Below are 57671 nucleotides of genomic sequence, written 5' to 3' on the forward strand. Positions count from 1 at the left end.
TACTCTCTTATATTTACAAAAAAACCTCCCATCCCTAGCGTATTATCGCTAGGGACGAGAGGTTATAATTCCCGTGGTACCACCCTAGTTAGCGGCTGAATATACTTTATTCTGCCACTCACTTTGCACCCTTTAGCGGGGGTGAGGCGACGGCGGTTCATTCATGACATCCATTATCTCTTATGGATATCCTGTAAACTTGCACCGTTACTCCGAGGTGAGTTCACTCTGTTCCGTTAACCGACTCGCACCTTAGTGCCGGCTCTCTGCAATAACGGTATAGAATTAATACTCCTCATCATCGAACAACTATATACTGAGTCATCAGTAATATTCCCCAACATTATATACAAAACTGTTATCAATAGTCAATGATTATCCCTTTATACAGGCTTTCGTTTGATTAAAAACGCCATAAAGTGTTGAATAACGACTTTTGCAGCTGCAAAGAACGGTACAGCAAGGATCAGTCCAATCATCCCTGCCAGCTCACCACCTACCAGCAATGCAAAGATAATAAGCAGCGGATGCAAATGTAGCGTCCTGCCTACTACCTGTGGAGAAATAATATTGCTCTCCACAATTTGGCATAAAGTGTTTACCACAGCAACCAGTAGAACTAATCGAAAAGAGACGGTCGAAGCCATCACAATGGCAGGTGCAGCCCCTAGAAAAGGACCCATATACGGAACAATATTAAATACTGCCACCACACTGGCGAACAGTAAGGCATAAGGCATTCCGACGATAGCATAGCCGATATAGGCGAGCACACCTATAATGATGCAGACCAGAAATTGTCCGCGAATGTAATTGCCGAGCGCGGCATCAATATCTTTTAACAAAGTAACAATAGACTTGCGGCGTGCGCGGGGCAGACAAGAGACCACCGTCCGTTCAAATACGTCAAAATCCTTCAGAATATAGAACACCAGAAACGGCACGATAAAAGCATTGAACAGCAAGTTAATCGTTGTCCCTATGTTATCGAGAAAATGAGAAATCCCTTCGGCCAGACGATTCTCCAGTTGAAAAAACCAGTTGTTCATCCCCATTTCAACCCCAGGTGGTATTAGCCTTGTATTCATATGGCTCATCAGGCCTTGGGCTTGCAGTGTGATCTCAGGCAGATGTTCATTTAACTCTTCAAGCTGCTCAATAAACATCGGGATAAGGTTGATGGCGATCACGGTAATCGCCGTTAGAAACACTGCATATATAAGTAGAACAGCTACGCTACGCGGCATCTTCCGTCCGGCCAGCATACTAACCACGGGATTCAGCACATAGGAAATAATCATAGCTGCCAGAAATGGAGCGAGGATTGCCTTTAAGAATACAAAAATCCCCTGCAGCATCGGACGAAGCAACCAAACAAAATACAAAATGATCAGGGATAGCAGCACTCCGATCATCCAGCGGAACCATTTACTTTGGGACCATTGTTCCATGAGAGTACCCTCCTGCGGTAGAGCCTGGACTAGCTTCGTAAATAAGTATATGTATGGCCGCAGCAAAATAACCATCAAACACACAAAAAAGCGTCAATAACCTTGCAACTGATTTCAGCTGAAAGGAAATTGACGCTTAAGTACATAGAGCAGTCTTGCTTACAAAGCAAGATTCATAGTTAAGACGACGCATGAATTTGCGGGAAATCCTGAGTCATATCATCCCCGGAGAACAGGTCGTCCAGTGAGCTTAGTGTGCCGTCTTCTTCAACTTGATAAACCGACATTTTCTCGCCATTTACCGTCAATTCGATGAAACAGCCCCAGCAATAAAACTGGTGGGAACCGATCTTTCCGATATCTTTGGAGTTGCAGTTTGGACACTTCATATAATACATTCCACCTATCCGTTAACAATATTAATGGCTTTTTGTAGCCGTTCTTCGCTCATCGCAGGAACCATTAATGCATTCTCACCAATGGACATCTCGTCAGAACAAGGCAGCCATTTGCGGCCTTCGATCAAATCAGTGACAAGCCCGTCACTAATTTCCAGCGCTCCTATTGTGTTTCCCAACTTTTGGTCAAAATAAACATCAGATATTCGTCCGAGTATAGTTCCAGTTGTAGTTAGCACTTTTAAATCCTTAAGTTTGTTCTTTCCAAGTAGAAAAGTACAAGGTATATGATCGGCATCTATCTTATCAATCGACTCTTTACTACGAATCATGACAGCATCCTCGCCGTAGGCCACAATATCTTCCCATGCCACAAATTTCACATGGCCACCAAAAAAAGATTTGCTTTCCAGTTCAATACCCGTAATATTCCAGTTTGAATCGAGCAAAATATCGACAATTTTGCCGATTGCGTTACCCTCTTCAACTTCATATACAGCCAAGCCGATCAGATCTTGAAGTTTCATGGCTGCTCGGTCTCCTCACTTTGAGTGTAATTACGAGTTCTCAAAAAGTGAAAGCCCGAATGATCAGGATACCTATCATAGCCTAGAAGTAACTAGTCTCTGATACGCAGCCGATTCAGAATGGTTTCAACTTTTCGAGCAACGTACTCAATTTCTTCAGTAGTATTACCCAAACCCATGCTAAATCGAATCGCGGACCCTAAAATATTTTCTGGAAGCTCCATTGCTCTCAGAACATGGGATATTTCCAGTGATCCTGACGTGCAGGCTGAACCGCTTGCCGCCGCAATCCCGTCCATATCCAGGTTCATCAGCATAACATCTGTTCTAGCTCCCGGGAAGCTCAAATTCAGTATACTTGGCAAAAAATGCTCGGTATTGCCGTTAATCGAATAACTTTCCCGTCCAATCAGCGTATCCAGCTCTTCAAGTAGTCTATTGCGCAGGAGCTGCACTTTTTGTTGACGTTCTGATAGACCTGTAACTGCTATTTCAACAGCCTTGGCAAATCCAGCAGTACCTGCTAGATTTTCTGTTCCGGCTCGTCTGCCGCGCTCCTGAAGGCCACCGTGGAGTCTTGGATGCAGCGGTGCTCCACTCCGCACATAAAGGCCACCGATCCCCCCAGGTCCATTGATTTTGTGAGCTGTAAAGCTCATGTAATCTACCGGAAGCTCCCGCAGTGTGATCGGTAAGGCACCAAGAGCTTGTACAGCATCAACATGGAACAGAATTCCCCGCTCTCTGGCAAGCTGGCCAATTTCCTGAATCGGCTGAACGGTTCCTACCTCATTATTGGCATACATTACACTGATTAGCACCGTGTCTTCCTGCACCGCTGCTTCTACGTCTGCAACGGATACTCGGCCTGTAGAATCCACAGGAAGATAAGTAACCTTAAAGCCTTCCTTCTCCAGCTCTTCGCAGGTATGTAGCACTGCATGATGCTCTATCGCAGAGGTGATAATATGATTGCCTTTCTGGGCAACAGCAGCGACAGCTCCATAGAGGGCTAGATTGTCGCTTTCGGTTCCGCCGCCAGTGAACACCCACTCTTCCGGCGAGCAGCCTAAAAAGGCGGCGATAGTATCGCGCGCCCCATTTAATATTTTCTTGGCTGAACGTCCGAACTGATGTACACTGGACGCATTTCCATATTGTTCTGTCATTATATTCAGCATGACCTTGGCCACCTCGGGATGAACCGGAGTTGATGCGGCGTGGTCCAAATAGATGGTTTTCATCATTCATTTCTCCACTTCTAGGGTATAGGACAATAGTTCGTTTTTAAGAACTATTAAATTATACCGCGCGAGAAGTTAGTTTTCCACAAACTAAAGAACACAATATTGTAATCAATTCCCTACATAGGCTAGGATAATGACAGCCAATTCTCTTCAGAGGTAACTTCTATGCCGTTTTTTCTAAGTAAAGCCGCAGTCACGCCGTTGCCAGCGATCTTCTTCCCTTTGAACTCTCCGTTATAAATCATGGTGCTGCCGCAAGAAGGACTGTTTTCCTTGAGGACTACCATCGTGGCTGAAACCTCTTGAGCTTTTTCAAGCGTAATATAGGCCCCTTTTAAATATAGTTCTGTTACATCTGTTCCCGACCGGTCCACTACTTTTGCCGTTCCTGCAAGCACATCCTCACCATCCCCGCCGACAATTTCAGCTGGCTCTCTAGGCGTAGAGAATCCCCCTAATAATTCCGGACACACAGCAATAGCCTGATTCTCATTCAAAAGCTTCTGAATTTTCTCATCCAAACAATCCGTACCATTATATCTTACCTTCATGCCAGCTAAACAAGAGCTTACCAAAATCACCTATATGCACCGCTTTCTTCATTCATTGTGCTTCGTTTATAATAAGATACAACCCTCAACAGCCGTTCAAGCTAAGAAATATTTCGAGCATAACATGCTGATTACAAGCTGTAAACAAATCTAGCCTCAAAAACGACCGAATGGGAAGTGTATAAAATGTGCGGACGATATACAATAACAGTCACCATGGAAGAGCTAATGGTCAGATATTTTGCCAATGATTCTACCATTATCCACTATGCTCCAACATATAACGCAGCACCCATGCAGCAAATTCCGGCAGTCATTAACACAGGGTCCAGCAATAAACTTGGGGAACTGCGCTGGGGTCTGGTTCCTTCTTGGGCCAAAGATGATAAAATCGGCAGTAAAATGATCAATGCCCGGGCAGAGTCACTCCTTGAGAAGCCTTCTTTCAAGCGATTAGTAAGCTCCCGCCGCTGCATCATCCCTTCTGATGGTTTCTATGAATGGAAGGCACAGGGCAGCAGTAAACAGCCCATGCGAATCGTGATGCGCGATGGGGGTATTTTTTCAATGGCCGGATTGTATGATATTTGGATGGACCCTGAAGGTAATAAATTAAGTACCTGCACGATTATAACGACTACCCCAAATGAACTTATGGCTGAAATCCACAACCGTATGCCAGTTATTTTGAAGCCTGAGGATGAGCCTGAATGGCTAAGCCGGAGTAATCAGGACGCAACTTCGTTAATAAAGCTTCTTAAACCCTATGATCAGCATCAAATGAGAGCCTATCCGGTTTCCACTGCAGTGGGAAATGTCCGGAATAATACGAAGGAATTAATCAATGAGATATAGAAAACAATATTATTCAAATGGTGGGAATGATTGTCACCCTTTTATTGACACTAATTCTGACCTCGTTGTTAATCCATGAAAAAACATCTTAACCCTGCAGATTAACCGCAGAGTTAAGACCAGCGCCGCTCAATTTGAATTCTACGTCCCATCAATTGATGATACATCTGTAGAAATCTGTCTGCATACAGCTCGGAGGACAGGTTAGTCCGGATATGCCATTCTCCATTCATCCTGATTCTGGCCCGCAGTGCCGGATCATCCATTAAGGATAGAGCAGCATTCACAGCTTCATCCAGCTGCCCTCTCGTGTATATTTTTCCAGTGTGATTGTTAATGACGAGTCTTCGAACGCCGTCAGAATCTGTAGTAAGTACAGGACAACGGCACAACATCGCCTCAGCAACCGCATATCCAAATCCTTCCAAAATCGAGGTCGAAAGGAGCAAACCTCCCGAATCACCAATAATGCTCATATAATCTGCCATTTGCTCATGAGGAATATTGGAATACGAAATTAATCGTGAAGAAATCCCTGTCTCAGCTACAAATTGATCAAAGCTTTCTTTTTGCTCTGGATCAAACAACGTATCATCCTGAAAAATCCATAAATAAAGCTCGGGATGGATCGTCAGCAGCCTTTGCCCGATTTGCAGAAATTCCCGCCAATTCTTATTCGTTTGAATGCGTCCTACCCAACCGAGGATAGGGAAACTTTTCGCGGGATAATTGGTATATCCAAACTGATCGCAATCGATCGGATCATCAAAACAATATTGTGGAATGGTTGGAAATCCGCCTTTGAAAAGCGCCTGCAAATGGGTTGTTTCCGGATACAGCAGTGCATCGGTGAGCCTGTAAATGCGCTCTGTAAAATTATTAACGACCTGCTCAGCTTCATCTAAGGTACCTAAACCCTGCACTTCAAAAACAAGCGGCCCTTTATACCCAAACCCTCGAATCCGCTCTGCTAAGTTAATATCCGTACACACTACAATTAAGTCAAAAGCTTCACGAGCAAGCATTGCCCTGATCTCGTCATCACTATTGGTAATATGCGTTTGAATGTTACGGATATTCTGCTGTCCTTTTCCATGGTGTGTATACAGTAAATGGCACTCTACACCGCGAGCATATAACGCTTGGCAGCGAACTCGGTTCAGAGTTTGCATACCACCACTCGGGTTATAAAAAGTGAACAAAATCTTCATCATGATCACTCATTCGCAAATTATTTTAGGTAAAAGAGGTCTTCAACAAATCATACAAATCTGCGCTGCGAAACAGCTCATTATAATAGTGGCTTTTGGTCGAGGGGACATGTCTGTGTCGAAATCCAATCAAGCTATGATCATCCGTGTAGTAGTTGGAGATCGTATCCCCACCCGTAGTAATCAAAGCTTCCAGCATGTACTCAATATCGAGCGCTCCTATAAAAACCTTTGGACCTAAAACTATCGTAAATGGGGTGGATAGCTGCTCAATAGCACTGCAAATCGCGTGTGACTCCACAGCCCCAGGCAGCCAAGCGAACGCTGTCGCAGGATGAGGTATGGTTTCCAATAGAGCTGATGGCTGACGTGTAGTTGATAAATCCAGCACCCGGCATTCATAATTGCTATACGTTTGTTCGTACAGATTCTCTATCCTCGTTATTTCATCCGCACAAGCATTCACTACAGGATATAAAACGGTAATCATCGCCGGAATCCCTCTCCGAAACCGCGCCTGATGGCGGGTCAAATGATAGGCATATCTCCATCTACGATGATTTTCAACCGAATGTAACTGGGCAGATACACTAAAGGTAGAATCTACACGATAATTCACCAGTTCCACCGGTATAAAGCGAATCTCACAATGTTCAGCCAGTCTCAGCCAGTAATCATAATCTTCCACCGGTTCCATTCCATAAGCTCCAACAAGCTTCGCAATCTGTGTTTTGTACATAAAAGATACGCCAATGAGCGAATAATCCAGCAATCTCTCTTTGGGCTGCGACTGATAATTACGCTGCGTAGCCAATTGATGTTCGTTGTGAAGAAACTTTCCCTCGTTATCGATGCTTTGAAAAGAACTGAACACGATGCCTAACTCCTGTGGACCTCTAACTAGCGCCCCCCGAAGGATTTCGAGGAAACGGGGTTCATAAACATTGTCGCTGGAAACCCAACTCAAATATTGAATACTGGGCTCACTAAACAAAAGATCAAAGCCAGTATTCAGTGCATGTGCTATACCCCTGTTCTGTGCGTAAGAGATAACCGTTACCCTCGGATCTTCGACAATAATGGAGCTCACGAGCGGTTCCATATCTGGTGCTCCATCGATCACAACAACCAGCCGAAAATTGGTAAAAGATTGGTGTAGAACAGACTGCAGAGCTTGCCGCAGAAACTCGGGCTTTTGGGTATACACAGGCATAACTACTCCTACATCCGCCATGATTTTTACCTCTCTCTACATTGGAGTATAAAATCAGTATATTTTGATTCCTCTCATATGATTGTGTGAATGCCCCTAAAATACTTTATTGCGCCTAAAAAAGCAGCAATCGCCCTATTTCTTTCAGCGACTGCTGCTTAATGGTCTAAACGTTACTATTATATAGGGATAGATAATGCCGTAATCTGCGTCAATTCAGATTGAAGCACTCGCTGATCAGTAACTAGATTTCCGAACTCGTCCAGCCCATACACGGAGGTAACTACTTCTGCCAAAGGAAAAGGACTACTAATTTGTACCTCGTAAGCCAAATTGCCCCCAATGAAAAACTCTCTAATATCAGAACTCTTTGCAGGAACGTAATACCCTGTGACATAAAGCGGAGTAAGAGCTGGCATCGAATATGGAACACCAAAAACTTCGACGATCATCATTGCACTCGCATTACTTGTGTTACGAACACTGACTACTACATTACTTGCTGCAGTACCAGTTGCTCTTGTATTTGTAATAAGACCTGTTGTATAAGGCATTTCCTCACTCCTCCTTTTGGTTTCTATCAACTTATTCACCAGGAAGCCGATAGTTGTGAGGCAAGAGGAAGGGGAAACTCGTGGAATAACAGCCAATTAGACAGGTAGAAGATTATATTGATATCATTTCCGTTCCGCTTTGAGGATATGTCGACGGGTGATTTCTGCCTTCTTATAAACAAAAATAAGTACAAATGTTCGCATATAAAGAATAATAGTGTTAAAATAAAGTTATACTAATCCTAAACTAAAGCCTAAGGAGTCTTGCCTAATGAGTCAAAGAGTTGCTTACAATGAAGTTGCACCTGAGGGTATGAAAATCATGATGGATATGGAGATGTACACCAAAAAATCTACGATTAATCGGACTACAAGAGAACTTATCAAAATCAGAGTTTCTCAAATTAACGGATGTGCTTTCTGTATAGATATGCATACATCCGAAGCTCGTAAAATGGGTGAAACTGAACAACGAATTTATTGTTTAAATGTTTGGGAGGAATGTACTTTTTATACACCTGAAGAGAAGGTTGCTCTAGAACTAGCTGAGCATATTACGCTAATCCCTTCCAAAAGAGTTCCGGATGAGCTATATAAGCAAGTACGTGAACATTACGATGAGAAACAATATGTTGATCTTGTGCTGATTATTAATCAAATCAACAGTTGGAACAGAATTTCTATTGCAATGGGAAATACCCCCGCAGCACAATAATTAACATTAATTAACCTTAATGAACACTTTAGGGTGTTCTTTTTTTATTCTCCGCTCCGCACGTTCCACGGCTCCGTTGATATATGAATCATCTCATTAAAATGCCCTGCCAGTATAATCAATAGCAAGGCATTTTTTCTTGCGATCGTGTTGGGTTAGTTCAATAACAATTTCTGATTTTAGTACTCTCTTTTATTTCCCTTCTTTACGTACTCCCACTCAACCTCAACATTTTTCCTAACTCTTTGCAAAAGTTGAAACAAGACTTCCGTTTCTTTTTCAGATAATCCTGCTAACGCAACCAAGTCGGTATGGTCCCCTTCTCTCTTCAGAAAAGAGTAGGCTTGTTTGCCTTTTTCAGTTGTGAATAACCTTTTTATTTTTTTGTTCGTTTCATCGTCTTTCTTTTCAATAAAACCTTGGATTTCAAGCTTCTGAATCGCACGTGCTGCTGTTGTTCGGTCCACCTTTATCATTTCCGACAGCTTTTCTTGAATAATGCCCGGATTCTCATATATCCGGACCAGATATAAATACTGCCCCTTTGTAAGCTCTAATTCCTTGAACTCTATATTACTTATGGAATCTAATGCCCTCGCTATCATTCCAACTTCACGAAGGATCTCTTTCATTCAATCACCTACCAGTTCCAATAATGTTGTATTTACAACAATATTGATTGTATATATACTTATAATTGTCGTTAATTCATTATGACGTTTTTCCTAAAAAAAACAAATACAGAATGGAGTAAGCAAGAATGAATCTTAAAAGAATTACACTAATCGAGGAACTTGAAGCTGCATTTTCAATCAGAAAAAAAGTATTTGTTGAGGAACAAGGCGTTCCCCTTAATGATGAATTTGATGAATTCGATACACTGAATGGAGAATGTGAACATGTCCTGGCCTATTATGATGGGCAACCAGTTGCCACAGGAAGGATCCGCGTTCTTGATGGTATAGGTAAGTTAGAGCGTATTTGCATCCTAGAACCTTATCGTAAATTTGGAATTGGGAAAAAAATTATTTCGGCATTAGAAGAGATCGTGGTGGAAAAGGGACATCAAAAAGTTAAATTGCACGGGCAAACTCAGGCGGAGGGCTTCTATAAAAAACTTGGTTATCGGGCTTCATCTACTGAATTTATGGAGGATGGCATCCCTCATCTTTTAATGACTAAAGATCTTTCTGCTTCAAAAGAATGAAGAAGTTTAGTGTAACTACGTTTTCCATTTTCACTTGCGGGATTTTCATCTTAACCCTAGGCGTTTCACTAACAATAATCTCTGACCTTGGAGCATCACCTTTTGATGCACTTTTAGTGGGTCTATCCAAAAATGTCGGTCTTACAGTAGGCAGTTGGGAAGTGCTGATCGCATGCCTATTGATTGGATGTAATTCATGTTTATCCAAGCAAAGACCGGAATTATTAGGGCTGGTAACTGCATTCATAGCAGGCTTAGGTATTGATATGTGGCTTTTTTTGTTTAACCATCTGATCGAGCCTAATCTGTGGATCAGTAAAATTGCTTTTTATGGTTTAGGCTTAATCGCAATTGGATTAGGTACATCCATTTATTTATACGCAAATTTCGCACCGATTCCAGTGGACCGGCTAACATTAGTACTGCAAACGATAACTAGGCTTAGTATACTATTTACTAGAACAATCATTTATCTTGTTTTCTTATTTGCCGCCATTATTTTCAATGGGCCTATTGGGATTGGCACTCTACTTACCATTTGTTTAGGCGGATTAATTCTTAATTACTTTATGCCACTTACACAGAAAGTCTTGGACCGATTGCTACAACATTAATAGCGAACTCCGCTAAAGAAACTTGATTTATACAACAAACCATAATCTTATCATTGGGAGTGAATAATTTGGAGATTAGAATCGATAACTTAACCGGAACCGAAATCATAGCATTGATCAGTGAACATCTTCAGAGCATGTTTGAGCAATCTCCCCCAGAGAGTGTACATGCGTTAAATTTAGATAAATTAAAAACACCAGAAATCACCTTCTGGAGTGCCTGGGAGCAGGGCGAACTCTTAGGTTGCGGTGCTCTTAAAGACTTGGGTAGCCATCATGGTGAAATCAAATCCATGCGTACTTCTACCAAGCATCTTAGGAAGGGCATTGCATCTAAAATGCTTGCCCATATTATTAAAGAAGCTAAGCAACAAGGCTATCGGCGGCTGAGCTTGGAAACCGGATCCACTGAAGGGTTCGAAGCGGCTAGAAAACTATATGAACAATATGGGTTTGAATACTGTAGTCCATTTGCAGATTACATTGAAGACCCCTATAGTGTTTTTATGACGAAAGAATTATAAGTACTGTAGAGGTGCTAACTTGACTACTAATCAATGGATACCGATTCTCGCAGCGTTCATTGGAGCCTTTTGCTGCTGGATTGCGCTCCTTAATAAACGTAAGAACAAATAGAATCACAGATAATAAAAGATAAAAAAAGACTCCCAAATGGGAGCCTAAAGGTTGATTCATAATACTGTTGAGTTATCTTTCATTGGAGATCTAAATATAAAACATGTAATTGTCAGCCAAACTCTCTTCTTTGTAGTTAATCAAATCATAAAGTGTTGTGGAATCCAGCACATCGGCAATACTGTCGCGAATACGCAACCATAAATCCCGTTTCGCTGCATCGTCCTCTTCCGTGAAGTCTACAGGAGAGATAGGGCCCTCCAGCACACGGATGATATCACCGGCAGTGATAGCATTCGCCTCACGCGACAAAATGTATCCGCCATATGCTCCACGAATACTTTTTACAAGTCCTGCATTGCGCAGAGGAGCAATTAGTTGCTCCAGATAATGCTCGGAAAGACCATTTTTCTCAGCGATACTCTTAAGTGAAGTTGGTCCTTCACCAAATTTCAGTGCAAGCTCCATCATAATTGTTAGTCCGTAACGACCTTTAGTTGATATTTTCAAAGGGGCACCTCTTTCAGTTTAATGTCTGATTATTGTATACTATTGATTCGGCAAGTCATTTGGATTGTCATATCAAGGTATTCCGATAATTACTCTCAGTTTATGTTATCATATCCGAAGTCACAAATGAAATGGAAAACAAAACATTTTACGAGAATGTTCACCCCAGGTGGACATTTTGTTGTTTCCAGTCTCTTATTTCAGAGGTTTAGAGTAGACAGGTATGTTATAATACATTTTGAGCCGGGTGTTCCATGAATGACCGGTATTTTGGGTACAGAAATGGTGATTACGATGACAAAAGCAAAACAAGACACCCGTGTCGTCGTCGGCATGTCCGGAGGGGTCGATTCCTCCGTCACGGCACTTCTGCTCAAGCAGCAGGGCTATGACGTCATCGGCATCTTCATGAAGAACTGGGACGATACCGACGAATTCGGAGTATGTACGGCCGAAAGCGATGCAGAGGATGTTCGCCGCGTATGCGAGCAGATTGATATTCCTTACTATACCGTTAATTTCGAGAAGGAATACTTTGATAAGGTATTTTCTTATTTTCTCGATGAATATAAGGCCGGCCGGACGCCAAATCCTGACGTCATGTGCAACCGCGAGATTAAGTTTGGAGAATTTTTGAACAAAGCTCTTCAACTTGGTGCCGATTATGTCGCAACTGGACATTACGCACGTGTTATAGAAGAAGATGGTGTGTACAAGCTGCTCCGCGGCGTAGACAACAATAAGGATCAAACCTATTTCCTGAATGCACTGGGGCAACATCAACTCTCTAAAACAATGTTCCCTATTGGACATCTGCCGAAACCTGAAGTGCGGAGAATTGCTGAAGAAGCAGGACTTTACACTGCCAAGAAAAAAGATAGCACAGGCGTCTGCTTTATCGGCGAGCGCAACTTCCGCGAATTCCTCAGCCAATATCTCCCGGCACAAGCTGGCGATATGGTTGACATAGTAACTGGAGAGATCAAAGGCCGCCACGACGGACTTATGTATTACACGTTAGGCCAACGCCAAGGCCTTGGTATTGGTGGCTCTGGCAACGGCGAACCGTGGTTTGTAGCTGAAAAAGATCTTAGCCGCAACATTCTTTATGTAGTACAAGGAGACAAGCACCACAGCCTGTACTCCACTAGCCTGATTGCTTCCGGTGTTAACTGGATTGACGGTCAAGCGCTTGGGCAAGAGCCGCTGAAATGCACCGCCAAATTCCGGTATCGCCAGCCAGATCAAGGCGTGACCCTTACAGCGCGTGAAGATGGAACGATTAATGTAGCCTTTGATGTTCCACAAAAAGCGATCACACCTGGTCAAGCTGTTGTCTTCTATCTCGGGGAGCAATGTCTCGGCGGCGGAACGATAGAATACGCGGAGAAGGTTGTTCCTTCAGCACAAGTGTGAATGTAAACCAAAGCTTCTATAAAAGCTTGATCTACAAGTAATCGTAGTAACTCACAATATCTAACTAGCATACCAAAGCACGAAATAGTTGTATTTAATACAGCTATTTCGTGCTTTTTTATTTCTTTTTGGGTTTTAGTTGCACATTGTACAGTTAAACTGAGCTTATATCTCAATAAGTATCCATATACTGATAAATAGTTGTATGAAGTGCAATTAAATTACGTTGGCGCGGCTAGAGCCTATTTTAGTTGTAGGAAATACAATTAAAATGGACATGAAGCCACAATTAGTCGAAGTACAGTCGCTAACCAGCCAATAACAAAAAAAGCCCCAGCCAAATAGCTAGGGCTTCCCTCATTTAGACTTTAAGGCTCAAGTCCCCATGCTAGAGCACCATTCAAGTACAACGGCACATGATTCCATTCCGTGTACGATGTTTTGGTAGGGTCATAAGAGTAGTCTCCAACCTCGTTGTAATTACTCCAGTCCGTTTTGTTGACCCGGATCTGGATATCACCCGTGTTGGCTCCCGGTGCAAGACTGCCTGCACCTGCGCCGAAGGAGATTTCTAAATAATAGTCCGCTCCAGTTTTGGCAGGGTCTACCTTCACGAATGTTCCCTGTATATTACTTCCACCGATGTTAGCATAGTCAACATTAAATTGTTGAGGTTTATCGCCATCAATCGTGTAATAATACCGCAGCTTTACATCGCTAAGCGCTACAGCCGTATCCCCATTGTTAACAATTTGCAGCTGCGGGCGGAACTGATTATCTCCCGGATTGGTATCACTTGTCCGGTACTTCACCACCAAATCTCCTTGTGCCGGAATCGGTACATCCATAGGCTTGGCGTGAACCTCAGGCGAATTCGGGCTCTCTCCAACCACGTTGGAAGCACTAACTACATAGTAATAATCCGTACCGTTAACCACGGAAGTGTCACTGTAAGTAGCTTGAGTGACAACAGCCACATCGCTGTAAGGGCCACCAGTTGTTGCAGCTCTTTTCACAGTATAGCTTGTAGCTCCAGTTACGTTGTTCCAACTAAGATCTACAACTTGGTTACCAGCGACCGTACTTGGTTTGGAAGGTGCTTTTGGAGCTACTGGCTCAGTAGGCACGCTGCTGTTGATCAATCGATCGTATTCTGCATAAGCAGTTGCCATATCTACTTGCGACCAGAAGCGATGGTAGGTAAATTCAGGGGCTCCATTGTCCCATGTTTTAGTCACTTTATTAAAAGAAGTATTGTATTTGTCCAGCAGATATTGCCACTTAGAGTCATTTACGATATTTGGACGGATATCGGTGTAGCTTGCATATACCCCATTTCCGCCTTTAGCAGGATCGGAAGGCACTGTTGATGTACCAGGGATTGTATTTCCTTGGCCGAATGTACCTGTCCAGCCGCTTGGGAAATAGACTTCTTTAGTGAAATAGCGAGAATAATCTGCACGGCTTTCGGTAGTTGCAATACCAATTCCATCGTTATAACCCCATGCCGTGTCTAACAAAGATTTAGCCAGTACCTGAGCTTCTCCTCCCAGAGTACTGTAGCTGCCATGTTCAGCTTTGGTGCCAGCCGCATAGAAGGTAAGTGCCTTAATATAGCTGCCCAGTACACCTGTATCTTGGCTTGGACTCTTAGTTACGGCTTTCAGGTTACTGTTTGCGGCAGAACCACTGAAGCCATTCCAAGTATTAGGTTGTCCTGTCCATTCCACATTACCTGGAATCCAGAATTCTCCTGGTGCAGAGACTGTAGCCACTTGCGGATTGGCGCCTCCAAGAATTCGATTTCCTTGGCTGTTCAGATAGTAACCTTCAGCATCCGTAACTGGACGTTTGTTGGCAAAGGCATAATCTTTAGACCAATCTACCCAATTTTCTATAACTTGTTTTGCCATTTGGAAGTTTTCAGATGTAGTGTCTCCGTTAGAAGCGAGGATATAGTACAGCTCTGCTACCCGCTCCACACTCCATGCCTGCATTCCGAACCAGTTATTGGATGGAGGATCGTGGTAGACTGGAGCTTCGTCATAGGCCATGCCATAAAAAGTACTGGTTCCAGCTGGATAAGCCTTGTAGGCGCCTTGATAACTATTGGTCGCTCCACCGGCAATTGCCCCTTCAGAGGACTGCAGCCAAGTATAAAATTCCAATTGACGTTTCAGAGAATTTTCCCAATCCTGCCCAGCTGTAGCTGATGACGGAATCAGACCACCATCCGAATCAGAAAGTGCGTAGGCAGCCACGACATTCTGATACCCTTGGTGGGCATGGCTCGCACCGATTCTCCAAGCCCAGTTTCCTGTTGCTCCAAGTCCACCGCCCCATGCGGTATACCAAGCCAGAAGATATTGATTAGAGTCTTTGCCAGTCCCGGCATCAGGGGTGCCGTCAGTAGCAGCACTTCCTACTTTTTGGAAGTATTTATCATACATACCGTAACGCAGGAAATCGCCCATTTTCTTAGCTTTATTCAAATACACTGTATTGTTGTAGCCGAGCTCTTTAGCCCAGTACATTGCTTGTACTGCCCGTGCATCGGCATCTGTAGCATTCGTGTAACGCCATTGAGCGGAAGGCACGTTAGCTTCTTTTGTGAACAGACTCATGAAGCCTTCGTTTGCTTTTCCGAACGTTTTGTCATCTTGAGAAGGGTGAGGGACCGCCTCCCAAACGGACTCTTGTTCACCCCGTTGGAATGTATTTACATAAGCGGCTGTATGCGTAGGATTCAGCAAGTTGCCGAAGCCGTACCAGTTGTCCACGTCTACCAGCCAGTGCATCAAGTAGGTCTGGTTGTTGCCATACGTCGCCTTCAATTCAGCATCTAGCGGATCTTTACCTGCTGTATACTGGCCACCTAGCTGACTTGGATACTGATCCGGCTGAGCATGCTCCGCTGCATACGTAGCCGGGCTGTTCGGATTGTAATAACTCATGGTTGGCTGCTCTTCCTTGCCATCACCTTCGTTAATAGGGATGATATACTTCTCCATGTTGTCCCAAGCGGATTCCAGCTTAGTCCAGTCCCCTGTGTGATAACCATAGAGTACCTCAAGCCACATCCAATAACTGTAAGCTTCTGAGGTCGTCATATGTCCGTAATCAGGGGCTTCACTCATCAAGGTCTCTACCGCATGATAAGGTACTCCTTCGGCAGAGAAATAACCATTTGCGGGGTCTTTTAGCTGCGCATATAATTGCAGAAATCGCGTCTGCTCCGTAGTTGAAGCGTGAGCAGTCTGAGGTCTAAAATTAAATAGACCGGTCATGAGTGAGAGAAACAGGACTGCGGCCATTATTACAGAAACAGGCTTCTTTATTAAGCTCAATTTCATCATCTTAGGCAAGCTCCCTCTCTTGGATATATTTATGGTTCTAAGCCCCATACAAGTGTTTCACCTTGATAAAGTGTAACCTTATTCCAATCGGCAAATGTCTGCTGAACCGCGCTGTAGGAATAATCATCCGTTTCATTATAAGCCGTCCAGTCCGTCTTATTGGTGCGAGCCTGAATCTCGCCGCTATCTCCACCAGGCGCTATACTTCCAGCCCCTGCACCAAAAGAAATCTCCAGATAATAATCCGCGCCCGTACTGGCGGGATTCAGCTTAACAAAACTGCCGCTTAAATTACCACTGCCCACTACAGCATAATCACAATGAAACTGTTGTGGTTTATCCCCATCCACAGTGAAATAATAACGCAGCTTCAAGCCGCTAAGTGCCACAGACTCGGTTCCTGTATTCATAATTCGGAACTGAGGGCGCAGCTGTCCATCACTGGCATTCGTATCATTCGTACGATATTGCACCTTCAAATTTCCCGTTGCGGGCTGTGTCGGTTCTTGGGGTTTAGCACTAACCTGTATAGATGGCAAGCTCTCCCCTACACTATTCGTGGCAGTGATCACATAATAATAAGTGGTTCCGTTCACCCGTCCACTATCCATGTAATCCGTTCCCGTGACATTCTCAAGCACCGTATACGGGCCTCCACTCACTTCACTGCGTTTAACGGTATATTCACTGACCCCGCTAATCGCATTCCAATTCAAATGGACCGTTCCATTACCTGCTACAGCCTGAACATTAGTCGGACGTGCAGGGACTTGAGGTTCTCCAGGTTGTCCGCCACCCGCTGGAAGTTCTCCATACATGTGTACACCTGCATCAAACACCGGAATGTTCGCTGTTTTTACAGGAGTTACTCCTTGAGCTGCCACCCCTTGGAATGAAAAATCATTAGCATTATTCCAGAAGTTAGTGTTCAGCGGAGCTGCAATTCGGAATTGAATCTCCTTACGATGAGCAGATTGTCCACCCGGATAAATCAAAGTACCTGTAAAATCAACCTTAGTATAGTAGATATGGTTGGCTGCATCGTAAGGCTGAAGTGCAGACACCGTTCCACCCTGATTGTAGCCTCCCGCTGTAACCGTAATATCCTCAGGACCATAACCAGCCGCTATCGCTTCACTAAGATCCACATAATAGTTAAAAGACATCTCTTTACTGGCCCTTGCCGGCCAACCCGTACGGTTATTCAGCAATGCTCGAATCTCTACGAAATTGCTGCCACTAGCATTCACAGAGGCTTCGACAAACATCTCATCTTCACGTGTCTCTGCAGGTGGAAATTGTGCAAGCGGCTGTTGCCCTTGTCCATGCAGCAGCACCATTTTTGCAATAGCTCCTGTAAAAGCTGCATTGTAATCGGTTGCAACTTCATTCGAGACATAATCGTTAATGGAGTCGGTGTAGCTGTCTGTTTTGGACGGGCCTCCAACTAGCGCTCCGTACAAGACATGGCGATGATTTACCGGAACGCTCTGACTATCATTCCATGATCCATGTGAGGTTCGATGATGGGGATGCTGAGGAGAATTGTTACCAAAACCGATAACATAACTGCTGTTTCGTGGATTGTCACCAAGCATATACGTAATTTGTCTCTCCGCGAAAGAGCGCGCCGTATCTTTCTTCACCGGATCGCTCACCCAGTCTGAGTAAACGAAGGCCATAAAAGCCTGATTGGCTGCATAACGCAATGCGCCCCATTGATCGAGATGGGCTAGTCCGCCAGGTGTATAGGCAACACGGTCACTTGTTCCACCCACTCCAGTCGTCCAATACTGCATATTCCGTTCAGTGGATTGAATGAACTTGGTCTGCCCGGTGATTCGTGCCAACAGTAATTGAGCGCCATAATGCTTGTCGTCCCAAGACTGTGTCCACTGATACCCCCAGTTTCCAGCCTGATTCGTTCCCCATTGATCGCTTGCTGCAATAGCCTTATTGAGATACTGCTGATCGTTAGTCGCCAAATACAACCAGACAGCCCCCCAGCTCAATTCATCCGCGTAACCGCTCCAAGAATTATAATATTGTTTGACGTCGGTAATGCTGTCGGAATAGGAGCCGCGATAAGTGTCTGCAAAATTGTAAAGCTGTTTAGCATGCAGCAGCAGCTTGTCCGCGTATACGGCATCCGTATCCCTGAAAATAATGGATGCTGAAGCTAACGCTGCAGCTGTTTCTGCGGCAAGATCTGATCCGGGATGAGTGGCATCAATTTTGTAGGAAGGTCTCTGCATCTGCATGACTTCTGCGGGTCCCCACCAATTATGATCGGTTGTTCCGTTACCAACTTGTCCCCACAGCTCGTTAGGAGCGGTATGAGCTTTCACAAAATAATCGGTTGCCCAGCGAATATTGTCTAAAATTTCCTCCAGCTGCCCAGACCCCTCATATCCTTGCTTGTACTCATAAACCGACCACGCCAGCATCGTTGTAGAATAAGCCATAGGCAAACCGAATTTAACGTGATCACCGGCATCGTACCAACCACCAGTCAGATCATGTCCCACATCCGCCCCGTCCAAAAGACCGGAATCGCCCCGCCATTCCACCCGATTGTTATCTGGCAATTCACCAGACCGCTGGGTTTCGTAGAAATAAATAGATTTTTGTAGAACCTCCGCATAGTTGTAGTCTCCGGCCGCTGCCTCTGCTATCGCCGGTTGAAATGCAGCATTTGAACAAAATGTAAGCGTAAACAACAAACTGAACACCAGTCCTTGTTTCCTATACCTCTTGATCATTTCTACTGCCCCTCTCTTCAGTGAATGCCACAAGAAAGATTACACCTCAGTCCCGTAACACCTCCCTCACTTGAATCAGGTACCTGTCATTGCGATCATCCACTCACCTCACTCTAAGAGCTATATTTAAGCGAAAGTTTCGCTCTCACCCAAAATATACCATATCTTTCATTAAAACACTATATTTTTACAGTAAATAATGCACAAAATATAGGAATAATTGTTAATTTAACGGAAAATAAAAAACAGCAGCTCAGGATTTCTCCTTGAACTGCTGTTCATTAATCCCCTCTTACTGAGCCACCGCAGCTTTATCTGCAGAAACCGCAATGTCGTTATAATAGAGTCCGGTTCCATCACCAATTGCAAAGTTTAGAACACGGTTATTAACCGGCACAATCACAGCACGATAAAGTGTTGGGAATACTGGAATCTCATCAACCATAAATTGTTGCCACTCTTTATAGATTTCTTTACGTTTGTCTACATCAAATGCAGCCTCAGAGATCCCTTCGGCGAGCAAACGATCGTTCTCTGCACTGGAGTAACGTGGGAAGTTATAGATTGCATCTTTACCGTACAGGCCTGATGGGTCAACGTCAATCCCTACCCCCCAAGCACCTTGGTACACATCAACAGTAGGATCATCCTCACCATTTTGACCTATGCGATCATAGAAGGTATTAAACTCTACCATTTCCAAAGTTACATTCAGACCAATCGCTTTCCAGGATTGTACATAATATTGAGCCAGCGGCTCAGCAATGTCTCCACCAGTCATCGAAATGAAATTAATCTTCAGCTCGCTGCCATCTGGATTCGTTCTAAATTCACCGTTTAATTTGTAACCAGCGTCATCCAGGATCTTTTTAGCTGCTTCTGGATCAAAAGCTACGCCCGGATTGGTAGTATCATGGAATTCTGGATGGGACGGTGGAATCAAGGTAGTCGCATTCCAACGCAGACCATTATAGAACTTTTTACCAACAGTATCATTGTCAACCGCAGCCCACATTGCTTTACGAAGATTCACATCCGCCATTTTAGCTTTAGGATCGGTAACAACCTCTTTTTTCGTTGCATCCCATTTGCCAAGCTTAAATCCAATATACGTATACGCACGGTCAACCGCCCCGAGATACTCAACATTTGATAGCTTCGCATTATCTGGGAATTGATCAATAGGGAAGGAATCCACCAAGTCAACTCCACCAGATTTCAGTTCTTGTACAATCGTTGTTGGGTTGATAACCTTCAAAATTACTTTATCCAGTTTAGGGGCTCCACGCCAGTAATCTTCATTCTTAACAAATACTACAGACTCACCAGGAACGATACTCTCTACTTTAAAAGCTCCGAAGCCAATTGGCTTTTGGCGGACTTCAGGGGAAGAGGAGATTTTGGCAACATCCATGCCGCCAAAGATATGTTTGGCTAATGGATAAATCCATACGCTACCCGTTAACAAGGAAGGTGTAGATTGCTTATAAGTAATTTGCAGTTTCTTATCACCCAGCACTTTAATCCCGGATATGGTCTTGGCCTTACCGGAATGGTACTCATCCATGCCTTCAATATTAGTGAAGTCAGAACCGTAACGAGGACCATCATAAGCAGGATTACCAATAACTTCATGGGCGAACAACCAGTCTTCAGCCGTTACTGGCTTACCATCCTGCCAGTTTACATTGTCGCGAATCGTAAAGGTAAAGGTACGTCCATCTTCTGCAACTTCATAAGTAGCCGCACCATCATTAGTATAAACATAGTCTTTATCCCAAGTTAACAAACCTTCATCAAACCAGTTCAGAACTTGAGCATCTGGATCTCCAGAATAGAAGTTCCAGTTCAAAGTGCCTTCAAATGGACTATCGGAAACAAGTCCAAATGTAATTGTCCCTCCGTCAATAGCTTCACCTTGGTTAGTCTTAACGTTACTGAAATCTTTAATGTTATAAAGTCCGTCTTCTGCCTCAGGCGCGGCCGTTGCTTCTGCGGTTGCCGCAGGTGCGCTGGCGTTAGGAGCTGCTGTTGATTCAGCCGCTTCGTTGTTGTTCTTGGAGCCGCAAGCCGCAAGAGCGAACAACATTACAAACATTAATGAAACTAGTAAAGCTTTTGAACGAATGGCTTTTCTCATTTAATCATTTCCTCCCTTATTATCCTTTTCTTTGTCTTGCGTCGGTCGCACGTTTTAGCGCTTGACCCACATTATTTATACTCAACATCAATACCAGGATCAGCAATGATGCGGGTAACCAGATCCACCATCTGAACTCAAGAGTCTGCGGATTTCTCGCATAGCTTACTAGAGTACCCAGACTGGGTGTACTTTCTGGAAAACCAAAACCTAGAAAGGATAGGCCTGATTCCAATCCAATATTAGCTGCCAGATTCAAGGTCATTGTTACGATAATGATTGAGCTTAAGTTCGGCAGAACTTGCGTAAACATAATTTTTAGATTGGAGGAGCCTAGGGTCTTAGATGCCTGAACATAATCCAATTCCTTCTCTTGTAATGTCTTGGAACGAATGAGCCTGGCAATCCCCATCCAAAGAAATGCTGTCATGATAAAGGAGAAGGTCAACGTATTGTATTTAGGAACTGCGCTGACAAAAGCTATAACAATCATTAGAAAAGGTAGAATCATGAAGAAATCTACAATACGCATCGCGACATTATCTACCGTTCCCCCAAAGTAACCTGAGACTAAACCTACCAGAATACCGATAATTCCCGTAAAAAATGTAACCATAAAGGCAATAGACATGGAATTTCGTGTTCCTATAATTAATTGACCGAATACATCCCGTCCTCCATAATCAGTCCCCAGCCAATGCACAGCCGAAGGCTTCTCATATAGGGCGAACAAGTCAACCGTGACAATTTCTTTCTGATCTAAAAATAAGGAGATCCCATATACAGCAGCAATAATCGTAAATAGGAAAATCAACGAGACCAGTGCCAGCTTATCCCGCACCATCTCCCGCCAAACAATTTTGAAGCCCGATGGACTTTTATCAGTTTCCTGCAGCAGAGCTATCTCTGCGCTCGTCTTTGCCATTTCATTCACCCCAAAGTGTTCATCTTCTTATTTAATCCGGATACGAGGATCTACGATACTTAAAATAATGTCTGATAACAACGCACCGACGATGGAAGCAACCCCATACAGAAGAACGAGGGCTGTTACCACGCTGAAATCCCGAATCGTTATCGAACTTAGAAACAGCAAACCCATTCCTGGATAGCTGAAGATCGTTTCAACGAACACCGTACCACCGATTAACCCAGTGATCTCATATCCAAAAAATGCAGCGATCGGCAGCAAGGAGTTTCTCAAAATATGACGATTGTATACGCGTGACTCCGAAGCCCCTTTAGCTCTAGCAGTGAGAATGAAATCTTTTTGCTTCGTATCAATGATCTCATTTCTCAGATATTGGACGGTCCCAACCGTTGCAATTAGCGCCATAGATAACGCAGGCAGAAGCAGATGGTAGAATTTACTCCAGAAGTGACTTAGTGTACCTGGAACTTCCCCGGGACTGACACTGCCGCTGGTAGGAAACCAATGAAAATGAAATCCGAAAACCCATACCATTAAAAGTGCAAAAATAAACAACGGTGCAGCAAATCCAATATAGGTATAGCCAGTTATCAAGCGATCCAGCCACGAATCGTTATAACGTCCGCTGGTAATACCAAGCGGGATAGCAATAAGGTATGTAAGAATCAGCGTAACAATGGCCAGCCAAAGTGTGTTCATCAGGCGTTGTCCGATTAGTTCTGAGACCGGCATTTTGAAACGGAAGGACTGGCCGAAATCCCCTTGTATCGCTTTAGTGATCCAATCCCAGTACTGGATGTACCATGGATCATTTAGACCGAGCTTTTCTCTCATCGCATCAATGGCCGCCGGATCAATATTCGGATCGAGCATTCCTGAGAGTGCGTCACCAGGCATCGCCTTCGCCATAAGAAAAACAAGAATACTTAATAGAACTACTTGAGGGATCATTATAAGAATTCTACGAACGATAATCTTCCACATATTCTCAACCTTTCTCAGGCAAGGCTACCAGATGAGTCTCGGAAATTGATTTTAATGGATAAGCCATGCCTTCTTCATCAAAATAATTCCGGTGCGCTTGTTCATATTCCTTGCTTACTGATTTTCTGAATTCCGTCTGCTTTTCTCTCTGTTTCGGATCAATATCAGGAATGGCGGCAATGAGTCGTTTGGTATAAATATGCTGAGGATTGTCAAAAATATCTTTAGCAGTCCCTTGCTCCACATGTCGTCCTTTATACATAATCCCTATGTGATCGCACATATGCCTGATGATCCCGAGATCATGACTGATAAATAGAAAAGTAAGATTCAGCTCTTTTTGAATGTCCTGCATGAAGTTAAGCACCTGTGCCTGTACTGAGACATCTAGCGCAGATACCGGCTCGTCAGCAATAATAAGTTTTGGCTTGAGTGCAATTGCTCTGGCAATTCCGATCCGCTGCCGCTGGCCGCCAGAAAATTCATGCGGATATTTCAGGATGTTCTCAGGACTTAAGCCTACTTGTAAAAGCAATTCCTGCACCCGGCGTTTTTCTTCCCCTGGAGACATTTTTTCGAAATTACGCAACGGTTCTGCAATAATATCGAGTACACGCTTCTTAGGATTTAAGGAAGAGTACGGATCCTGAAAGATCATCTGAATGTCTTTGCGGACATTTCTTTGCTTTCGTACACCCCTCAAGGCCAAATCTTGCCCTTCAAAAATCACGCTGCCGCTAGTAATAGAATTAAGACCTATAATCGCGCGACCCGTTGTCGTCTTTCCGGAACCAGATTCACCAACCAGACCATAGGTTTGCCCAGCTTCAATGGTAAAATTAACATTATCGACAGCCTTAACTACGCCAACTTCCCTTCGAAAAACACCGCCGTGGATCGGAAAATGTACTGCTAAATTTTTAACCTCAAGAAGTCCCATTGTGGATTGCCTCCTCGTTAGTATCAGGGAAATGGAAATTGTTATAACAGGTGCAGCGAACGAAATGTCCGGGTGCGACTTCATGCAGCTGTGGGTTCTCCTCATGCTCCGATTCAGGAATCCAAGGCGTCCGTGCCGAGAAACGGCAGCCCTTACGCGGAAGGTTTTGCAGTGGTGGAACAATCCCCTGAATCACATGCAACCTGGATTTTTCTTCTTTTGCCGTTGGAATGGAGTTTAATAAGGATCTCGTATATGGATGTTTCGGATTAGACGTCAACGTAAAAATATCTGCGATTTCGACGATTTGTCCGGCATACATCACCGCAACACGGTCAGCCATTTCGCTTACAACCCCTAAGTCATGAGTGATTAAGATAATGCCCGCTTCCATATCGTTTTTTAATTTTTTAATAAGTTCAAGGATTTGTAATTGGATAGTCACATCTAGTGCTGTGGTAGGCTCGTCGGCGATCAAAAGCTTGGGTCCATTGGCTATCGCAATGGCGATAACCACCCGCTGCCTCATGCCACCGGATAATTCGTGGGGGTACTGCTGATATGTATGCTCGGGACGGGAAATTCCAACCTTGGTCAATAGATCAATGACCTTCTCTTTTCGCTGTTTCTTAGAAAGCTTGGAATCATGTAGGATAAGTACTTCTTCAATCTGTGAACCGATGATCATTAGCGGGTTTAAAGCGGATAAAGGATCTTGAAAAATCATAGACATTTCTTGGCCGCGCAGCTTGTTTAGTGCAGCAGGAGACATAGTAACGATGTCCTGGCCCTTGTATTTGATTTGTCCGTCAATTCTGGCTCTGGTATGCAGCCCCATAATGGAAAAGGCGAGCGCACTTTTTCCTGAACCAGATTCTCCAACGATAGCCAGAATTTCATTTTTGCGAACAGACAGGGTAACATCATCAACCGCAGCATAATAGTCGTCTGCAATTCTGAACGATGTCGACAAATTTTTGATTTCTAGTAGTTCTTCGCCCATATTCATCACCCTAACGACAAGGATTTCAAAATTAACACAATGAAAATATTATGTAAATTTTGATATAAATAGTGTTGATTTTCATGAAACATTTTGAAATAACCAATGTGATGATAATTAACACTGTTAAGAATACTACCAGTAGTTCAATCGGAAATAAAAATGAACATCTCGTAACTTTGTAGTTCATTTTAATTAACTTATGGTAAATTATCAATCTTTTCCTATAAAAAATTTTCAATCGATGTGATTAAAAGTAACGTAGGCTTCAAAAAAACGGCTCTAGGCCGCCTTTTTTTGGGAATTATTTAGTTCGACTGAAAGTTAAAATCTTTGGCTTTCCAGCATGAAATTGGAAGGTATTACAGTCGCTAGCTGCTCACTGCTCCCGCCGAAGCTTTTGATTATGACGAATCTTAATCTCATTGCCTTGCTCAGTAGCTTGATAAAAAACACGCTGAGAAATCTCCTTAGGCAAATACTCTTGCTTCACATAATGCCCCGGAAAATTGTGCGGATATTGATATCCTTCATGCCCTAACGCAGTTGCACCTTTATAGTGCGTATCACGCAGATGCAGCGGTACCTCCGCTGATTTGATCTCATCCATACTTGCCATTGCATTGGAAATAGCCATAACCACAGCATTAGACTTCGGACTTTCCACTGCAAAAAGAATAGCTTGGGCAATGTTCAGCTTCGCCTCTGGCCAACCATTGTTTCGATACGCATCCAGCGCACTCACCGCTTGAACCATAGCTTGGGGATTAGCCAAGCCGATATCCTCACTGCTGGCTGCAATCAGGCGCCGAATAAAAGTCATAGGGTCCATTCCAAGCTTTTCTACCGCATACAGAAACCAAAACAACGCGGCGTCGCTGGAACCGCGAATACTTTTATGAAAAGCGGATAGCACATCATACTGCGTAGATTCATCAGCCTTCACAATGGGGCGCCGAATGGATTCCTCTGCCACCTCCAGCGTGATATGAACACTTCCATCAACTTGTGGTGCGGTAGTCAGGGCTGCCAGCTCCAGTGCATTTAGTGCCCGCCGGATGTCTCCATTAGCCATTGTTGCAATATGCAACAAAGCCTCCTCATCGACCTGAAGCTCCATAAATCCAAGACCTTTCTCTTTGTCCGCCAAGGCTCTGCGCATTGCGATCAAGCTGTGTTCACTCGTTAATGCCTCCAGCTGAAATAAGGTGGAGCGGCTCATAAGCGCCCCATTAACATAATGGAACGGGTTCTCTGTAGTCGCTCCAATGAAGGTAATAGTCCCTTTTTCTACTGCTGGCAAAAGCGCATCCTGGCGTGAGCTATTAAATCGATGCACCTCGTCCAGGAACAGGATCGTCTTAGTGCCGTACAATGTTTGATTGTTCTGAGCTCGCTCAATAACCTCCCGTACATCCTTCACGGTAGCTTCCACCGCATTCAGACGTACGAACTCTCCTTGCGTGTGATGAGAAATAATATGCGCGAGTGTCGTCTTGCCGCATCCCGGGGGGCCATAGAGCAAAATCGAAGAGACTTGATCCGCCTCAATCGCTCTTCGCAGCAGCTTCCCCCGACCTATGATATGCTCTTGACCAATATATTCATCAAGATTCTCCGGTCTCATCCGGTCCGCAAGCAGCCGTCCGCCCCCGGTGTCCTCTCCGAAAGAAAATAAATCCATAACTCCACTTCCTTGCTATATTCTTGTAAAAGCTCAATGTAAATCCTCTCTATCATACCATATCACAGGGAAGGATTAGGATGCCCTGCCGGGTCAAGGTAACAGTATCAGCATAGACTTATTTTACGCCAAAATAAAAAGAGCATGATCTCGTCTTAGAAAGGCGGGAGCCATGCTCTTTTTTCAAAATATAAGAAAGTATAGGTTTCACGCTACACTTTATCCTTATGATTTCTCGCATAACGCTTACCGTCCTTCTAAGGACACCAGAGGCGTTTATGCTTGAATTGCAAGCTAGCAATTTACTGCCAGCCGCATTTTTGATATGATTTTACGAATGCTTTCTTCCGATAGATGGTACTTCTTCTGAAGTTCCGCTACGGAATCACCGCTTCGATGACAACTGAAAATTTCCTTGTTCCGGTTCGCTATTTCTTTCCTCGAACCGCTGTTCTCGCCCCATCGAACCCGCTCTTCCGTCTTCTTTGGGATGTAGAGCAGTTCACCTTGGATGTATCCCTGAAGCTCTTCGAGTAAGCCAGGGGGGAGCACATCCTTCCCATTTACATAACTCAACTTGCATTTCCTCCTTCAACAGGTGTGTCCCTATGCGTCGGTCAACTAAGTTTTTAGTTATAATCACGTCACCTGCCTCCTTTCTTCTCCTCATATTTGGAAAAATCCGTAATTTCATTATATAAAAACCTTTTGGTAGCGTCTACATTCGATTTCATAAATTTCGTTCTTATGGATAAGTGTGGTACTTCTTATGTTAGTAATAAGGAGGCCGTAAGGCCTCCTCGCTTTAAGCAGGTTTCCGTCTTAAACGGAAACCACCTCGTATACTGAAATCATTTCAATCAGCCTCCTTCCAGAAGTGTTCTTGCCCGGCCGGACACTTATTATTAAGCCATACCTATGGGGGAGTTACAAGACCAAGAACAGTTATAACCATTCTCCACCAGTCTTACTCTCCCTCAGAATCGCTTCCAGCCGCCGTTTGCACATAGGAAGGAACTTCCCCATTATGGAGCAGCCACAGCTCATGGAGAGCACGTGTACAGCCGACATACATCAGCTTCGCGTCCCAAGCCGTCGCTCCATAATGGTCTTGATCGGCATCTGCTAAGATCACCGCATCGAACTCCAAACCTTTTGATAAATAGACAGGCAGCACCGATAACCCGCCCTGATATTGCGTCATACTGCCATCAATCAGATGAATATCTTCAAAATGCTGTGCCAGCTCCGCATATAGTTCTGCAGCCTCATGAAGATTTCTTGTTAGGACAGCCACCGTACGGTATTCCCTTCCTGACAGAGACTTCAGTGCAGAGGTTATTGTCCGCAAGCGAGCTTGCTCATCAGCCACCAGTTCCCCGGCATCCTCGCCATAGGCGATCATACGCACGGGATCTCCACTACGAAACACAGGAACAGCCAGCAATGAGCTCTCCACACCTGAAGATAGAATTCCATTAGCGAAGTCTATAATTTCCATAGTAGAACGATAGCTGCGTGTCAGCGCGTGATAAGCCGTGTTCTCAGGGGCAAACAACGTCTGCATCTCTTCCCACGCGTGTACGCCTTTATAGGCATGTATGCCCTGCGAGAGATCACCCAGGATCGTAAAGGAATGGCCTCGCACATATAAATCCAGAACGGCAATTTGGAAAGGTGAAAAATCCTGAGCCTCATCGATTACTACATGGTCAAAGCGAGTAACGCCCTCATCACCATTCAAAAGATAATGGATATACAGCAGCGGAGGTAAATCCTCTTCACGTATGATGCCTTTTTTCAGCTCTTTTGCCGTTTCCTTCAACACAGCTGCCGGAATTTCCTCTGGCGGTTCAACCGGCCAATCCTCAGGAAGTTTAGCTGCTCGGAAAATTTGCTTATAGATCGTTAATGGATCATATTTAGGCCATTTGGCACTATAAGCCTTCTCTCGCTGCGCGCCTTTTTTCTTGCGATCCTTCATAGCAGCAGCTGAAGGACTCTTCTTCAGTTCCATCTCAATCCAGCGATGAATCCGCGCCATTACCCGTTCCTTGCGCTTGGCTGGAGGATAGGGAGCATACTCCTCATTATGCCAGCGCAAAATCATAGAACGTCGTAGCACCGCACCCTCCCACGGGCTAAAATCACCCTCAGGTACAGAGCTGCTTTCCAATAGCTTGATACTGGACTCTATGATTCCCATCAGCACCGTGGAACCCTTGAAGCGCCCTGGTGTCTCTTCTGTAATTACCGGCATGCCGCCAGGGGTTTCGAACCAGCGGTTCATCGTCTCTGTCGCATCCTGTTCCGGCAATTCCAGTCCTAGTACATTAGCCGCCCAATCCGGAAATGTACTTTGAGCAATATTACCTACCCCGAGCTCAGGCAATACGTCCGAGATGTAATCCAAAAACATCCGGTTTGGTGCAAAAATGATCATTTTTTCCGCAGAAACCTGATCCTTGTATTGATACAGCAGAAAAGCAAGCCTGTGCAGTGCAACGGTTGTTTTACCGCTTCCTGCCACGCCCTGAATGATTAGCGCTGTATTTTTGGCAGCACGGATAATCTTGTCCTGCTCCTCTTGAATGGTCGATACGATATCCCGTAGACGATTATCCTTGTTCTCCCCAAGTCGATAGACGAGAAACTCATCTGATACAATCGGTGCATCGCTTTCCCGATTGTACGTATCCGCGACCCGCTCCAGAATTTGCTTCCGAATCACCACGTTGCGTTTGAGGTATACCAGCCCCTCTATTAATCCCTCAGGAGCTTCATAGGAGGCTGGCTCGGTACCGCCGGTAAACGAATAAAACAGGCTTGCTACCGGTGCGCGCCAGTCGATGACTAGCGGACGGTCGCTTACCTGCTCGCGGTCTACGCCGATTTTGCCTATATAGAGTGCCTTCCGTTCATTCTCATCATTGCCTTGAAAATCAAGCCGTCCGAAATAAGGCTCCTGCCTAAGCTTGGCAAGATCTTTGCGCTTCTGATCACGGTTCGCTTCCAGCACCTGTTCCGTATAGTCATGTCCCGTGTACACTGGTGTCTGCTGGAGCTTCTCCAGCAAAGTGTCAATTTCAGTAAGCGCTTGATTCAGCCTGTCTTCTTCCTCTTGATAGGCACTTTGAAAGTTGTCTTCCAATTTCAGTTACCTCCTAAAAGTTTATCGAGCTTAAATTTTCATGCTCCTACGCCCATTTCTCACGCAAAAGGATACCCATTGTAGCACAATCAGCACTTAAATACCAAATCTTTCAAATGATTTGACTAAACTTATAAGTTCTCCAACCTAAAGCACTTTGGTGCTCCTTAGCTCGCACAAGCGTCGAATGTTTGGGACAAACCAAAGGCATTTTTGCCTTTGCTTTTGAGCGCTTCCACACATTTCGCTCCGATCAGAGGCATTTTTGCTTTTGATTGCGGCGTCCAGGCACATTTAGCTCGCATCAGAGGCATTTTCGCCTCTGTTTTCAGCGTTCGCACACATTTAGCTCCGATCAAAGGCATTTTTGCCTTTGATTTCGGCATCTACGCGCATTTAGCTCCAATCTACGGTATTTATCCCTTTGATTTCGGCGTCTACGCACATTTAGCCCCAATCAACGGTATTTATCCCTTTGGTTTCGGCGTTCGCACACGTTCGGCTCGAATCAACGGCATTTTTGCCTCTGTTTTCGACGCTTCCACGCATTTGGCTCGAATCAACGGTATTTTTCCCTCTGTTTTCGACGCTTCCACGCATTTAGCTCGAATCAACGGTATTTTTCCCTCTGTTTTCAGCGTTCGCACACATTTAGCTCCGATCAAAGGCATTTTTGCCTTTGATTTCGACGTCCAGGCACATTTAGCTCGCATCAGAGGCATTTTTGCCCTTGTTTTCAGCGTTCGCACGCATTTAGCCCCAATCAACGGTATTTATACCTTTGTTTTCGACGCTTCCACGCATTTGGCTCGAATCAACGGTATTTTTCCCTTTGTTTTCGAGGCTTCCACACATTTAGCCCCATTCAACGGTATTTATCCCTTAGATTTCGTCGTCTACACGCATTTAGCTCCAGTCAACGGTATTTATCCCTTTCTTTTCGACGTCTACGCACATTTGCTCCAATCAGCGGCACAACGGCATTTACCTCTTTGATTTCAACGCGGGCTAATAGAGCTAATAAGTGTGTAACAGGTCCCTCGCAATCAAAGAAACCGGATGCCGCACTATAGCACAGCCTGCAAAATAAAGTTAGCCACAAACAAACCAGCAATTCCATACAACGCAGGTGGCACTTCCTTCCCTTTGCCCAGCGCCAGCTTCACAATTGGGTAGGTAATAAAACCAAAAGCCATACCGTCCACGATGCTATAGGTGAATGGAATCATAACCATGATTAGAAAAGACGGGAACAGCTCGGTCAAATCACTTAAGTCCATCTCACGCACATTTTGTACCATTAGTCCGCCGATCACAATCAGGATCGGTGCGATCGCACTGTCGGGAATATAGGATAACAGCGGTAGGAATAAGAAGGTCGCCCCGAATAGAAGCCCTGTTACCAGCGAGGTGAGACCCGAACGCCCGCCCGCAGCTATTCCTGCATTAGATTCTGCAGCGGCCACGACCGGACTGCTTCCGAAAAGACCTGCGGCGATATTAGCAAGCGAGAGCGCACGCAGGCTGCTTTTGAAGCGTTCTGGACGGCCTGCCATCATCGTCTGCGAGGCTACAAGACCGATATTTTCAAATACAACGATTAACAATAACAGGAATACAGCAATCCAGAACACCAGGCTCACAATGCCGCTCCAGTCCATTCCGAAAAATAGGCCGCCATAACCTGAGAATACATGCCCTGAGGCCTGTTTTTCCGGTGCATGTGCAGCTCCCAGCAGGTAGGCTAGTCCTGTACCGACCAGCATACTTATCAGCAGGCCTCCGTTAGTTCCCCGGATAAATAACACTAAAGCCAGCAATAAAGTCACACAGGATGTAATAACTGCAGGATCACTAAAATGTCCTATGGCAACAAAAGTAGTCTGATGGGCAATCACTATCCCACTCTTTTGCAGCCCTATAAAGGTCAGAAACAGCCCTATACCGACTGTAATGGCATGCTGCAAGTTTTGGGGAATTGCCTCACTAAGAATACGATAAAGTGATGTGAAGGCCACGATAGCGAATAACACGCCTGTTATAACGACTACAGTAAGCGCCTCTCTCCAGTCCAGTTTCATGGAATGAACAAGCGTATAAGTGAAAAATGCGTTAATCCCCATCCCGGGAACTACGATGATAGGCGTCTTCCCGCCAAAAGCCATCAGCAGACAGCCGGTAATTGCGGTCAACAGTGTAGCCACCATTGCCGGTCTAAGCGGCATCCCCGCGTCATGGAGAATCGTCGCATTCACCATAACAATATAAACTGAAGCAAAATAGGAGAGAATCCCTGCAGCCCATTCCCGTTTCCAGTCATTCTCAGGCGCAAGCCCCACACTATTTCGCCAAAAATTCGATTTCATGTACAAAAACCTCCACTGATATTAAGTTCCGCAGGCGGATATTACCCGGATTATAAATCTAATAATCAGCCGTTCATCCCGGTTCAGCTATTATGCCTATTTGTGGCCTGCTTCTTGCAGAACCCGCCTGTTTAACGACAACAAAAGGGCGTACGCAGCCGGATTCCAGCTACTCGCCCTTTTGTCCATTACTCTAATCCTATAACTATAATTGAAACAGCCTCAGCTCAGCGATTCACTTACAAGCTGACGCCTCCAGCCTCAAGCAAGTCACGCACGGCAACGCTGACCATAATTAGGCCGGCTACCGGTGGAACAAATGAATTGCTGGCTGGCGGTTGTTTCGCTTTACGTCGATCCGGCGCATTCTCCGGAACAATCTTGTCCGTAACATCCTGACGTGGCTTCATTGGCGGCTCCGTAGAGAAAACCACCTTCACGCCTTTCTTAATCCCATCCTTACGCAGCTTCTGGCGAATGACCCGGGCAATCGGATCATACGTTGTTTTAGAAATGTCCGCTACCTGGAATCTTGTAGGATCCATTTTGTTGGCAGCACCCATGCTTGAGATCATAGGAATTCCACGTGCCAGACATTCTTTAATCAAATGGACCTTGTAGATAATCGTATCCGAGGCATCGATCACATAATCCGGTTTCAGCTTGAACAGTTCCTCATAGGTTTCTTCCGTATAGAACATGTTCAGCGCAATTGCTTCACATTCCGGATTAATCAGCCTCACACGGTCTACCATCAGTTCGGCTTTCTTTTGCCCAACCGTAGTAGTAAGTGCGTGGATCTGCCGATTCACATTGGTAATGTCGACGGAATCCTTATCAATCAGGATCAGTCTGCCGATCCCGCTACGAGCCAATGCCTCAACAGCCATACCGCCAACACCGCCGATACCAAGTACCGCTACTGTGCTGTTCTTCATAATCTCCAGACCTTCCGGTCCGATCGCCAGTTCCGTACGTGAGAACTGATGCAGCATGAGGTCAGCCTCCTTCAAAAGCTATGGCGAAGCAGAAATCTGCCTCGCCCGCTTTATTTAATTATTCTTTTTCTTTTTCTTTCTTTGGTTTAAGAGCCAGCTTAATATGCAGTTGCTCCAATTGTGAACCGTCTACTGGTGCAGGTGCATCCATAAGCAGGTCCGTTGCACTTGCTGTTTTCGGGAATGCGATGGTTTCGCGCAGATTTGTACGGCCCGCCAGCAGCATGATTAGACGATCTAAACCGAAGGCAATACCACCATGTGGAGGTGTACCATATTCGAACGCATCCATCAGGTAACCAAATTTCTCGTAAGCAACCTCATCTGAGAAGCCGAGAGCTTGGAACATTTTTTCCTGTACTTCACGTTTGTAAATCCGCATGGAGCCGCCGCCTACTTCATAACCGTTCAGAACGATATCGTAGGCTTGTGCACGAATTGCACCTGGATCTGTGTCGAACAGATGCAGATCCTCTTCACGTGGACGAGTGAACGGATGGTGTTCTGCTACATAACGTTTCTGATCTTCATCATAACCAAGCAATGGGAAGTCAGTCACCCAAGCGAACTTGAACACGTTATCGTCGATCAGACCCAGCTGACGTCCGATTTTGACACGAAGGGCACCTAGAACGTCCGCTACAACCTTTTTGGTATCAGCGGAGAACAACAGTAGGTCGCCTTCTTCAGCGCCTGTACGCTCCTTCACAGCGGCAATTTCTTCTTCAGTGAAGAATTTGACAATCGGCCCTTTGAACTCGCCGTCTTTCACTTGAATCCAAGCCAAACCTTTCGCTCCATAACGCGCAGCATAAGGTCCGAGATCATCGATTTCTTTACGAGTCCAAGTCCCACAGCCTTTAGCATTTAGACATTTCACTTCTCCGCCTTTTTCGATCACGGAAGCGAATACCTTTACGCCACTTGTGGCAACAATATCGTTCATTTCCACAAGCTCTAATCCAAAACGCAGGTCAGGTTTGTCTGAACCGTATTTGCCCATAGCCTCAGCATAAGTCAAACGTTGGAATGGAAGTTGAATATCCGCTCCTACAGTTTCTTTAAACAGACGTTGCATCAGGTTCTCCATCATGCCAAGCAGCTCATCCTGAGACAGGAATGAAGTCTCGATGTCCACTTGTGTAAATTCCGGCTGACGGTCAGCACGCAAATCTTCATCACGGAAACAACGAGCAATTTGATAATAGCGTTCAATGCCACCCACCATCAATAACTGCTTGTAGATTTGTGGAGATTGTGGCAATGCGAAAAATTCGCCTTCATGCACACGGCTTGGCACCAAATAATCACGCGCACCTTCCGGTGAGCTCTTAGTTAGGATTGGCGTCTCTACGTCAATAAATCCTTCACTGTCAAGGAAATCGCGGAAAATCTTAGAAGCTTTCGAGCGTAGCAACAGCGTTTTTTGCATTTCTGGACGACGCAGATCCAGGTAACGATATTTCAGGCGAAGAGATTCGTCTACTTCCACTCCATCTTCGATGAAGAATGGAGGGGTCTTAGCAGCGTTCAGCACTTCGATATCTGTAATTTGAACTTCAATCTCACCTGTTGGCAGATTGCGGTTAATGGTTTCTTCATCACGTTTAACCACTTTTCCTTTGACAGCCAAAACATACTCACTGCGAACCTTATCCGCAATTTGCAGTGCTTCGCCGGAGTAGTCCGGGTTGAATACAACTTGCACAATACCGCTTCTGTCACGCAGGTCAATAAAAAGTACGCCCCCAAGGTCGCGGCGGGTCTGGACCCATCCGTTCAAGGTTACCGTTTGTCCAATATGTTCTGGTGTTAATTGCCCACAGTTATGACTTCTTTGCATAATTCACCATTCCCCTTTTTATTTAAAAATACATTTCTACTTAAAAAGTCTTCTTCTATACCAACGCCTGAGCCAGCTCTTCGAGCTTCACAGTCTGCTGTTCCCCTGTGCTCATCGACTTCAGCGCAATTACACCATTCTTCAGCTCGTCTTCGCCAAGAATCGCAGTATAACGTGCCGACATACGGTCAGCTGACTTCATCTGTGCCTTCATCTTCCTGCCGAGGTAGTCGCGTTCTGCCGAGAACCCTTGGCTTCGCAGAAAGTATAGCTGCTTGGAAATTTCAATGTCAGCCTCTTCGCCAAGAGCTACAAAATACACATCCAGTGGCTTTGCAGTCTCCAGTGCTACCTTCTGATCTTCCAGAATAAGAAGAATACGCTCCAGCCCGATCCCAAAACCAATACCCGGTTGATCCGGTCCACCGATTTCTTCAACCAAACCGTTGTAACGGCCTCCGCCGCCTACGGTATCAATAGAGCCAATGCCAGCTGCTTTATATTCAAACGCAGTATGCGTGTAATAATCCAAACCACGTACAAGACGAGGATTAATCGTGAACTCCACACCCATAATGTCGAGATGCATCTTAACCTTCTCAAAATGAGTTATGCATTCATCATCCAAACTGTCCAAAATGGAAGGCGCATCTGTAAATTTATCCTGATCCACCTTGCAATCCAGCACACGAAGCGGATTACGCTCGATTCGACGCTGACAGTCACTGCAGAGGTTATCCTTCATCGGTCTAAGGAATCCCAGCAGCTTCTCCCGGTAAGCCGCACGGCTTGGTGCATTACCCACGGAATTAAGCTCCACTCTTACATCCTTAAGACCTAGATCCTTATAGAATTGATAGCCCATAGAGATTACTTCTGCATCAATAGCCGGATCCACGGCCCCAAACGCCTCAATCCCAAACTGATGGAACTGGCGATATCTTCCGGCCTGCGGACGCTCATAACGGAACATAGGTCCGATATAATACAGCTTGCTTACATCAGGTTCACCGTATAGCTTGTTCTGAACGTAAGCCCGCACGACACCAGCCGTTCCTTCTGGACGAAGAGCCAAATCACGGTCGCCTTTGTCCTTGAACGTATACATTTCGCCTTCCACAATATCCGTTGTTTCGCCTACTCCACGTTCGAATAACCCTGTGTGCTCAAACATAGGTGTGCGAATTTCCCGGTAGTTAAAACGGCGGCATAAATCTCTGGCCTTCCCCTCAATATACTGCCATTTCTCCACAGCACCCGGAAGCACGTCCTGCGTTCCTGTTGGTTTCTCGAATCTTTCTTTAGCCACAGTCTATCCCTCCTAAAAAATAACCCCTCTAAAGCTGTTCTCTTCATCTGTTTCTATTGCAGAAAAAGCAAAAAATCCCTCGCCCTGTTTTATAAAAAAACAGGGACGAGGGATTATCATAACCAATAATACACCACGTGGTACCACCCACATTCCGGATCAGTAAAAATATACTGAAGCCGCTCAAAGCGGTTAACGCCCGCCTACGCGTAAACGGCTACTGATCGCGGCAATCAACATTGCCCACTTTCGCCGTACGTTCTCGGGGAGGTCATTCATTCGCTCATCAACAGAATCCTTGCAGCCAAGCGATACCGGTTCATCATCCACTTAAGTAGATGTCATCCGAATCGACAAGGGATTCTTCTCTGGAGTTGTGGGTTCTCGAATTACTTGGTCCCGTCATCAAAACCATATGATAAAATCGTATATTGTTAACATTCTACTGAACTACTGCATTAAAGTCAAGGTAGTAAAAAGGATGCCTAGTATAAATTTTGACAGCTTCCGAGTTTTTTATTCAGCAATTATATTGTAACAAAAAAAATGACCTGCAGCCGAATGCTGCAGGTCCATCATCATATATTATTAAAAAGGGGGTCATGCCTTTATTATAAACACGCTATATTAAGGAATCATGTACGTAATATTACGATTATATTACATTCCATGAAAGCGGTTTATTTTTAATAGAATACTATTCGAATTGTTCAACATAGGCCCCTTTGCCCCGAAGGATTTCCACAACTTCATTATAATTTTCTTCTGCTATACTTAGCTCCATCACATAACGAAGTTCACTTAAATCCCCATCTTCGAGATCTCCTTCTGCCACGTTCGCACTAACCTGATCTTCATTCACACTATAATGTGTTTCAGGGTCAGCCCGAGTGTCGGAAGCGGCAATGCCAGGAACCAGCATAGCTCCAGCTGCAGGTGTGCTAGCCGTTCCAAGCGTTCCAGTTGTGCCTGCGACTACAGATGCACTATCCAGTGGAATGATTGGAAACAGAATATTACGATCATTGCCGATAGGGTCTGTGAGTGGCCAAACCTCCAAGCCATCCACCTTATAGCTAATCAATGCTGTTTTTGCGCCTTCTGCTTCATTTTCAGTTCTGAAATACGCTTGGATTTTTCTGCTCATTGCCATTACCTCCTTGGATTATAAGACTCTAAAATAAAAAATGCTTATTTATTTCAGGACCTTCAATATTTCACGAACAAATGCAGGCTCATCTTTTGGTGTACGCGAAGTAATGTAATTGCGATCAACCACTACTTCCTCATCCTTAAACTCCGCGCCGGCATTCACAACATCATCCTTCAGCGGAGGATAAGAGGTAATGGTGCGTCCCTTAAGCAAGTCTGCACTGATCAGAATTTGCGGTCCGTGGCAAATAGAGGCGATAGGCTTGCCTGCTTCATTTGCTTCTTTTACAAACTTCAAAATATCAGCATTTTGCCGTAAATTCTCGGGGGAAGAACCACCCGGGATGACAATCGCGTCATAATCACTTGCTTGAACATCGGCGATCGCCTTGTCTGCTGCGTAGGAGACTTCTTTCTTTTTACCTAGCAAGGTCTCCCCTTTTTTCAAACCAATAATGTCAGCTTGATGTCCTGCCTTTATAATTTCATCATAAGGAACCTTCATTTCAGAATCTTCAAAATCATTAGCCAGTAAGAAAGCAACGTTACTCATGTAATAGTTTCTCCTCTCTGTCTTTAGCAATTAATGATGTTCTAATTATTCTTTCTTGTGGTCTATTACCCTTATGAGGATGCTTTCTAACCTTTAATCGGAAAAAAGGCTTCCTTCACAACACCGAAAAAGCCGCATTTTCCACCCGCTTCAGGTACGCGGCAAGAGATTGCGGCTTCTTCCTTTCATCACTAGTGGTTCGGTCTCGCCGTCTAGCTTTTTGGCTAATGCACAGGCTTCCATAGGACTCCCAGTCGGTAGTGCCGGGATACTTCTCCATACCCATGCCTTCTGTGATTGTCTCATTCTTAAACTCCTGCCTTATGCGTGATATCTGCCTGCATTTAGTTTATCCAGCCCAAAGAAGCTCTATCCGCATAAAAAAAAGATGTCGAAAGTTAGCTCCGGCCAGAAGCAATCTTCGACATCCTCTATTTCGTTAGCTGCGGCTATCCAGAATGAGAGTAACTGGGCCCCAATTGGTCAGCGACACATCCATCATCGCTCCAAATATGCCCGTCTCCACCTGAAGACCTCCAGCTCTAAGCTCTTGATTAAAATAATCATAAAGACGCTCGGCCTCCGCAGGAGCTGCAGCTCCCATGAAATTCGGCCGTCTTCCCTTACGGCAATCTCCGTATAAAGTAAACTGGGACACTGAAAGAATAGCTCCGTTAGTATCCGTGACACTATAGTTCATTTTGCCAGCATCATCTTCAAAAATACGCAGTCCAGCTATTTTATCCGCTAAATATTTGGCATCCTTCTCTGTATCTTCATGGGTAACGCCGACAAGCAGCATCAGGCCATTGCCAATCGCTCCGGTCACTGTCTCATCCACGGTTACTTTGGCGTCCTTACAACGCTGTACTACAACTCTCATCGCACTACTTCGCTCCTTGCCTTATTGCATGATCCGATTCACTGTATATACATCCTTGACTCGTTTCACTTTATCTACAACGGATTGTAGATGCTCCGTATTACGAATAAGGATGGTCATATGAATCATTGCCATCTTATTCTTGTCAGAGCGCCCAGTGACCGCTGAAATGTTCGTTTTGCTCTCGGACACAGCCTGCAGTACTTCATTGAGCAGTCCATTGCGATCATGGCCTGTAATCTCAATATCCACACTATAGTTTGCTTCCATCGTGCCTTCCCATTCCACTTCAATCACTCTAGCTGCTTCTTCTCCGTCACCTTCACCCGGAATGTTAGGACAATCCTGGCGGTGTACAGATACGCCCCGGCCCCGTGTAACATAACCTACAATGTCGTCACCCGGAACCGGGTTGCAACATCGTGCAAAACGAACAAGTAAGTTTTCAATTCCTTTTACACTAACGCCATTGGTGGGTTGATTTCGTCTCTCGCCGGAAGACTTGATCTCCTTCATCTCTGAAGTAAGCTCCAAGTGGTTAGCAGCTTCTTCCTGCTCCTTGCGCAGCTTCTCCGTCAAACGGGAGGCAATCTGCGAAGCGGTAATCCCACCAAAACCAACGGCAGACAACATATCCTCTACATCATTAAAAGCAAATTTTTTCGCAGCTTCCAACAGTTTTTCATCAGAAATCCACTCGGAAACTTCAACATTCAGGCGCTTCAGCTCACGTTCAATCGCTTCGCGACCTTTTTCGACATTTTCCTCACGTTTTTCTTTTTTGAACCATTGTTTAATTTTGCTTCTTGCGTGAGAGGATTGTGCAATTTTGAGCCAGTCACGGCTAGGTCCGTAAGAATGCTTAGACGTCAAAATCTCAACAATATCGCCCGTCTTCAGCTTGTGATCAAGCGGCACGATCCGCCCGTTCACCTTGGAACCAATCGTACGATTGCCCACTTCTGTATGAATGCGGAACGCGAAGTCAAGAGGCACAGAACCGGCAGGAAGCTCAATAACCTCACCTTTAGGAGTAAATACAAACACGAGGTCTGAGAAAAAATCCATTTTTAGTGATTTTACGAACTCTTCGGCATCCTTAGCTTCATGCTGCAGCTCCAATATTTCGCGAAAGAAAGGCATCCGATTCTCCGGATTAGCATTATTACTGCTGCCTTCTTTGTATGCCCAGTGTGCGGCTATCCCGTATTCTGCCGTGCGGTGCATTTCCCAGGTGCGAATTTGCACCTCAGTAGGCTCTCCGCCTGGTCCTACCACAGTAGTATGCAGAGATTGATACATATTGGCTTTTGGCATAGCTATATAATCTTTAAAACGCCCCGGCATTGGCTTCCATAAGGTATGAATAATTCCAAGGGTTGCATAACAGTCCTTAATATTATCCACAATGATACGAATGGCCAGCAGGTCATAAATTTCATTAAACTGCTTATTTTTTGTGCTCATTTTGTTATAAACACTGTAAATATGCTTCGGGCGACCGGAAAGATCACCTTCAATGCCCATTTCATCCAGCTTGGCACGAATACGGCCAATTACGCTGTCGATAAATTGCTCACGTTCAGCCCGCTTCTTATGCACCAGATTAGCAATCCGGTAATACTGCTGCGGGTTCAAGTAACGAAGCGCAATATCCTCCATCTCCCACTTAATCGCGGAAATCCCCAGCCGGTCAGCTACAGGACAGAAGATCTCCAACGTCTCATAAGAAATACGGCGCTGGCTCTCTTCAGATTGGTATTTTAACGTTCGCATATTATGCAGACGGTCCGCCAGTTTAATGACAATGACCCGGATATCCTGGGCCATAGCAATAAACATTTTGCGGTAATTCTCGTTCTGCTGCTCTTCCTTTGAGCGAAAGCGAATGCGTTCCAGCTTCGTTAAGCCGTCAACAAGCATTGCGCAGGTATCGCCAAATTTAGCGCGGATTTGTTCCAGTGAGACCGTCGTATCTTCCACCACATCATGCAAAAGCGCTGCAACAATAGATATAACATCCATTTGCATATTGACGACAATATCTGCCACCGCCAGCGGATGCAGAATGTATGGCTCCCCCGACTTGCGGATCTGCCCGTGATGAGCCTGATCGGCAAATTCATAAGCTTCCCGGATGCGGAGAAGATCTTTATCTTTTATATAGGCGCCAGCCTTATCAATTAATCGCTCAATGCCCATTCTCGTCGTATCCGATTCCTTTCTATAATAAAATGAACCCGCAACTGTTCAAAAATCTGCAGGTTCCAATCATTTCATTTGTCCAAGCTTACTTACGCCCTTATTCAAAGTTGTCTATAATTATGAGGCTTAAGGAGGATTACGTCAACACTTGCCATCTCATGGTATTCCAGAAGTAAAAGTAATTAAATTCGGACAAATTAATAACACTTGTGAAAATGTTGTTGTAAAAAAGCCAAGTTCTATTTAATCTAGTAAAGGCGGATTTTCGCCGGACAACCTAATATCAGATAAGAAAGAGGAGTGAACTCCATTGCAACGCGAAATTCAAGTTAACGAAAAACTTCCATGGGGCCCAGGCTTTCTATTAAGTCTCCAGCATTTGTTTGCCATGTTTGGCAGTACAGTGCTAGTGCCTAACTTGTTCGGGGTCGACCCTGGAATGATTTTGCTTATGAATGGTATCGGTACATTGCTGTACATTTGGATCTGTCGCGGTAAAATCCCTGCGTACCTTGGTTCCAGCTTTGCCTTTATTGCACCGGTATTGTCAGTACTCAGTCGTTACCCAAATGATCACATGAAAGGATACTCGCTTGCTTTGGGTGCTTTTATCGTCACTGGTATTATATTCGTGCTCGTGGCATTGATCATTCGTTATGCAGGAACCAAATGGATTGATGTTGTTTTCCCTCCAGCAGTAATGGGAGCGATCGTAGCTACGATCGGACTTGAACTTGTACCTGTTGCCGCACGAATGGCAGGACTTATTGCTCCTGAAGGCGTTGCAGTTGCAGACTGGACTCCAGATGGCAAAACAATCGCACTTTCTATGGTGACACTTGGTGTAACTGTAATTGGAGCTGTACTCTTCCGCGGTTTTCCAAAAATCATTCACATCCTTATTGGTATCGTCACTGGTTATGGTTTAGCATATATTTTGAAAATGGTGGATACCGCTGCTATCTCTAATGCAAAATTTTTAGCGCATCCTTCCATTGTTACTCCTTCATTTGATTGGAATGTAATATTCACTATTATCCCGGTATCATTAGTTGTTATTGTTGAGCATATTGGACATTTACTAGTTACAAGCAATATTGTCGGCAGAGACTTGGCAAAAGATCCTGGACTTGACCGCTCTCTGATGGGGAACGGGATATCTACAATTATCTCCGGTTTTATCGGTTCTACTCCAAATACAACCTACGGTGAAAATATCGGGGTTATGGCGTTGACTAAAGTATATTCGGTATATGTAATCGGCGGCGCAGCGGTGATTGCTATTCTGCTTTCATTCTCTGGTACTTTCTCCTCCGTCATCGCTAATATTCCAACCCCTGTAATGGGTGGTGTATCCCTGTTGCTGTTTGGTGTAATTGCGGCTTCCGGATTACGTATTTTCGTTGAGCAAAAAGTTGATTTTTCCAAGGCTACGAACATGATCATGGCTACGTTGGTACTCGTTGTCGGAATCAGTGGTACAACCCTTACTATGGGCAACGTTAAACTAAGTGGTATGGCGCTGGCTACAATTGTTGGTATCGTATTGGCACTGTTCTTCAAACTCATTGAAGTGCTTGGACTGTCTAATGATGGCGGAGAAAGTGATAAAACTGCCCATTAATCGATTGTAAAAATAGAATTTTAAAAAAGCTGCTCCAACATCCATTTATGGACTTGGGCAGCTTTTTTTATTAACTCAGATACAAAACAGCAACTCTCCGCCACAAGGCAGACAGCTGCTGTTATTATCTTACATTTTCCAATTAATGTTTAACTTCCACACTTTGCGTCACGCGCTAATCTTTGCACTTTTCAGCATAATTCGAGCGCCGAATCCCCGTTTATTTCCCGGGAAAAGACAAACTTCACAAGATTAATCCTCGTAATTCACCAAGGAAAGAACTTCAACTCCAGAAAGCTTATTACGCCCAGCAAGCTCAACCAGCTCAATCAGAAAAGCAGCACCTACCACTTTACCGCCAAGCTGTTCTACAAGGTTAACCGAAGTAGCAATGGTTCCACCAGTAGCCAATAAATCATCAGCGATCAATACTTTTTGACCAGGCTTGATGGCATCTGTATGAACAGCAAGGGTGTCCTTGCCATACTCAAGATCATAACCTACCTCTATAGTCTCATATGGAAGCTTGCCGCTTTTACGAATCGGCACAAAACCTACTCCCATCGCATAAGCAAGAGGTGCTCCAACTACGAAGCCACGTGCTTCTGGTCCAGCGATAACGTCGATTTCCAAATGCGCTACGAGAGCTTTCAACGCGTCAATCGCTTGGCGGTAAGCCTCACCGTCTTTAAGCAATGTGGTGATATCTTTAAAACTAATACCTTCTTTAGGGAAATCAGGAATCACACGAATACTATCTTTAAAATCCAAATTTATCATCTCCTATAAGTTTTGTAAGCATAAGCTGCTTTGATTTCAGATCGACAAAACTTGCTTCGTAAGCATTCGCTTTGTTATATGAGCGTTGCATTTTTATACACCGTTGGGTACGCTCAGCATCTCATATTCGCATGGATTATGATACGCCTAAACGACGCGATAACATCCAGTCCTGTAACTCTGACAGGCTGCCCTCCATGAAGTATTGCTCCATCTCCGCCATCTGTCCCAGTCGGACAAAATGACTCGAAGCTGTCAGACTTTTAGCTACTGGCTGAGTAATAAACGCCACACTTCCCTGACTTCTTTTAATAAAATCAAGCTCCTCAAACACATCAAGCATGTTGTTAAGCATGCGGATACTTAACGAGGACTGGCGGCTTAACCGCAGCAAAACTTCGTTCTCAGGCGTTGCAACTGAGGTGATCGAAGCCAACAGTTTATATAGTATTTTGAAATGATCCCGTGTCGGAGTAATAAGTCGTTCTCGGCCATCCTTGATAGAATGCAATAACGCAATATTATCAGCATTAGGGAAGGTTTGGAGCAGCGCATCCAGTTGTTCAGGAGTCTCCGGCATATCCAGTATGCATAACAGAGAGACATGCCCTGACTCCTGAAGGGGCTCATCCTTAACAGCAGCGCTAATGCCAGCTTCTTTATCATATACCCATAAAGACATTCCTATCAATTCACTTGCAGGCGTACTACGTCCGTTCTGAAACACTGCAGCAGCTCGATACGGACCCGCACCACTATAAGGAAGAAGTAGTTCTCTAATATGTGCGGCTTGCCGTACGGCGTCAGCAGCACCACGAAGATCGAATAACTGGGCATCCTGCACAGATAAATCCTGCAGCATCAGCTGTGATTTGCGTGAGCCATTCCATTCATTGATCGACAGTTCAGCTAACACGTTGATCGTAGTACCCGCCGGTAGCAGCCTGGATAAAGCGCCTTTACCAAACGCCAAGGCTTCAATGCTGTTTTTCCCCTGCTGCAATACAATCTTCAGGTGTTTTCCATCTTGACCCATTGTACGTGTCTCTTTCACGGTAGCCCCACGAATAATAAACTTCGGCAACGGATTAGACATTCCGAAAGGTGCAAGCCTTTCCAATTCTAGCGCGGTCTGCAGTGATAAATCCGAGATTGACACCTCTGCATCAGCGGAAGCAACAGGAACGAAATGCTCTGGCGTTAACACCCCGGACGCATATTCATTTAATGCTGCAGCAAAGACTTCTAATCCATCCCGATGCAGGCTCATTCCCGCAGCGGCTGGATGACCTCCAAAATGATCCATTAACTCAGAACAAGAAGAAAGTGCAGCGTAGATATCAAGTCCAGGTATGGAGCGAGCAGAACCTTTGCACATTCCGGTCTCTGGATGTATATCCAGAATGATCACAGGCCGATAATAACGCTCCAGCAGTTTGGAAGCCACTATACCTACCACACCTACATTCCAGCCATGATCAGCAAGAACAATGATGTCTGGGATTTCGCCACCCTGTGTCATCTGCTCCAGCTTGGCAGTGGCCTCAACAACAATTCTTTCTACCACCAATTGGCGTTCTTTGTTAAGCAGGTCAAGCTCTCCAGCTAGCTGCTCTGCCTCAGCCGCATGCTCGGTAGTGAGGAGGGACACAGCCCGTCCAGCATGATCCAGGCGACCACTGGCATTGATGCGCGGCGCCATGCCAAAAGCGATATTGACCGCACTCACAGTGCTCATGTTCACACCGCTGACAGCGAGTAAGGCACGAATCCCCGGGAAACTTGAATGCCGCATACTTTCCAAGCCATTTCTAACAATCTCACGGTTCTCGCCAAGCAGCGGCATTAAATCCGCAACCGTTCCTATCGCTGCAATCTCTGCCCATTCTGTGGGAGTCTCTTCCCCTAGAATAGCCTGAGCAAGCTTATAAGCCACACCTACGCCCGCTAATCCTTTGAACGGATAAGGGCAATCTGGCAGCTTGGGATTAATAAGCGTATAGGCCTCTGGCAAAAGCTCAGGAGGTTCATGGTGATCCGTAACGATCACATCGATCCCCAGTTCATTAGCGTAAGCAACCTGATGATAAGCGCTAATGCCAGTATCTACTGTAATGATTAAGGAGACACCTTGCTGTAAAGCCCAATCCAGGGCATGATTATGCAGCCCATAGCCCTCGTTAGAGCGGTGTGGGATATAAATATCAAAGGAAGCGCCTAAATAGCGCAGCAGATGAATCATAAGTGCTGTGCTGGACACCCCGTCGGCATCATAATCGCCATAAATAAGAATATGTTCTTCATCTTTTAAAGCCTTTCTAATTCTAGGAACCGCTTCAGCCATTCCTTTGAGTAGGAACGGATCATGCTGTTCTTCCTCACTGCCATCCATGAAGCTTAGAGCTTCATGAGGCGTGTTCATTCCTCTATTTACTAATAGTGAGGATAAGAGTGGAGAAATAGAAAGGCTCCGGGCCATATCCCTAACTGTGTCGGGATTGGCTGCCGGAGATTGCCATCTTGTTTTTGAATAAAGCAATAGAACTCACCTTTCTCTCACCTTGCAAACTACTGAAGCAACGTAGGAATATCATTATCCGGCAATTCATAATTGCTTTTGTACGGATAGCCGGGATCATAAGGAACAACGTCCATATGCACCTCACCGACATGAACAAACCGGTGCTGCAGCAGCTTCCTAGCGCATTCCGAAATATCCTGTGCTTCCATCACCGTAATCCGCGGATTCACACTGATTTTCACTTGAAGATTCACATAATTCCCTTGCTCAAGTGCCTTCAAATGTTCTACGCGAATGACGCCATGAACACGTTGCACTGTTTCAATAAAATTAGCGGCTTCCTCCGAAGGAAGCTCCTGCGCATTTTTAGTGTTAATAGAGCTAGCAATGAGTGAATAGCCTTTACGAAGAATTAAAACTCCGGTTAAGAGTGCGGCAATAGGATCCATATAAGATAGAGGATGCCAATAGGTACCACCCATGGATAACGAAATTCCGACTAATACTGTGATAGATGTATATAAGCTGAAACGATGACTATTAACATATGCAGCATGACTGCCATCACCTATTTTTTTAAAGTAGCGATATTGATATTGAAAAACAGCTTCTTTAAACACAATAGATACTAAGACGGTTACAAACGCCAGCTGTCCGTGTGTAGATGATTTTCCATCTGTTAAGTCGCGGATTGCAGAGAATGCGATCTGCAGTCCCCCCATAAGAATAAATACCGAAAAAAGTATAGCCAGCAGCGGCTCCTTAGTGCCCCGCCGTTCTTCGATCCGTTGCTTACTCTTTCTCACTTGCTCAGAGCGCCACGGAAGAATATCCGCCAATTTAGCTGCTGCATCTGCTCCGGAATACAAAGCATCCCCCATTAATGCCTTGCTCCCTGAAATATAGCCAAAACTCCCCTTAGCTACTGCCAAAGTAACATCGCTAATGATCCCTGTCCAAGCAACCGTCTCGCTTTGCGGTGATCGTTCTTTATTCATACGAGGCCCTCCTTACCAATAGCAAGTAATCTCATGATGATTCAATACACATGACATGACCCTAAAGATTTCGAAAGCCGCGTCGCATTTGACGCGGCTTTCTTAAACGTATAAGAAAAGTAGAACTTCGATGCTAATTTCTTCTAACCTTTATTCGGGCTGCTCTTCACTTTAACCTTCTCACGCTTTTTAAGCACTAACCAGAGTGGACTTGCAATAAAGATGGAAGAGTAAGCTCCGAAGAGCAAGCCGATTACCATCGCAAGCGAGAACATCTTAATCGACTCGCCTCCGAACAATAACAGGAAGAACGCCGCAATAAATACGGTAAATGCAGTATAGAGAGAACGCATGAGCGTTTGAGCCACACTTTTGTTCACAAGGTGTTTCAAGTCTTCATAAGTTTTCTGTTTACCAAAACGTAAATTCTCACGGATACGGTCAAAGATAACGATCGTATCATTGATGGAATAACCGATGATCGTAAGCACCGCTACAATGAACGTCAAATCCACTTCCAAGCGGAAGATAGAGAAGAGCGCGACTACGATAAAGGCATCATGGAGCAAGGCCACAATCGATGCCACGGCGAAACGCCATTCAAAACGAATACTTACATAAATAATAATCCCCAGACAAGAAATCAGAACTGCATAAATAGCATTACGTGCCAATTCTTTTGCCATTTCAGTGTCCACGGTGTTAATTTCAAATGATGCTTTGTCATCCAGCTTAAGGATTTCAGCTTTTAGGGCTTCATCTTGAGCCTCATCAAGAACTTCGTCATAACGAATATTCACACGCTGATCACCAAACGAAATCGTCGGTTCATGATCGACATCGATTGCACTAGTTGCAGTCTTAACCTGATCCAAGTTCAAATTCTTGGATAGGGAGATGTCCACATTAGATCCAGCTTTAAAGTCAACGCTGTAATTCAGGCCAAATGTCGCCAGGAAAATCAATCCTGCTACTGTCAATGCGATAGAGAAAATATAGAAATATTTACTCAAATGTACGAAATCAAGCTCTTTCTTAAAGCGCACGGATTTCACTCTCCTTAACACCGAAGCTCTTCGGTTTGTTCAGCTTACCCGCTTTGACAAGCTGGCTAAGCAACCAGTGGGAGAAATAAAGATTCGTGGCGATACTCAGCACGATTTCTACAATCAGCACCAATGCAAAGCCTTTGACCGCACCTGTACCGAAGGCAAACATAACTGCTGCCACAATAATAGTAGTCACATTGGAGTCCATTACTGTCCGGAAAGAGGATTTATTCCCTGCCTTAACGGAGGACAGTATACTTTTTCCACTGCGCATTTCTTCCCTTATCCGTTCGTTGGTAATGATATTAGCATCTACCGCCATACCTATACCCAGAATAAATGCGGCTATACCAGGCAGCGTCAAGGTGAAGTCCGCGAAGACGAAGACCGCGATTAGCGCCCATGTATGCAAGAGCAAGGCAAAACTAGCCAAAAGACCTGGCAAACGATACATTCCGATCATGAAAATAAGGATAATCACAGAAGCCAGCAGACCTGCTCGAATCGTTTGATCAAGCGATTGCTTACCCAGGGTAGCACCCACACTTTGGGAATATTTCTCCGTCAGCTTCAGTGGCAATGCACCTAGGTTAATCGTGTCTGCAAGTTCGCGCGCTTCCTTAATTGTATAGTTACCAGAAATAGAAGCACTGCCATCGGTAAGTACTGCTTGTACCGTAGGGTCAGATAGTTTGTTCTCATCCAAGTAAATTGCGAGATTCTTTCCCAAGAGACGTTTAGTAATCTCTGCAAATTTGTCCTTGTCCTTAATCTTGATGCTGATGATTGGCTGATTCAGGTTATCCCGTCCAACTTCTGCAGCACCTTCAACAAAATCACTACCTACCAGTTCGATTTTGCTGTAAGTTCCCTCAGCGTCACCTTCAGCAGCACTACGGAAAGTCAGAACTGCAGGTTCCTTCATTTTTTTACGAACCTCGGCTTCATCCGTTACGCCCGCAATTTTCAAACGGATACGGTCCGTACCTTCAGTAGTTACCTCTGGTTCACTTGTTCCGAGCGCATTCGCCCGTTTTTCTAAGCTTTCCGCTGTCTTCAGCAGAGAAGCTCGGGACAATGCTGCTCCCGCTTCCATAGGCTCAGCATGATACAAAATCTCAAATCCGCCTTTCAGGTCAAGACCAAGTCTAACCTTGTCCAGCAGTCCAGGAGTAGTAAATGCCATAACGCCTGTCAAAACGAGCACGGTAATAAAAAAGCCCATTAGTCTCTTCATGCTCTAGCTAGTTCCCCTTTCATTAACTCAATATTCCTATTATAGCTACACGCGAAATGACCGTCAATTCACAGCATTGATAGAGCTATACTCACACAAAGAAACGGCCGCCCCTGCCTAAATCAGCAAGACATCCGTTTTAATAGGAGATGTGGAGTTATTATTCTCTTACTTTACTGCTTTATCAGGCAGTTCGCAAAAAGAAATATGTGGTTTATTGTTCAGTTCAACCCCCGATAGGCCGCAATAGTCAAATAATTCATGTAACTATTGGCTTTCAAGGAATAAATGTCGTTTACCAGCTTATGTAGGGGAGGCAAGCCTTCCTTATCATAATTACGGCTGATGCAATCCCAAATATCCTTGCTGGTTACATACTCATAGCCGAGGAGCCGGAATTCTTCAGCTTTGCTGCGGCACATGGCTTCGATTTCTTCACTATGTTGATCATGATTCCACTGTTCCGATTCCACGTGTTGACACCTCCAAAGATCGCTCATGTTCGTATGCTCACCATAGATATTCGACTCTTGTTCTTCGCTTTCCTTCTTCCGTCACAAAAAGTTAATGCCACTAAAACAAGGCATGCCGAGATAGGGGTACAGCATATCCATAAGAATAGACAAGTTCGCCAGCGTTTTATTTCATTTTGGGAAGAAGGCGTGACCTTTGAAGAAACAGAGCTTTATACAAGGAACTTTAATCTTGCTAGCCGCCGGCATCATTAATCGGATGCTTGGATTTATTCCCCGGATTGCTTTACCCCGTATTATCGGAGCAGAAGGTGTGGGTCTGTATCAGCTCGCGTATCCTTTTTTTCTTGTGCTGGTTACTGTCATTACAGGCGGGATTCCACTGGCGATAGCCAAGATGGTAGCGGAAGCAGAAGGAGAGAATCGGCCTGAAAAATCACGGCTGATTTTACGTACTGGACTTGCTCTTAGTATTGGACTTGCAATCTTCTTTACATTGGTTGCTTTGGTAAGTGCCTCATGGGTCTCCAATGTTATCTTAACAGACCATCGAGTTTATTATACGTTTATTGCCATGATCCCAATGATTGGGATTGTCGCCGTATCTGCAATTTACCGCGGTTATTTCCAAGGCAAGCAGAACATGATTCCATCGGCGCTCTCCTCCATCTTCGAATCTTTAGTTCGAATATTCTTTATGCTCTGGTTCTCCTGGTTGTTGCTTCCTAAGGGTATTGCTATGGCGGCGGCTGGAGCGATGTTAGGTGTGACGGTTGGAGAAATTGGCGGAATGTTAGCGATTCTGTGGCAATATTATGTCATTACTAAAAAAGATAAAAAGCAGACAAATCCGACTCCAGAGCAACCCGCTCTCGAGCCGGAGGTTATCCCATCTGATACACAAGGTGTGAAAGCCAACTCCCCCATATTACGGCGGTTACTAGGCATATCCATTCCCGTTACGGCAAGTCGGCTTGTAGGCTCTTTTTCTTATCTGCTGGAATCTATTATTACTGTGCGCAGTCTCGCCTTGGCAGGTATAGCCGCTGCTGCCGCTACAGCTCAGTACGGGTCTTTACAAGGGATGGTTGTTCCTTTATTGCTGCTGCCCGGGGCATTAACCTCTTCACTTGCCGTGTCTCTGGTTCCTTCCATATCAGAAGCTGCGGCAAGAAAGGACTTGCCCACCATTCACAAGCGTATGCATCAAGCGTTGCGGCTTGCGCTGGTAACAGGGGCTCCTTTTGCTGTTCTTATGTATATCCTGGCGGTTCCGCTATGCAATTTGTTATATGGTAACGCGGATACAGCTCCTATGCTGAAGCTCATGGCTCCATTCGCCTTGTTCATTTATGTTCAAGCTCCTTTACAAGCTGCGCTGCAAGCTATGGATCGACCGGGCAGGGCACTCATCAATACCTTAATTGGAGCAGTAGTCAAAATCATTCTGATCGTAATACTGGCATCGCAACCTGAATATGGAATTTACGGCGCCATCATAGCCATTATTGTGAACAGCATTCTGGTTACGATGCTTCACGGATACAGTGTGGTCAGTCTTATTTCATTATCTTTAAGAGTAACTGAAACCATAAAAACCTTATGTGCAATGGTCATTATGGGAGCGGGCGTGCATTATGTATACACTTCCATTCCCATTGCAGATGTACAATGGATTCAATTTATATTTGCCTCTGCGATAGGAATGGTCCTGTATTTCGGAATCAGTCTGTTAGCTGGCCTTATCTCAATTCGTGACTTGGACCGTCTGCCGTTTATCAAACGCAGGCTCTAAAAAGCTATCTGTTGTCCAAACGGTCGACATAAATTCTGCCCTTATGATCTATGGAGCATAGAAATACATTTTTGAAATCAGATACTCCTTTTTGACGAATTTGAGTTCTTAACCAAAATCTGGTTTTTCCAATCATCTCTAAATTCTGATCCTGCACCTTGCCATCCATAATCAGAGGGATTGGAAGTCCTTCATATCTGATCTTATTCTTCGGCAGCTCTATCTTACGGTTCTTATTTCCTTTATTATCGTCACTCTTTTTATGCTCAGCAGCTGCACTGCTATTGCCTGATGGGTTAGAGGATGAACTCCCCTTCTCTTTCTCGAATACCGTTAGCTGTCCACTAGGCTCCAGGATTGCAAATTCCACGTCAGCAGGACTGGCGATGTTCTGTCCACGCAATTGCTGCAGCAGATCATCGATATTATATCTCTGCCTACGCATTTCACCCCGGTGCAGCTTGCCGCCAGAAATGAGTATGCTCGGTTTGCCGTCCATTAAAAGTCTGAGCTTTCTGCTCTTAAGACTGAGCTGAGCCACAATTACCTGTATCAACACCAATGTTGCCATCGGAACGACTCCTTCATAGATCGGCCGATTAATATCCTCAAGCACAAAAACAGCAATCTCAGCAATCATGATGGAGATCGTTAGATCAAATACAGACAGCTTACCTATTTCCCTCTTCCCCATGATGCGCATACACAGGAATATGAAGAAATACATCAGCACGGTCAAGAAAATATGGGTAGAGATATGCTGGAACATATAGCTTCGCTCCCCTCCATTCTCACCCGCAGACTTGTTTCCTCGGGTGGATTAATGTAACCCTATTCTGACCGCTCTGTGCAGGGAACATTCGGAAGCCGGCATATTAATTAATGGTAAAAAGGCTGCAATGCCCTTTCTTGTACTATTGGGGCAAGCCATCCCATACAATGAATAATAACTATGTTGATTCTTTTTCCTCAAAAAAACTTTAGGAGGTTGTACCATGTATTTAATCCGGCGCATGTTCTCGTGGAGAATAGCCAATCCTGTGTTATCTGGCCTATGTCGATCATTCCTTTGGATGCTGATGGGTGCGTTTGTCCTCTCACTTTTGTTATGGGGCAGCAGTCTGAAGGAGCAGGATCTCTCAATGTACACGTACATTGTACACGGCATAGCTGCAGCATTCGGAGGACTAACCGCCGGTCGCAGAGCCACGAGCAAAGGCTGGTATCAAGGAAGTCTTACAGGCGCATTTTATGGGATTATCGTTCTGTTGATCGGTTTTTTGGCACTGGACAGCGCACCCTCTGGTGTGGATCTGCTATGGGTTCTGGCAGCTGCAGCAATTGGCGCTCTCGGCGGAATATTTGGCGTTAATTTACAAAAAAGCTAAAATTATAATTCCATTAAATTCGAAACATTCCTTGAAAATATGTTAAACTGTGATCATCTGACTTCATTAAGAGATCAAGGAGGCTTCGATTGCTTTGTTTTACCAATCAATGAACCATATTGTTTTGTACACAGTTGCATTAGTAGTGATATTAGTATGGATTGGCGCTAAACGTAATCCACTCATGGCATTGGTTGAAATTGGGAAAGAGATGCTGCGATCCTATAAGTTTTTGTTGCTGATTGCAGGAATGTTTGGCGTATTAGCCATAAATAAATATGAACTGCAAATTGAACAAAAAATGCATCTTACCTCTGATTATACGCCGTTTATATTTGGTCTAGAGGGTCATTTTGTCCAAGCCGTTCAGGATATATTCTACAGTCCATGGTTAACACCGATCATCGTCTTTTTCTACATTTTCATGCTTCAGTCTGTTCTAGCAGCATCATTAGGGGTCTATCTGTTAGATAAAAACCGGGTGATGTTATATGCCACCTGCTATGCTATTATTATCAACTATGCCTTGGCGATTCCATTCTATCTTTACTTCCCGGTAAACGAGGTTTGGTCCTATCTGCCAGCGGGCGTCAAATTTACTATGCTGGATGTATTTCCGAAATTCGAACAGGAATATAGACCGCTATCCGGTCTCAATAACTGCTTCCCGAGTCTACATACGTCCATATCTGTTACAATGGCACTTCTGGCCTTCCGTTCAGGGAACCGCCGCTGGATGGCCATCACTAGTATTTCTGCAGTTGTAATCGTCTTTGGAATTTTCTATCTGGGCATTCATTGGCTTACAGATATGATTGGTGGAACCTTGCTAGCTGTACTAGCCTCTACAGTTGGCGTTCAACTCGCCAAATTAACTTTGCGGGGACGTGAAGAGTCGCTTACCGTTCCGAGCCGCGTAACAAATGTACGTTAAAGTTAAACTGCTAAATCTTAATAACCTTAAAGATCAAAAAAGCGGTGTCCTCTCCAATGAGAAGACACCGCTTTTTATGTACTTAAATAACAAGTCTATACTTTCTCTTCGACATCCGTCGCCACAGCGTGGCTGATGGAACCGCGATCAAAAGTCAGCTTAGTTACATCGTTGACCCGCAGAACCACGATATCATCGGAAATCTCCATGATCGTACCGTGAAGTCCTCCAATAGTAACGATTTTATCGCCCTTTTTCAGAGCTTTCAACATTGCGTTACGAGTTTTGGTCTTCTTTTGTTGCGGACGAATCAGCAAGAAGTAGAATACTACAAACATAAGGACAAAGGGACCTACCAGGCCTAGTATACTACCTCCACCACCTGCGCCAGTTGCATATTGAAACGATTGAATCATATTTCTCCCCCCTTTCAAAGTACATTAAAGCATGACTCTTAAATCAAACCCTAAAAGCCTTTAAGATTATCATATAATCCGTATTTGGCAAAAAACTCATCGCGAAAATCAAGCAGCCGATCTTCTTTGATGGCTTCACGCACTTTACGCATTAAATCCAACAAGAAGTGCAAATTGTGGTATGTCGTCAATCGAAGTCCGAAGGTTTCATCGGCTTTGATTAGATGGCGCAAATAAGCGCGGGAATAATTCCGGCATGTATAGCAATTACACTCCGGATCAAGCGGCCCAAAATCACGGGCATACTTAGCGTTGCGTACAACGAGTCTTCCCTGACTGGTCATCGTTGTTCCATTACGGGCAATACGAGTAGGCAAGACACAATCGAACATGTCTACTCCTCGGATTGATCCTTCCAGCAGCGCATCCGGTGAACCCACGCCCATCAAATAGCGAGGTTTGCCTTGTGGCAGCAGGGGAACTGTATAATCCAGCACTTCATACATTAGCTGCTTGGACTCTCCGACGCTGAGCCCCCCAATAGCATACCCCGGGAAATCCATGGAAGTCAAATCAGCCGCGCTCTGACGGCGCAGATCTTCATACATGCCCCCTTGCACGATAGCAAAAAGACCCTGATCGTTAGGACGAGCATGACTTTTCAGGCAACGTTCTGCCCAGCGCGTGGTGCGCTCCAGTGATTTTTTCACATAATCATATTCGGCCGGGAATGGAGGACATTCATCAAATGCCATCATTATATCTGAACCCAGAGAGTTCTGAACCTCCATCGCTACTTCCGGAGACAGGAATTTCTTATCCCCATTTAAATGGGAACGGAAATGAACTCCTTCTTCCGTAATCTTGCGCATGTCGCTTAACGAGAATACTTGAAACCCGCCGCTGTCTGTCAGAATCGGGCGATCCCAGTTCATGAACTTGTGCAGTCCACCAGCTTCACGAACAATATCATGGCCTGGTCTTAGAAACAGATGGTAAGTATTGCTCAAAATAATATGGGCATCCATCTCTTTCAGCTCTTCAGGACTCATAGTCTTGACTGTAGCTTGTGTGCCGACTGGCATAAATGCTGGTGTCTCAATCACACCATGTGGAGTGTGGACTCTTCCAAGTCTGGCTCCGGATTGTTTGCACGTTTTGATGTGCTCATAAGTAATTGCTGCCATAAGTTAACCCATCCTCTTACCTTAATAAATAAACATTGCATCTCCAAAGCTAAAGAATCGGTACTTCTGCTCTATCGCTTCTTCATAAGCAGCTAGAATATGTTCCCGACCTGCCAAAGCGCTAACCAACATAACCAAAGTAGACTTTGGCAGGTGGAAATTGGTAATTAGCGCATTTACTACACTGAACTTATACCCTGGATAGATAAAAATATCCGTCCAGCCGCTGCATTCCACAAGCGGACCACCTTCACATTGTCTTCCGACCGTTTCAAGTGTCCGACAAGACGTTGTACCAACTGCAATAATACGGCCGCCTCGTGCCTTAGTAGCATTTATGGTATCTGCCGTTTCTTGAGACATTACGAAATACTCAGAATGCATAACATGCTCTTCAACCTTCTCTACAGACATCGGACGAAAAGTACCGAGACCTACATGAAGGGTGATATAAGCGATATTTACACCCTTAGCCTCAATCTGTTTCAGCAATTCTTGGGTAAAATGAAGCCCTGCGGTAGGCGCAGCGGCCGATCCCTCATGCCGAGCATACACAGTCTGATATCGTTCACGATCATCCAGTGTTTCCTTAATATAAGGTGGCAACGGCATCGTTCCCAGCCTGTCCAGAATTTCCTGAAAAATACCCTGATATATGAAACGAAGCGTACGGCCACCCATATCAGCTTCATCCTCGATAACGGCACGAAGCTCATCACTAAAGATGATCACCGCGCCTGTCTTGAGCTTTTTCCCTGGCTTTACAAGTGCTTCCCAGCGATCATCCCCAAGATTCTTCAGGAGAAGCACTTCCGCCTTAGCACCAGTATCTTCTTTCACTCCAAACAATCTCGCTGGAATGACTCTCGTATCATTTAGAACAAGCGTGTCTCCGGGATTAAAATAATCAATAATATCGGTAAAATGCCGGTGAGCCAGCTCTCCATCCTCCTTATTCACTAGAAGCAGTCTAGAAGCACTGCGATCAGCGAGAGGTGTCTGGGCAATCAATTCTTCCGGCAAATGAAAATCATAAGCATCTACATTCATGGTCTGTCTTCATTCCTTAACTATAGTAACGTTCTTATAATAGTGTTGCAATATTTGCTTGTAATCATACCCGCTGTCCGCCATGCCTTTCACGCCCCACTGCGACATGCCTAGACCATGGCCGTTGCCTTGTCCAATGAACAGAAAGCCCGAGCTGTTAGTGATCACTCTGGCCGCAGAATCTCCGCCCATCACTACAGTTCCACTGCCATTCACATTAACCTTCCCCGATGCGGAAAGCACGCCAGCACTCTGCGAGCTGCTAATTGTGGCGGTAGCGCCGTCAGCGCCTAATACAGTATAACTTCCGGGTGCCACAATATCAAACAATGTACTAGGTAATCCATTAAACGCGGAGCGGAACATATCAGGATATTTCACATTCAGAGCCTGACCATTAGCTTTCACCTGAATCGCTCTTCCAGAAGGACCGCGCTGGGTGACCTGCAGGTTAGAGATGCTGGAAGGGAGCGTGCTTGTTGTTTTACCCTGCAGGCTTTTTAGAAGTTCAGCAGAGGTATACGGCCCTTTGATCCAGCTATAGCTGCCAGACTCATATACTTTATCCAGAGCCACAGCGTTCTCACCCGGATTCAGCTTTCCGACTGCACTAACACTGCTCTCAATAACTGGCAGAGGACGTATATTCACATCTTTGGTTGTAGCGGTAACTATATCGAGTCCGGCAGCGGTTTTGCTGCCCGTCAATTTAATATTATCTTCACGTGCATAACCAGAGGTACCATTCGCAAGCAGAACATAATACCACTTCTTAGCAGCAGCTGCCGAAACATCTTCAACGCTTGGAACACTAGCAAATACATCGCCACCATTCGCCCAAACCTCTGAAGGGT

52 protein-coding genes (1 of these 52 running past the window's edge) are annotated in these 57671 nt (G+C 44.8%); 11 read left to right on the forward strand and 41 right to left on the reverse strand.

All coding sequences use genetic code 11. The annotated features are described in order from the left end of the window. Window positions 1-383: 383 nt before the first annotated feature. The 5 genes from MHH50_RS24170 to MHH50_RS24190 all read right to left on the reverse strand — a co-directional run bounded on the left by MHH50_RS24170 (window position 384) and on the right by MHH50_RS24190 (window position 4204). Window positions 384-1451 carry an AI-2E family transporter gene (locus MHH50_RS24170; protein ID WP_036677553.1) on the reverse strand — a complete coding sequence of 356 codons (1068 nt, stop codon included), beginning with the start codon at window positions 1449-1451 and terminating at the stop codon, window positions 384-386. 179 nt (window positions 1452-1630) lie between these two features. Next, window positions 1631-1840: a hypothetical protein gene (locus MHH50_RS24175; RefSeq protein ID WP_036677557.1), complete on the reverse strand. Its 210-nt coding sequence runs from the start codon at window positions 1838-1840 to the stop codon at window positions 1631-1633. A gap of 14 nt (window positions 1841-1854) precedes the next feature. Further along, window positions 1855-2376 (reverse strand): PRC-barrel domain-containing protein, encoded by a 522-nt coding sequence (locus tag MHH50_RS24180; RefSeq protein WP_036677560.1) that lies wholly within the window; start codon window positions 2374-2376, stop codon window positions 1855-1857. Window positions 2377-2468: 92 nt separating this feature from the next. Next, window positions 2469-3620: a cysteine desulfurase family protein gene (locus MHH50_RS24185; protein ID WP_076310164.1), complete on the reverse strand. Its 1152-nt coding sequence runs from the start codon at window positions 3618-3620 to the stop codon at window positions 2469-2471. A 128-nt stretch (window positions 3621-3748) separates the two neighbouring features. Continuing rightward, the gene (locus MHH50_RS24190) at window positions 3749-4204 is read right to left on the reverse strand and encodes a DUF523 domain-containing protein (RefSeq protein WP_076129681.1); all 456 of its coding nucleotides are present in this window, start codon (window positions 4202-4204) and stop codon (window positions 3749-3751) included. 156 nt (window positions 4205-4360) lie between these two features. Here MHH50_RS24190 and MHH50_RS24195 point away from each other — a divergent pair, with 156 nt between their 5' ends. After that, window positions 4361-5029 (forward strand): SOS response-associated peptidase, encoded by a 669-nt coding sequence (locus MHH50_RS24195; RefSeq protein ID WP_076129680.1) that lies wholly within the window; start codon window positions 4361-4363, stop codon window positions 5027-5029. A gap of 113 nt (window positions 5030-5142) precedes the next feature. Here MHH50_RS24195 and MHH50_RS24200 read toward each other — a convergent pair whose 3' ends face one another. From MHH50_RS24200 to MHH50_RS24210, 3 genes are all read right to left on the reverse strand, one after another. Next, a complete protein-coding gene (locus tag MHH50_RS24200) occupies window positions 5143-6243 on the reverse strand; it encodes a glycosyltransferase family 4 protein (protein WP_254857104.1) in 1101 nt (366 codons plus the stop codon). Between the two features lie 22 nt (window positions 6244-6265). Then, complete coding sequence (locus tag MHH50_RS24205; RefSeq protein WP_076129678.1) at window positions 6266-7474, reverse strand: glycosyltransferase; 1209 nt, start codon at window positions 7472-7474, stop codon at window positions 6266-6268. A 158-nt stretch (window positions 7475-7632) separates the two neighbouring features. Continuing rightward, window positions 7633-8007 carry a hypothetical protein gene (locus MHH50_RS24210; RefSeq protein WP_076129677.1) on the reverse strand — a complete coding sequence of 125 codons (375 nt, stop codon included), beginning with the start codon at window positions 8005-8007 and terminating at the stop codon, window positions 7633-7635. A gap of 271 nt (window positions 8008-8278) precedes the next feature. On the opposite strand from MHH50_RS24210, the gene MHH50_RS24215 reads away from it, so the two are divergent. Further along, window positions 8279-8722: a carboxymuconolactone decarboxylase family protein gene (locus tag MHH50_RS24215; protein ID WP_076179371.1), complete on the forward strand. Its 444-nt coding sequence runs from the start codon at window positions 8279-8281 to the stop codon at window positions 8720-8722. Between the two features lie 179 nt (window positions 8723-8901). Here the strand turns inward: MHH50_RS24215 and MHH50_RS24220 are convergent, their stop codons facing one another. Continuing rightward, the gene (locus MHH50_RS24220; protein ID WP_076105880.1) at window positions 8902-9354 is read right to left on the reverse strand and encodes a MarR family transcriptional regulator; all 453 of its coding nucleotides are present in this window, start codon (window positions 9352-9354) and stop codon (window positions 8902-8904) included. 128 nt (window positions 9355-9482) lie between these two features. Here MHH50_RS24220 and MHH50_RS24225 point away from each other — a divergent pair, with 128 nt between their 5' ends. The 3 genes from MHH50_RS24225 (at window position 9483) to MHH50_RS24235 (ending at window position 11067) form a co-directional block, all read left to right on the forward strand. Continuing rightward, a complete protein-coding gene (locus MHH50_RS24225) occupies window positions 9483-9929 on the forward strand; it encodes a GNAT family N-acetyltransferase (RefSeq protein WP_076129675.1) in 447 nt (148 codons plus the stop codon). Then, window positions 9926-10543 carry a hypothetical protein gene (locus tag MHH50_RS24230; protein ID WP_076179369.1) on the forward strand — a complete coding sequence of 206 codons (618 nt, stop codon included), beginning with the start codon at window positions 9926-9928 and terminating at the stop codon, window positions 10541-10543. The genes MHH50_RS24225 and MHH50_RS24230 overlap by 4 nt, the downstream gene beginning before the upstream one ends. 68 nt (window positions 10544-10611) lie before the next feature. Then, the gene (locus tag MHH50_RS24235) at window positions 10612-11067 is read left to right on the forward strand and encodes a GNAT family N-acetyltransferase (RefSeq protein WP_036677596.1); all 456 of its coding nucleotides are present in this window, start codon (window positions 10612-10614) and stop codon (window positions 11065-11067) included. Window positions 11068-11269: 202 nt separating this feature from the next. Here MHH50_RS24235 and MHH50_RS24240 read toward each other — a convergent pair whose 3' ends face one another. Next, window positions 11270-11689 (reverse strand): Rrf2 family transcriptional regulator, encoded by a 420-nt coding sequence (locus MHH50_RS24240; RefSeq protein WP_036677599.1) that lies wholly within the window; start codon window positions 11687-11689, stop codon window positions 11270-11272. Window positions 11690-11983: 294 nt separating this feature from the next. Between MHH50_RS24240 and mnmA the strand changes: the two genes are divergently transcribed. Further along, a complete protein-coding gene (gene mnmA / locus MHH50_RS24245) occupies window positions 11984-13105 on the forward strand; it encodes a tRNA 2-thiouridine(34) synthase MnmA (protein WP_076129704.1) in 1122 nt (373 codons plus the stop codon). 368 nt (window positions 13106-13473) lie between these two features. On the opposite strand, the gene MHH50_RS24250 is transcribed toward mnmA, so the two are convergent. From MHH50_RS24250 to MHH50_RS24295, 10 genes are all read right to left on the reverse strand, one after another. After that, window positions 13474-16458, reverse strand: coding sequence for a glycoside hydrolase family 48 protein (locus tag MHH50_RS24250; RefSeq protein WP_081390569.1), 2985 nt, complete (start codon window positions 16456-16458; stop codon window positions 13474-13476). Between the two features lie 32 nt (window positions 16459-16490). After that, a complete protein-coding gene (locus MHH50_RS24255) occupies window positions 16491-19223 on the reverse strand; it encodes a glycoside hydrolase family 9 protein (RefSeq protein WP_076310163.1) in 2733 nt (910 codons plus the stop codon). Window positions 19224-19515: 292 nt separating this feature from the next. Beyond that, window positions 19516-21363, reverse strand: coding sequence for an oligopeptide ABC transporter substrate-binding protein (locus MHH50_RS24260; RefSeq protein ID WP_076218485.1), 1848 nt, complete (start codon window positions 21361-21363; stop codon window positions 19516-19518). Between the two features lie 19 nt (window positions 21364-21382). After that, window positions 21383-22288: an ABC transporter permease gene (locus MHH50_RS24265; RefSeq protein WP_076129671.1), complete on the reverse strand. Its 906-nt coding sequence runs from the start codon at window positions 22286-22288 to the stop codon at window positions 21383-21385. A gap of 27 nt (window positions 22289-22315) precedes the next feature. Further along, entirely contained in the window at window positions 22316-23278 is a 963-nt protein-coding gene (opp4B, locus tag MHH50_RS24270) for an oligopeptide ABC transporter permease (RefSeq protein WP_036677612.1), read from the reverse strand. A gap of 4 nt (window positions 23279-23282) precedes the next feature. Further along, window positions 23283-24218, reverse strand: coding sequence for an ATP-binding cassette domain-containing protein (locus MHH50_RS24275; RefSeq protein ID WP_036677615.1), 936 nt, complete (start codon window positions 24216-24218; stop codon window positions 23283-23285). Beyond that, window positions 24205-25221, reverse strand: coding sequence for an ABC transporter ATP-binding protein (locus MHH50_RS24280; RefSeq protein ID WP_076129669.1), 1017 nt, complete (start codon window positions 25219-25221; stop codon window positions 24205-24207). The genes MHH50_RS24275 and MHH50_RS24280 overlap by 14 nt, the downstream gene beginning before the upstream one ends. Before the next feature lie 379 nt (window positions 25222-25600). Next, window positions 25601-26905: a replication-associated recombination protein A gene (locus MHH50_RS24285; RefSeq protein ID WP_076129668.1), complete on the reverse strand. Its 1305-nt coding sequence runs from the start codon at window positions 26903-26905 to the stop codon at window positions 25601-25603. Between the two features lie 294 nt (window positions 26906-27199). After that, on the reverse strand, window positions 27200-27481 hold the full coding sequence (locus MHH50_RS24290) for a CD3324 family protein (RefSeq protein ID WP_076129667.1): 282 nt from the start codon (window positions 27479-27481) through the stop codon (window positions 27200-27202). Window positions 27482-27872: 391 nt separating this feature from the next. Beyond that, window positions 27873-30056, reverse strand: a complete 2184-nt coding sequence (locus tag MHH50_RS24295; protein WP_339169399.1) for a UvrD-helicase domain-containing protein — start codon at window positions 30054-30056, stop codon at window positions 27873-27875. A 225-nt stretch (window positions 30057-30281) separates the two neighbouring features. Between MHH50_RS24295 and MHH50_RS24300 the strand changes: the two genes are divergently transcribed. After that, the gene (locus MHH50_RS24300; protein WP_340033537.1) at window positions 30282-31052 is read left to right on the forward strand and encodes a hypothetical protein; all 771 of its coding nucleotides are present in this window, start codon (window positions 30282-30284) and stop codon (window positions 31050-31052) included. A gap of 71 nt (window positions 31053-31123) precedes the next feature. Here MHH50_RS24300 and MHH50_RS24305 read toward each other — a convergent pair whose 3' ends face one another. The 10 genes from MHH50_RS24305 to MHH50_RS24350 all read right to left on the reverse strand — a co-directional run bounded on the left by MHH50_RS24305 (window position 31124) and on the right by MHH50_RS24350 (window position 41362). Next, window positions 31124-32422 (reverse strand): NCS2 family permease, encoded by a 1299-nt coding sequence (locus MHH50_RS24305; protein ID WP_036677630.1) that lies wholly within the window; start codon window positions 32420-32422, stop codon window positions 31124-31126. A gap of 239 nt (window positions 32423-32661) precedes the next feature. Further along, window positions 32662-33417 (reverse strand): tRNA threonylcarbamoyladenosine dehydratase, encoded by a 756-nt coding sequence (locus MHH50_RS24310; RefSeq protein ID WP_076277219.1) that lies wholly within the window; start codon window positions 33415-33417, stop codon window positions 32662-32664. 61 nt (window positions 33418-33478) lie between these two features. Next, window positions 33479-35263 carry an aspartate--tRNA ligase gene (aspS, locus tag MHH50_RS24315; protein ID WP_076278857.1) on the reverse strand — a complete coding sequence of 595 codons (1785 nt, stop codon included), beginning with the start codon at window positions 35261-35263 and terminating at the stop codon, window positions 33479-33481. Between the two features lie 55 nt (window positions 35264-35318). Beyond that, window positions 35319-36572 carry a histidine--tRNA ligase gene (gene hisS, locus MHH50_RS24320; protein ID WP_076304246.1) on the reverse strand — a complete coding sequence of 418 codons (1254 nt, stop codon included), beginning with the start codon at window positions 36570-36572 and terminating at the stop codon, window positions 35319-35321. 192 nt (window positions 36573-36764) lie between these two features. Next, window positions 36765-36902, reverse strand: coding sequence for a hypothetical protein (locus MHH50_RS24325; protein WP_175617365.1), 138 nt, complete (start codon window positions 36900-36902; stop codon window positions 36765-36767). A gap of 367 nt (window positions 36903-37269) precedes the next feature. After that, the gene (locus MHH50_RS24330) at window positions 37270-37719 is read right to left on the reverse strand and encodes a hypothetical protein (protein ID WP_036677637.1); all 450 of its coding nucleotides are present in this window, start codon (window positions 37717-37719) and stop codon (window positions 37270-37272) included. 48 nt (window positions 37720-37767) lie between these two features. Beyond that, window positions 37768-38277: a type 1 glutamine amidotransferase domain-containing protein gene (locus MHH50_RS24335; RefSeq protein WP_076105448.1), complete on the reverse strand. Its 510-nt coding sequence runs from the start codon at window positions 38275-38277 to the stop codon at window positions 37768-37770. A 150-nt stretch (window positions 38278-38427) separates the two neighbouring features. Continuing rightward, the gene (locus MHH50_RS24340) at window positions 38428-38583 is read right to left on the reverse strand and encodes a hypothetical protein (RefSeq protein ID WP_175617366.1); all 156 of its coding nucleotides are present in this window, start codon (window positions 38581-38583) and stop codon (window positions 38428-38430) included. 133 nt (window positions 38584-38716) lie between these two features. After that, window positions 38717-39160 carry a D-aminoacyl-tRNA deacylase gene (gene dtd / locus MHH50_RS24345; RefSeq protein ID WP_036677641.1) on the reverse strand — a complete coding sequence of 148 codons (444 nt, stop codon included), beginning with the start codon at window positions 39158-39160 and terminating at the stop codon, window positions 38717-38719. A gap of 21 nt (window positions 39161-39181) precedes the next feature. Next, a complete protein-coding gene (locus MHH50_RS24350; RefSeq protein ID WP_036677643.1) occupies window positions 39182-41362 on the reverse strand; it encodes a bifunctional (p)ppGpp synthetase/guanosine-3',5'-bis(diphosphate) 3'-pyrophosphohydrolase in 2181 nt (726 codons plus the stop codon). Window positions 41363-41675: 313 nt separating this feature from the next. On the opposite strand from MHH50_RS24350, the gene uraA reads away from it, so the two are divergent. After that, window positions 41676-42989 (forward strand): uracil permease, encoded by a 1314-nt coding sequence (gene uraA / locus MHH50_RS24355; protein ID WP_038572987.1) that lies wholly within the window; start codon window positions 41676-41678, stop codon window positions 42987-42989. A gap of 252 nt (window positions 42990-43241) precedes the next feature. Here the strand turns inward: uraA and MHH50_RS24360 are convergent, their stop codons facing one another. The 6 genes from MHH50_RS24360 to MHH50_RS24385 all read right to left on the reverse strand — a co-directional run bounded on the left by MHH50_RS24360 (window position 43242) and on the right by MHH50_RS24385 (window position 50047). Next, a complete protein-coding gene (locus tag MHH50_RS24360; protein ID WP_036677647.1) occupies window positions 43242-43760 on the reverse strand; it encodes an adenine phosphoribosyltransferase in 519 nt (172 codons plus the stop codon). Window positions 43761-43905: 145 nt separating this feature from the next. After that, the gene (recJ, locus tag MHH50_RS24365; RefSeq protein WP_340033538.1) at window positions 43906-46308 is read right to left on the reverse strand and encodes a single-stranded-DNA-specific exonuclease RecJ; all 2403 of its coding nucleotides are present in this window, start codon (window positions 46306-46308) and stop codon (window positions 43906-43908) included. 29 nt (window positions 46309-46337) lie between these two features. Then, a complete protein-coding gene (locus MHH50_RS24370) occupies window positions 46338-47288 on the reverse strand; it encodes a cation diffusion facilitator family transporter (RefSeq protein ID WP_339169411.1) in 951 nt (316 codons plus the stop codon). Between the two features lie 143 nt (window positions 47289-47431). Beyond that, window positions 47432-48334, reverse strand: coding sequence for a protein translocase subunit SecF (secF, locus tag MHH50_RS24375; protein ID WP_052097271.1), 903 nt, complete (start codon window positions 48332-48334; stop codon window positions 47432-47434). Beyond that, window positions 48324-49574 carry a protein translocase subunit SecD gene (gene secD / locus MHH50_RS24380; protein WP_036677653.1) on the reverse strand — a complete coding sequence of 417 codons (1251 nt, stop codon included), beginning with the start codon at window positions 49572-49574 and terminating at the stop codon, window positions 48324-48326. The genes secF and secD overlap by 11 nt, the downstream gene beginning before the upstream one ends. A gap of 221 nt (window positions 49575-49795) precedes the next feature. Next, on the reverse strand, window positions 49796-50047 hold the full coding sequence (locus MHH50_RS24385) for a post-transcriptional regulator (RefSeq protein WP_036677655.1): 252 nt from the start codon (window positions 50045-50047) through the stop codon (window positions 49796-49798). A 196-nt stretch (window positions 50048-50243) separates the two neighbouring features. On the opposite strand from MHH50_RS24385, the gene spoVB reads away from it, so the two are divergent. Continuing rightward, a complete protein-coding gene (gene spoVB / locus MHH50_RS24390) occupies window positions 50244-51842 on the forward strand; it encodes a stage V sporulation protein B (RefSeq protein ID WP_076185511.1) in 1599 nt (532 codons plus the stop codon). A gap of 4 nt (window positions 51843-51846) precedes the next feature. Here spoVB and MHH50_RS24395 read toward each other — a convergent pair whose 3' ends face one another. Further along, the gene (locus tag MHH50_RS24395) at window positions 51847-52611 is read right to left on the reverse strand and encodes a DUF421 domain-containing protein (RefSeq protein ID WP_076130399.1); all 765 of its coding nucleotides are present in this window, start codon (window positions 52609-52611) and stop codon (window positions 51847-51849) included. Between the two features lie 226 nt (window positions 52612-52837). Between MHH50_RS24395 and MHH50_RS24400 the strand changes: the two genes are divergently transcribed. Continuing rightward, window positions 52838-53230 (forward strand): TIGR04086 family membrane protein, encoded by a 393-nt coding sequence (locus MHH50_RS24400; protein ID WP_339169415.1) that lies wholly within the window; start codon window positions 52838-52840, stop codon window positions 53228-53230. Window positions 53231-53339: 109 nt separating this feature from the next. Beyond that, window positions 53340-54164 carry a phosphatase PAP2 family protein gene (locus tag MHH50_RS24405; RefSeq protein WP_076130400.1) on the forward strand — a complete coding sequence of 275 codons (825 nt, stop codon included), beginning with the start codon at window positions 53340-53342 and terminating at the stop codon, window positions 54162-54164. Window positions 54165-54259: 95 nt separating this feature from the next. Here the strand turns inward: MHH50_RS24405 and yajC are convergent, their stop codons facing one another. The 4 genes in view from yajC to MHH50_RS24425 are tightly spaced (at most 50 nt apart) and all read right to left on the reverse strand, a layout consistent with a single transcriptional unit that may run on beyond the window. Beyond that, window positions 54260-54580, reverse strand: a complete 321-nt coding sequence (gene yajC, locus MHH50_RS24410; RefSeq protein WP_036677664.1) for a preprotein translocase subunit YajC — start codon at window positions 54578-54580, stop codon at window positions 54260-54262. Window positions 54581-54630: 50 nt separating this feature from the next. Continuing rightward, window positions 54631-55767 carry a tRNA guanosine(34) transglycosylase Tgt gene (gene tgt, locus MHH50_RS24415; RefSeq protein WP_036677666.1) on the reverse strand — a complete coding sequence of 379 codons (1137 nt, stop codon included), beginning with the start codon at window positions 55765-55767 and terminating at the stop codon, window positions 54631-54633. A 21-nt stretch (window positions 55768-55788) separates the two neighbouring features. Further along, window positions 55789-56817 (reverse strand): tRNA preQ1(34) S-adenosylmethionine ribosyltransferase-isomerase QueA, encoded by a 1029-nt coding sequence (queA, locus tag MHH50_RS24420; protein ID WP_076130401.1) that lies wholly within the window; start codon window positions 56815-56817, stop codon window positions 55789-55791. A gap of 9 nt (window positions 56818-56826) precedes the next feature. Further along, window positions 56827-57671, reverse strand: the end of a protein-coding gene (locus MHH50_RS24425) for a SpoIID/LytB domain-containing protein (protein ID WP_076147855.1). The gene runs 1255 nt beyond the window's last position; 845 of the gene's 2100 nt are visible here — the last part of the coding sequence; its start codon lies off the right edge, out of view; the stop codon is at window positions 56827-56829.

The sequence above is a fragment of the Paenibacillus sp. FSL H3-0302 genome (assembly GCF_037982245.1).
Taxonomy (GTDB): Bacteria; Bacillota; Bacilli; order Paenibacillales; family Paenibacillaceae; genus Paenibacillus_AQ; species Paenibacillus_AQ odorifer.

Coding starts and splice junctions, on each gene's coding strand:
- MHH50_RS24170 (WP_036677553.1), bottom strand. CDS start 1,451: ATGGAACAATGGTCCCAAAGTAAATGGTTCCGCTGGATGATCGGAGTG.
- MHH50_RS24175 (WP_036677557.1), bottom strand. CDS start 1,840: ATGAAGTGTCCAAACTGCAACTCCAAAGATATCGGAAAGATCGGTTCC.
- MHH50_RS24180 (WP_036677560.1), bottom strand. CDS start 2,376: ATGAAACTTCAAGATCTGATCGGCTTGGCTGTATATGAAGTTGAAGAG.
- MHH50_RS24185 (WP_076310164.1), bottom strand. CDS start 3,620: ATGAAAACCATCTATTTGGACCACGCCGCATCAACTCCGGTTCATCCC.
- MHH50_RS24195 (WP_076129680.1), top strand. CDS start 4,361: ATGTGCGGACGATATACAATAACAGTCACCATGGAAGAGCTAATGGTC.
- MHH50_RS24200 (WP_254857104.1), bottom strand. CDS start 6,243: ATGATGAAGATTTTGTTCACTTTTTATAACCCGAGTGGTGGTATGCAA.
- MHH50_RS24205 (WP_076129678.1), bottom strand. CDS start 7,474: ATGGCGGATGTAGGAGTAGTTATGCCTGTGTATACCCAAAAGCCCGAG.
- MHH50_RS24210 (WP_076129677.1), bottom strand. CDS start 8,007: ATGCCTTATACAACAGGTCTTATTACAAATACAAGAGCAACTGGTACT.
- MHH50_RS24215 (WP_076179371.1), top strand. CDS start 8,279: ATGAGTCAAAGAGTTGCTTACAATGAAGTTGCACCTGAGGGTATGAAA.
- MHH50_RS24220 (WP_076105880.1), bottom strand. CDS start 9,354: ATGAAAGAGATCCTTCGTGAAGTTGGAATGATAGCGAGGGCATTAGAT.
- MHH50_RS24225 (WP_076129675.1), top strand. CDS start 9,483: ATGAATCTTAAAAGAATTACACTAATCGAGGAACTTGAAGCTGCATTT.
- MHH50_RS24230 (WP_076179369.1), top strand. CDS start 9,926: ATGAAGAAGTTTAGTGTAACTACGTTTTCCATTTTCACTTGCGGGATT.
- mnmA (WP_076129704.1), top strand. CDS start 11,984: ATGACAAAAGCAAAACAAGACACCCGTGTCGTCGTCGGCATGTCCGGA.
- MHH50_RS24250 (WP_081390569.1), bottom strand. CDS start 16,458: ATGAAATTGAGCTTAATAAAGAAGCCTGTTTCTGTAATAATGGCCGCA.
- MHH50_RS24255 (WP_076310163.1), bottom strand. CDS start 19,223: ATGATCAAGAGGTATAGGAAACAAGGACTGGTGTTCAGTTTGTTGTTT.
- MHH50_RS24260 (WP_076218485.1), bottom strand. CDS start 21,363: ATGAGAAAAGCCATTCGTTCAAAAGCTTTACTAGTTTCATTAATGTTT.
- MHH50_RS24265 (WP_076129671.1), bottom strand. CDS start 22,288: ATGGCAAAGACGAGCGCAGAGATAGCTCTGCTGCAGGAAACTGATAAA.
- opp4B (WP_036677612.1), bottom strand. CDS start 23,278: ATGTGGAAGATTATCGTTCGTAGAATTCTTATAATGATCCCTCAAGTA.
- MHH50_RS24275 (WP_036677615.1), bottom strand. CDS start 24,218: ATGGGACTTCTTGAGGTTAAAAATTTAGCAGTACATTTTCCGATCCAC.
- MHH50_RS24280 (WP_076129669.1), bottom strand. CDS start 25,221: ATGGGCGAAGAACTACTAGAAATCAAAAATTTGTCGACATCGTTCAGA.
- MHH50_RS24285 (WP_076129668.1), bottom strand. CDS start 26,905: ATGGATTTATTTTCTTTCGGAGAGGACACCGGGGGCGGACGGCTGCTT.
- MHH50_RS24305 (WP_036677630.1), bottom strand. CDS start 32,422: ATGAAATCGAATTTTTGGCGAAATAGTGTGGGGCTTGCGCCTGAGAAT.
- MHH50_RS24310 (WP_076277219.1), bottom strand. CDS start 33,417: ATGCTGCATCAGTTCTCACGTACGGAACTGGCGATCGGACCGGAAGGT.
- aspS (WP_076278857.1), bottom strand. CDS start 35,263: ATGCAAAGAAGTCATAACTGTGGGCAATTAACACCAGAACATATTGGA.
- MHH50_RS24330 (WP_036677637.1), bottom strand. CDS start 37,719: ATGAGCAGAAAAATCCAAGCGTATTTCAGAACTGAAAATGAAGCAGAA.
- MHH50_RS24335 (WP_076105448.1), bottom strand. CDS start 38,277: ATGAGTAACGTTGCTTTCTTACTGGCTAATGATTTTGAAGATTCTGAA.
- MHH50_RS24340 (WP_175617366.1), bottom strand. CDS start 38,583: ATGAGACAATCACAGAAGGCATGGGTATGGAGAAGTATCCCGGCACTA.
- dtd (WP_036677641.1), bottom strand. CDS start 39,160: ATGAGAGTTGTAGTACAGCGTTGTAAGGACGCCAAAGTAACCGTGGAT.
- MHH50_RS24350 (WP_036677643.1), bottom strand. CDS start 41,362: ATGGGCATTGAGCGATTAATTGATAAGGCTGGCGCCTATATAAAAGAT.
- MHH50_RS24370 (WP_339169411.1), bottom strand. CDS start 47,288: ATGAATAAAGAACGATCACCGCAAAGCGAGACGGTTGCTTGGACAGGG.
- secD (WP_036677653.1), bottom strand. CDS start 49,574: ATGAAGAGACTAATGGGCTTTTTTATTACCGTGCTCGTTTTGACAGGC.
- MHH50_RS24395 (WP_076130399.1), bottom strand. CDS start 52,611: ATGTTCCAGCATATCTCTACCCATATTTTCTTGACCGTGCTGATGTAT.
- MHH50_RS24400 (WP_339169415.1), top strand. CDS start 52,838: ATGTATTTAATCCGGCGCATGTTCTCGTGGAGAATAGCCAATCCTGTG.
- MHH50_RS24405 (WP_076130400.1), top strand. CDS start 53,340: ATGAACCATATTGTTTTGTACACAGTTGCATTAGTAGTGATATTAGTA.
- yajC (WP_036677664.1), bottom strand. CDS start 54,580: ATGATTCAATCGTTTCAATATGCAACTGGCGCAGGTGGTGGAGGTAGT.
- tgt (WP_036677666.1), bottom strand. CDS start 55,767: ATGGCAGCAATTACTTATGAGCACATCAAAACGTGCAAACAATCCGGA.
- queA (WP_076130401.1), bottom strand. CDS start 56,817: ATGAATGTAGATGCTTATGATTTTCATTTGCCGGAAGAATTGATTGCC.